Below are 56992 nucleotides of genomic sequence, written 5' to 3'. Positions count from 1 at the left end.
ACGGTAAATGCGATTGCGCCTGGATTTATCTCAACTGATATGACAGATAAGCTAACAAAAGATGTTCAAGACGAAATGCTGAAACAAATTCCGCTCGCGCGATTTGGCGAACCTGGCGACGTCAGCAGCGTTGTCACGTTCCTTGCTTCTGAGGGAGCTCGTTATATGACAGGCCAAACGCTTCATATTGACGGCGGAATGGTGATGTAAGTTTTTTTCTCGAAAATTTCATCATAGTTTCTCTAGTTTTTTAAAAACGAATCCACTATAATACTTGAGGGGAGGTGAATTGCTATGGCAGATACATTAGAGCGTGTAACGAAAATCATCGTAGATCGCCTTGGCGTTGATGAAGCAGACGTCAAACTTGAAGCTTCTTTCAAGGAAGACTTAGGTGCTGATTCCCTAGATGTAGTTGAGCTTGTTATGGAACTTGAAGACGAGTTTGATATGGAAATTTCTGACGAAGATGCTGAAAAGATTGCAACAGTCGGCGACGCTGTGAACTACATACAAAACCAGCAATAAGCTGATGCTAAAAGTCCCGCCGAAACGCGGGGCTTTAGCCCTTTATTCGTGCAGTTATTACAGCATGCCGCTTTTACGCGCGCTGTATCCGGTTTAGTCAGAGAAGCGCGGTGAACCTGATGTGCCTATGGAGGTTACTATGTCAAAACACTCACATTATAAAGATAAAAAAAAGTTCTATAAAAAAGTAGAACAATTTAAAGAGTTTCAAGAACGGATTTCGGTTCACTTTCAAAATGAAAAGCTTTTGTATCAAGCATTTACACATTCATCTTATGTGAATGAGCATCGGAAAAAGCCGTATGAAGATAATGAAAGGCTTGAATTTTTAGGTGACGCTGTTTTGGAACTGACCATCTCCAGATTCTTATTTGCCAAGTACCCGGCTATGAGTGAAGGAGATTTGACGAAATTGAGAGCCGCGATTGTATGCGAACCGTCTCTCGTTTCATTGGCTCACGAACTGTCATTCGGCGACCTTGTCCTATTGGGTAAAGGTGAGGAAATGACAGGCGGAAGAAAGCGTCCCGCTCTATTGGCGGATGTTTTTGAGGCATTTATCGGAGCCTTGTATCTTGATCAGGGATTAGAGCCGGTCGAAAGTTTCTTAAAAGTCTATGTGTTCCCTAAAATTAACGATGGTGCTTTTTCTCATGTGATGGATTTCAAAAGCCAGCTGCAGGAATACGTGCAGCGGGACGGCAAAGGCTCTCTGGAGTATAAAATCTCCAACGAAAAAGGGCCTGCGCACAACCGTGAATTTGAAGCCATCGTATCTCTAAAAGGTGAACCACTCGGAGTCGGAAACGGCCGTTCAAAGAAAGAAGCCGAACAGCACGCTGCTCAGGAAGCTTTAGCTAAATTGCAAAAACACCATACGAGACAATAAAATCCCCCTTATCATTCAGGGGGATTTCAGTATGTATGCCGTCTTATTTCATCCATGTTTTATGATAGAATTGAAATACTTATTACATAAGGAGGATCGCTATGTTCCTCAAACGCTTAGACGTTATAGGATTTAAATCGTTTGCAGAACGGATTTCCGTAGATTTTGTAAAAGGCGTTACAGCGGTTGTCGGTCCAAACGGGAGCGGAAAAAGCAATATTACAGATGCCATTCGCTGGGTTCTTGGAGAGCAATCGGCACGGTCTCTTCGCGGCGGAAAAATGGAAGATATCATTTTTGCCGGCAGTGATTCGAGAAAGCGATTAAACCTAGCTGAAGTTACACTTACTCTTGATAATGATGATCATTTCTTGCCGATTGACTTCCATGAGGTCAGTGTTACAAGACGTGTATACAGATCAGGCGAGAGTGAGTTTCTGATTAACAATCAGCAGTGCCGCTTAAAAGATATTATTGATTTATTTATGGACTCTGGTCTAGGTAAAGAAGCATTTTCTATTATCAGCCAAGGGAAAGTGGAAGAGATCCTGAGCAGCAAAGCGGAGGATCGCCGCAGTATCTTTGAAGAAGCCGCCGGGGTGCTTAAATATAAAACGAGAAAGAAAAAAGCAGAAAATAAACTGTTTGAGACACAGGACAATTTAAACCGGGTAGAAGATATATTACATGAGCTTGAAGGACAGGTTGAACCCCTTAAAATTCAAGCTTCAATCGCGAAAGACTATCTGGAGAAAAAGAAAGAGCTGGAGCATGTTGAAATTGCGCTGACTGCCTATGATATCGAAGAGCTGCATGGCAAATGGTCAACGCTTAAAGAGAAAGTGCAGCTCGCAAAGGAAGAAGAGCTCGCTGAATCGTCTGCAATTTCTGCGAAAGAAGCGAAAATTGAAGATGCGAGAGACAAAATTCAAGCGTTGGATGAATCAGTAGATGAGCTCCAGCAGGTCTTATTGGTGACGAGTGAAGAGCTGGAAAAGCTTGAAGGCCGTAAAGAAGTCCTGAAAGAACGCAAGAAAAACGCTGTGCAAAACCAAGAACAGCTGGAAGAAGCCATCGTTCAGTTTCAGCAAAAAGAAACGGTGCTGAAAGAAGAGCTTGCGAAGCAGGAAGCTGTCTTCGAAACGCTTCAGGCAGAGGTGAAACAGTTAAGAGCTCAGGTAAAAGAAAAGCAACAGGCTCTCAGTCTTCACAATGAAAATGTCGAAGAGAAGATCGAGCAGCTGAAAAGCGATTACTTTGAGCTGTTAAACAGCCAGGCTTCGATACGCAACGAGCTCCAGCTGCTGGATGACCAGATGTCCCAATCCGCTGTCACATTACAGAGGCTTGCAGACAACAATGAAAAGCATCTTCAGGAACGGCGCGATATTTCTGCGCGAAAAGCCGCATGTGAAACGGAGTTTGCCCGAATTGAGCAGGAGATGCACAGCCAAGTCGGCGCATATCGTGACATGCAGACAAAATATGAGCAGAAAAAGCGCCAATACGAAAAAAATGAATCCGCTTTGTATCAGGCATACCAATACGTTCAGCAAGCGAGATCGAAAAAGGACATGCTTGAGACGATGCAGGGTGATTTCTCCGGCTTTTATCAAGGTGTTAAAGAAGTGCTGAAAGTGAAGGAGCGCCTTGGCGGGATTCGCGGAGCGGTCCTTGAGCTGATGTCAACAGACCGAAAGTATGAAACGGCCATTGAAATTGCGCTCGGCGCTTCTGCCCAGCATGTCGTGACCGACGATGAACAGTCTGCCCGCAAAGCGATTCAATATTTAAAACAGAATTCCTTCGGCCGGGCGACGTTTCTGCCTCTTTCTGTCATCAGAGACCGCCAGCTTCAAAGCCGGGACGCGGAAACAGCAGCGCAGCATTCGTCATTTCTCGGGGTTGCCAGTGAACTTGTCACATTTGATCCTGCGTATCGGCGCATCATCCAGAATCTTCTTGGAACCGTGCTGATCACAGAGGATTTAAAGGGGGCAAATGAGCTTGCGAAGCTTCTCGGCCACCGGTACCGCATCGTAACCCTTGAGGGAGATGTCGTGAATCCGGGTGGTTCAATGACGGGCGGAGCGGTTAAAAAGAAAAATAACTCGCTGCTTGGAAGAAGCCGTGAGCTTGAAGATGTGAGCAAACGGCTCATTGAAATGGAAGAGAAAACAGCACTGCTTGAACAAGAAGTCAAAACACTTAAGCAATCCCTTCAGGATATAGAGAATAAACTGGCTGATTTAAGAGAAACAGGGGAAAGCTTGAGATTAAAGCAGCAGGATGTAAAAGGCCAGCTGTACGAACTTCAAGTTGCCGAAAAAAATATCAACACCCATTTAGAGCTCTATGATCAAGAAAAATCCGCTCTGTTAGAAAGCGATGAAGAGAAGAAAACGCGCAAACGCAAGCTGGAAGAAGAGCTTTCTGCCGTATCCGAAAAGATGAAGCAGCTTGAAGAGGACATGGACAGACTGACAAAACAAAAACAAACGCAATCAACAACGAAAGAGTCTCTCTCCAATGAGCTTACCGAGCTGAAGATCACAGCGGCCAAAAAAGAGCAGGCATGCCAGGGTGAAGAGGACAACCTTGACAGACTAAAGAAAGAGCTCGCAGAAACAGAGTTTGCATTAAAAGAAGCGAAAGAAGACTTGAGCTTCTTAACGTCAGAGATGTCATCAAGCTCCAGCGGCGAAGAAAAGCTTGAAGAAGCTGCAAAACATAAATTGAATGACAAAACGAAAACGATCGAACTGATTGCGTTAAGACGCGACCAGCGTATCAAGCTTCAGCATGGGCTTGATACGTATGAGCGTGAGCTGAAAGAAATGAAACGGCTGTATAAACAAAAAACAACGCTCTTAAAAGATGAAGAGGTCAAACTGGGCCGGATGGAAGTTGAGCTTGATAATTTGCTTCAGTACTTGCGGGAGGAATACAGCTTGTCCTTTGAGGGGGCAAAAGAGACATATCAGCTTGAAGCAGATCCAGAGGAAGCCAGAAAGCGCGTGAAGCTGATTAAACTCGCAATCGAAGAGCTGGGTGCTGTAAACCTCGGAAGCATAGATGAGTTTGAGAGGGTCAACGAACGGTATAAGTTTCTGTCAGAACAAAAAGAAGATTTGACAGAAGCGAAAAATACCTTGTTCCAAGTGATTGAAGAAATGGATGAAGAAATGACGAAACGCTTTAACGACACATTCGTCCAAATCCGCTCACATTTTGATCAAGTCTTCCGTTCCTTATTCGGAGGAGGACGAGCTGAACTAAGGCTCACCGATCCGAACGATCTGCTTCACTCAGGAGTCGAGATTATCGCACAGCCGCCGGGGAAAAAATTGCAAAACTTAAACCTTCTGTCAGGCGGAGAGCGTGCGCTTACTGCTATAGCGCTCTTATTCTCAATCTTAAAGGTTCGTCCTGTGCCGTTTTGCGTCCTTGACGAAGTAGAGGCTGCGCTTGACGAAGCGAATGTCTTCCGATTTGCGCAGTATTTAAAAAAATACAGCAGCGATACCCAGTTTATCGTGATTACCCACAGAAAAGGGACGATGGAGGAAGCGGATGTGCTATACGGCGTAACCATGCAGGAATCCGGTGTTTCAAAGGTAATTTCAGTTAAGCTGGAAGAAACAAAAGAATTCGTACAGTAACGAGGAAAGAGGGTAAAAGATGAGCTTTTTTAAAAAATTAAAAGAGAAAATCACAAAACAGACAGATTCCGTATCTGAAAAGTTTAAGGATGGCCTTGAAAAAACAAGAAACTCCTTTCAAACCAAAGTGAATGATCTTGTATCCCGTTACCGTAAAGTGGATGAGGATTTCTTTGAAGAACTTGAAGAGGTTCTTATCAGCGCGGATGTCGGCTTTACAACCGTTATGGAATTAATAGATGAGCTGAAAACAGAAGTGAAACGCAGAAATATTCAAGATCCGATGGAAGTCCAGTCTGTTATTTCTGAGAAACTGGTCGAGATTTATAACAGCGGAGATGAGCAAATTTCTGAGTTGAACATTCAGGATGGGCGTTTAAATGTCATCCTTCTGGTAGGTGTAAACGGAGTCGGCAAAACGACAACAATCGGAAAGCTTGCCCATAAATTGAAGCAAGAAGGGAAATCTGTCGTACTTGCTGCCGGAGACACATTTAGAGCGGGCGCCATTGAACAGCTGGAAGTATGGGGAGAGCGTACGGGAGTGCCTGTCATTAAGCAGACGGCCGGAAGCGATCCTGCGGCTGTTATCTATGATGCTGTCCATGCTGCGAAAGCAAGAAACGCTGATATATTAATCTGTGATACAGCAGGGCGTCTCCAAAACAAAGTAAACCTGATGAAAGAGCTTGAAAAAGTGAAGCGCGTCATCGAAAGAGAAGTGCCTGAAGCGCCGCATGAGGTGCTGCTTGCTCTTGATGCCACAACCGGACAAAACGCGATGGCGCAGGCGAAAGAGTTTTCTAAAGCAACAAACGTTACAGGCATTGCTTTAACGAAGCTTGACGGTACGGCAAAAGGCGGTATTGTCCTTGCGATCCGCAACGAGCTTCACATCCCGGTTAAACTAGTCGGGTTAGGTGAAAAAATTGATGATCTCCAGGGATTTAACGCTGAATCGTATGTATACGGCCTGTTTTCAGATTTAGTTGAGAAAGCCGAGGATTAAGAAAAAGGCCCCTAAAAAGGCCTTTTTCTTTTATTATCTTCTTACTTGATAGGCGAAATGATAAAGGCTGTTATCAGTGGATACCAGTCTCGAATCTCCTGAATAAGCTCTAAAAGGGATGATGTCATAGTAATGAACGGAAACAGATGTGTAATACGTATAGTACCCAGCAGCTGGTCCCAAATACATTGGAACCTCAAACGTTCCGTTTTCATCGGTTGTTCCTGAAGCTGTTTTTGTTGTATTTCCGACTTTCGTATCTGCTTCAAATCTTACTGGAGCGTTTGGCACCGGCTGTCCGTTTTGGTCGAGCAATTTGCCGCTTATGGTGATATTGTACTTCACTCGCCAAAATTGACCTTGACCGTAATTGATTTTACCGTAAACCCCTCCATCTGTGCTGATATTTGTGATTGTAGCCTTATAAGGCGCCTCAGCAGCGTCTGCTTGTTGTGCTGGGACAATGATTGTAAACACAGCTGCCAAGCACAGCATAAACAATAAACCGATTTTTTTCATGAAAAATCCTCCTTTTAAATAGGGTTCATATACAATATCGGAATAAATTGGGTGATATTTAGTGTATTTTGGAAAAAATAATCATTGCTATGACAAGATAAAAACTTGACAGTCTCCATAAAACCGTGTAAACTAAGTTATCGTAAAGGGATTTGACTTAACAAAGGGGAGAGCTCAAATGTCAATCGAAAAGACAACGAGAATGAATTATCTGTTTGATTTTTATCAGTCGTTGTTGACGTCAAAACAGAAGAGCTATATGTCGCTTTATTATTTGGACGATTTCTCCCTAGGCGAAATAGCCGAAGAATATGAGGTTTCAAGACAAGCTGTTTATGATAACATCAAACGAACAGAAGCGATGCTTGAACAATATGAAGAAAAGCTGCTCCTTTTGAAAAAGTTTCAGGAGCGTAAAGAGATGTTTAATAAGCTGAAGGAGCTTGCTTCCGGTTCAAAAGAAGAGGAAGAAATTACAGCTCTGATTGAAGCGCTTGAGAAATTAGATTAGGAGGCGGCAAACTATGGCATTTGAAGGATTAGCCGACCGACTGCAGCAGACGATTTCCAAAATCCGCGGAAAAGGGAAAGTCAGTGAACAAGATGTAAAAGATATGATGCGTGAGGTTCGTCTTGCGCTGCTTGAGGCTGACGTTAACTTTAAAGTAGTCAAGGATTTTGTCAAGAAAGTAAGTGAACGCGCTGTAGGCCAAGACGTCATGAAAAGTCTGACGCCCGGCCAGCAGGTCATTAAAGTTGTTAAAGAGGAACTGACTGAGCTGATGGGCGGCGAAGAGAGCAAAATCGCCACCGCGAAAAGGCCGCCGACTGTTATTATGATGGTCGGTCTCCAGGGTGCCGGTAAAACGACAACAAGCGGTAAGCTTGCGAATCTGCTGCGCAAAAAGCATAATCGCAAACCGATGCTGGTTGCTGCCGATATTTACCGCCCAGCCGCCATTAAGCAGCTGGAAACACTTGGCAAACAGCTTGACATGCCTGTTTTCTCACTTGGTGATCAGGTCAGTCCTGTAGAAATAGCTAAACAGGCTATTGAAAAAGCCAAGGAAGAACATTATGACTATGTCATTTTGGATACGGCAGGCCGCTTGCATATTGACCATGAATTGATGGATGAACTGACCAGTGTGAAGGAAATCGCGAATCCGGAAGAAATCTTCCTGGTTGTCGATTCAATGACCGGTCAGGACGCTGTAAATGTAGCCCAAAGCTTTAATGAACAGCTCGGTTTAACCGGTGTTGTGCTGACTAAGCTTGATGGAGACACACGCGGAGGTGCTGCGCTTTCTATTCGCGCGGTCACAAACACGCCGATTAAGTTCGCCGGTTTAGGCGAAAAGCTTGATGCGTTAGAATCGTTCCATCCTGAACGCATGGCATCAAGGATTCTCGGCATGGGCGACGTGCTGACATTGATTGAAAAAGCACAGGCCAGCGTCGATGAAGATAAAGCCAAAGAGCTGGAACAAAAAATGAGAACAATGAGCTTCACATTGGACGATTTTCTGGAGCAGCTCGGGCAGGTCAGAAACATGGGGCCGCTTGATGAGCTTCTGCAAATGATGCCGGGTGCAGGTAAAATGAAAGGCCTGAAAAACATCCAAGTTGATGAAAAACAGCTGAATCATGTGGAAGCAATCATTAAATCAATGACTGTTCGTGAAAAAGAACAGCCGGATATCATCAATGCCAGCCGGCGGAAGCGGATTGCGAAAGGAAGCGGGACATCCGTGCAGGAAGTCAACCGTCTGCTTAAGCAGTTTGACGAAATGAAAAAAATGATGAAGCAGATGACAAACATGTCAAAAGGCAAGAAAAAAGGGTTTAAGCTACCTTTTATGTAATCGGTTATACATGATAAAACCGTTGTTAAGAAAAAACACTTTACAAACACTTTTATCATTGTTAATATACTATCTTGTTGAAATATTTTCGGAGGTGCTAGTAAAATGGCAGTAAAAATTCGTTTAAAACGTATGGGATCAAAAAGATCTCCTTTCTATCGTATTGTTGTAGCAGATTCTCGTTCACCACGTGACGGCCGTTTCATCGAAACAGTCGGAACTTACAACCCGGTTGTAAAACCAGCAGAAGTGAAAATTGATGAAGAGCTTGCTCTTAAATGGCTTCAAACTGGAGCTAAACCTTCTGACACAGTTCGTAACTTGTTCTCTAACCAAGGAATCATGGAAAAATTCCACAACGCTAAACAAGGCAAGTAATGACTGATCAACACTTGGAAGATTTGATTGTCAAAATTGTGACGCCGCTTGTTGATCATCCAGATGACATTCGCATCACAAGAGAAGAAACCGATCAAAAGATTGCGCTGCGCTTATCTGTCCATAAGTCAGATACCGGTAAAGTTATCGGAAAGCAAGGCCGGACTGCAAAAGCGATTCGAACAGCTGTATTTGCAGCTGGCGCACAGTCTTCTAAGAAAGTTCAATTTGAGATATTTGACTAAAAGGGAGAGGGCCGGCACCTCCCCTTTTTTTACACGCAAAAAAAGGGTAAACTGATAGAAGCTTAGGTGAAATTGAAAACCTGAGCGACAAAAAGTTTTAAAAGCGGGGAGCTTGGTGCGATGCAAATTATTCACCGTGTAGCCGTTATGCAAGTCTTAACCGAGCGCAGCAAGGAAAAGCTTTTAGCTTCTTTTGCCGAAAAGAAACAAATGCTTGAACGAGAATGCAGCCAGCTCTATTTTCAGCTTAGAAAACATGAGAAAGAACAGCAAAATCCAGATATGATTGAACAATTTAAAAAGGCAATAGAAAAGCGAAAAGATAACATAAAAATAATCGATTTTCAAATTGCTCAAGTACATACATTGCCGCTTGGCAGTGAGATGAAAGAAAAGGAAGTCGATGCGCTGCTGACAATTGAAGCCGGGGATAACTGGCATGAGAAAACAGCGGCAAACACCATCGTCATAAAAGACGGACAAGTAATTGAAATTCGCCAGAGGTGATGATATGACAAAGCGATGGTTTAACGTAGGTAAGATCGTAAATACCCATGGAATTAAAGGCGAAGTGCGGGTGATTTCGAAAACAGATTTTGCCGAAGAACGGTACAAGCCGGGCAACACGCTGTATCTGTTTATAGACGGACGTAACGAGCCCGTGGAAGTAACGGTGAACACGCACAGACTGCATAAACAATTTCATTTGCTGCAGTTTAAAGAAAGACAAAGCATGAATGAAGTGGAAGAACTGAAAAACGCGATCATTAAAGTTCCTGAAGAAGATTTAGGAGAGTTGAATGCAGGAGAATTTTATTTCCACGAAATCATTGGGTGTGAAGTATTTACCGAAGACGGCCAACTAATCGGAAAGGTTAAAGAAATTTTGACGCCTGGAGCTAATGACGTATGGGTCATCGGGAGAAAAGGGAAAAAAGACGCGCTGATTCCTTACATTGAATCAGTGGTCAAACATATCGATGTCAGCGAAAAGAAGATTGAGGTTGAACTCATGGAAGGATTAATAGACGAATGAAAATCGACTTTTTGACGCTGTTTCCCGAAATGTTTGAAGGCGTGCTCGGTTCATCGATTCTTCAAAAAGCGCAGGATAAAGAAGCGGTGCAGTTTCAAGTCGTAAATTTCCGGGAGTATTCTGATAACAAGCATAATACTGTTGATGATTATCCTTATGGCGGCGGGGCAGGCATGGTTCTCAAGCCTCAGCCTGTTTTTGACGCGGTCGAGGGCCTGACATCAAAGGCAGCCGCTGCTCCGCGTATTATTCTCGTCTGCCCGCAAGGTGAACGCTTTACCCAAAAAAAAGCTGAACAATTAGCGAAGGAAGACCATTTGCTGTTCATTTGCGGCCACTATGAAGGCTACGATGAACGCATTCGCGAGCATCTGGTGACGGATGAAATATCCATTGGCGATTTTGTTCTGACCGGCGGTGAGCTCCCTGCAATGATGATTGCCGACAGTGTGGTTAGACTGCTTCCGGGTGTGCTGGGCAAAGAGGCTTCCCATATTGAGGATTCATTCAGCACCGGCCTCTTAGAGCACCCGCATTATACAAGACCGGCGGATTACAAAGGTTTAAAAGTGCCTGAAACGCTTCTATCAGGAAACCATGCGAAAATCAACGAATGGCGGAATAAAGAATCGATCAGAAGAACCTATGTAAGACGCCCGGATCTTCTGAAAGACTATCCGCTTACAGAGCAGCAAAGAAAATGGATTTCTGAATGGGAAAAAGAATAGATTTTATTGCATAGACTATGAAATTGTGATAAGATACTACTTGTGGCTTAAGCGGGCTTATCCGCTTTAAGCTTGAAAACGATGTTCCGCTGTGCCGGGTTTTGTGGCCAAGAGCATCTGTTGGAAGGAGTTGAAAACGATGCAAAAACTAATTGAAGATATCACAAAAGAACAACTTCGTACTGATCTTCCTGCGTTCCGTCCTGGTGACACTTTACGTGTACACGTTAAAGTTGTTGAGGGTAACCGTGAGCGTATTCAGATCTTTGAAGGTGTTGTGATCAAGCGTCGTGGTGGTGGAATCAGCGAAACGTTCACAGTTCGTAAGATTTCTTACGGTGTTGGCGTTGAACGTACTTTCCCTGTACACACACCAAAAATCGCGAAAATCGAAGTTGTACGTTACGGTAAAGTACGCCGTGCTAAGCTTTACTACCTGCGTGAACTTCGCGGAAAAGCGGCTCGTATTAAAGAGATCAGACGATAATGATAACGAACGAAAAGAGCTTGTTACCTGTAACAAGCTCTTTTTTTATACACAATTTGAAAATGCCGGACAGGCATCGTAAAATACATAAAGGACAACAAAGAATTATGCATACTGAGAGATAAAGGCGGTGTTCGTGTCACATGACAATTCAATGGTTCCCGGGCCATATGGCAAAGGCAAGAAGGGAAGTAACCGAAAAATTAAAATTAATCGATATTGTATATGAATTGGTAGATGCCAGAATTCCTATGTCATCAAGAAACCCAATGATTGAGGACATTCTAAAAAATAAGCCGAGAATTATGCTGTTAAACAAGGCTGACAAAGCAGATGCGGCAGTTACGCAGCAATGGAAACAGCACTTTGAGAACCAGGGGATTCGCTCTCTGTCCATTAATTCGGTAAACGGACAAGGCTTAAATCAAATTGTGCCTGCGTCAAAAGAGATCCTCCAAGAAAAATTTGACCGGATGAGGGCGAAAGGCGTGAAGCCTAGAGCAATTCGCGCTTTGATTATCGGCATTCCAAACGTCGGAAAATCAACACTTATCAACCGGCTGGCAAAGAAAAACATAGCAAAAACGGGAGACAGACCTGGTATTACGACATCTCAGCAGTGGGTCAAAGTCGGGAAAGAATTAGAGCTCTTAGATACACCGGGGATTTTATGGCCTAAATTTGAAGACGAGCTTGTCGGCTTGAGGCTGGCAATCACCGGGGCTATTAAAGACACAATTCTCAATTTGCAGGACGTGGCCGTGTTTGGTCTTCGTTTTCTCGAAGAACATTATCCTGAACGGCTTAAAGAGCGTTACAGCCTTGATGAGATCCCAGAGGACATTGCAGAGCTGTTTGATGCAATAGGTGAAAAGCGCGGCTGTCTCATGAGCGGAGGGCTTATTAACTACGATAAAACGACTGAAGTCATCATTCGCGATATCCGCACTGAAAAGTTCGGCAGGCTGTCATTTGAACAGCCCGCTAAGTAAAGGCGCGCAGAAATGCGGGTCTTTATTTTTTCCTGACCGATCCGATACATACAGTAAGGGAGAAGAGAAAGTGAATACATTAACCGTAAAGGACATTAAAGACCGTTTGCAGGAAGTGAAGGATGAACAAGACCCATTTCTTGCCCAATGCGTAAACGATCCGAGAAAGAGCGTTCAAACGCTTGTAGAGCAATGGCTTAAAAAGCAGGCGAAAGAAAAAGCGCTGAAAGAACAATGGCTGAATATGACTTCCTATGAAAGGCTGGCAAGAAACAAAGGATTTCGCTTGATCGCAGGTGTTGACGAGGTCGGCCGGGGGCCATTGGCGGGACCTGTTGTCGCCAGCGCAGTCATCCTTCCGGAGGAATGTGAAATACTTGGGCTGACAGACTCCAAAAAGCTTTCAGAAAAAAAGCGTGATGAATATTACGAACTTATTATGAAAGAAGCACTGGCGGTCGGAATAGGAATTGTAGAAGCCTCTGTGATTGATGAAATCAATATATATGAGGCTTCAAAGATGGCAATGGTGAAAGCGATACAGGATTTGTCAGATACACCTGATTATTTGCTTGTTGACGCAATGACACTGCCGCTCGACACGGCTCAGTCCTCAATTATAAAAGGTGATGCCAAAAGCGTGTCTATTGCGGCAGGTGCGTGTATCGCGAAAGTAACAAGAGACCGGATGATGAGCGCCTATGCCGAAACCTACCCCATGTATGGCTTTGAAAAAAATAAAGGCTATGGGACAAAAGAGCATCTTGAAGCTCTCGCTGCATACGGCCCAACTGAATTGCACCGCAAAACTTTCGCTCCTGTTCAATCTATCAGTTAAATCAATGGACAAGGAGGCACCTCTTGTAAATGAATATACGAAATGATGTGCAAAAGGCGCTGCAGCACCTTTTTAAAAATACAGTAATCCCGAAGGAATCAGCAAATGTCAGCGAAGCGCAAAACGGGGAGAAGCGTCTTCTTTTAGGAAAAGTGCTTCGTTTATTAGGAGATCAGCATGCGCTGATCCAAGTCGGCAATCAAACTGTCCAGGGAAAACTTGAAACCCAGCTTCGTCCTCAGGCGTACTATTGGTTTTCCTACGAAAAAAAAACGGCAGAACAAACAGGCCGCCTTCAGGTCGTTCAAAGCTTTAACCAAAATCCCAAAACCATTCAGGAAGCAGCCGGAAAGCTTCTGAATGCCATATCAGTAAAGCCGTCAAACGCTGCTCTAATGATGACAGGAGCAATGCTCAAGAGCAAAACACCCGTAACAGAAAATGATATCAAAACAGCTGTCCGCTGGATGGATGCGCTGCCTGCGTCAGACACAAAAAAAGCGATTGAAACGGTTCTGTTCGCTTTAAAGGGTGAATTACCCATTCACCCCGAGGTTTTGAGCGGTGTTCATGCTGTAAAATCGCCTGTTCCGCTGCATCAGCACGTATCTCAACTGCTTCAGGCTATTAACCAAAACCCTCAGCAGAGCCAAATGATGACAAAGCTCAAAGAAGCAATTACAACACTTTTTAATAGCGAAATCGATGTTCATGCAGAACGTCTGATCGATAAGCTTGTCTCTATAACGGACAATACCAAAGCGCCTTCTTCAGGCAATACAGCCGGAAATAGGGAGCTTAGCGCACCATCCGGCTCTCTCGAAAAGGCCAGTTTGCCGCCTGTAAACCACACAGCAGAACAGAGAGGCGTACAAGGAGAGCCAGCTAAAACCGCAGCAGACATTCCAATCAAAGAAGCCCGGCAGTTACTGACAAAGCTGACGGAATCTGCTGAAAAAAACAGTCTTCAAATTGTGAAAGAAGCAGCAAATTGGATGAAAGCGGCTGCTTCAACGGGTGACAGTAAGTCACCTGCCGCTTCAGCTGTTTTACAGGCTGCACAAGTCACAGATCAGGAAGCCGAAGTCTTTTTAAAGGCTGTTCAGCATACAGCGCCTAGTTTAGCTGATAAGGCAGATGTTCTTTCTTTCTTAACCAAAGTGAAGATGGCAATCGGCGCAAGGGACGAGCTTGCATTCATTAAAGCGTTTGAACAAGGAAGCGCGGTCACCCCTGATGAAATACAATCCATCAAGCTGGCTCTTCAGGCCGCAAGAGGGTCGCATGAGGTAGCCGAACCTGTCAAACGGGAAGCCGATCAGCTTTTTCACAAATTAAACGGCCAGCTTTTTATGCAGCAGGACCATCCGTCATACAGCCAAATTGTAATGTCATTTCCGCTGTTCTCGAAGTCAGGGGTTCAGGATATGACCGTTCTGTTTAAAGGAAAGAAAGAAGCGGATGGGAAGCTGGATCCCTCCCATTGCCGTCTTTTGTTTTTGCTGCAGTTGGATACGTTAAAAGAAACAGTCGTTGATTGCTTGATACAGCAAAAAGTCATGACTATTACAATTGAGACTGATTTCGATCTTCAGGCTACAATCGATCCGATGGTGCCTGCACTTAAACAGGGTCTTATGGAAATGGGGTACAGTCTTTCAGGTGTAAACGCTAAAAAAAGGATTCACACCGAAGAGAAGGCTGCAATTGATCAATATGTAACTAGCATCAGTGATCAGGAAGTGGATGTGAAAATATGAAAGAGCAGACGCCGGTCAGAAAAGCGATGGCTCTCCATTATGATGAACGAAAAGACAGGGCGCCGAGAGTGGTTGCGACAGGAAAGGGCCATGTAGCCGACAACATTATCAAAGAAGCGAAAAATGCAGGGGTCCCGATTCAAGAAGATCGGACCCTTGTCGAATTAATGCGCCATTTGACTGTGGATGATCAAATCCCGGAAGCTCTTTATGAAACGGTAGCCGAGATTTTTTCGTTCATTTACAGATTGGACGAAAGCGTAAAAAACAAAAAATAACGATAATATTCCCCATCCTCTGTTTGAAATTTATGTTTTTAATAAAATAAAAGTTTGAATGTTAAGAAGGATTTAAAGATTTTGCATCGAACTCTAGACAATTCTTCCAGTATTATTATAGAATGAAAGCGCAGTCTATTTTAGTTTTGTTACATAAGTTAGGAGGATGGGAAATGAATATCCATGAGTACCAGGGAAAAGAAGTCCTCAGAAAATATGGGGTATCTGTTCCTGAAGGTAAAGTGGCTTTTACAGCAGATGAAGCAGTTGAGAAAGCAAAGAACTTATCCAGCTCGGTTTATGTCGTAAAGGCTCAAATTCATGCTGGCGGTCGAGGCAAAGCTGGTGGGGTAAAAATAGCAAAATCATTAGACGAAGTTAAAGCGTATGCCGAAGAGCTCTTAGGGAAGACCCTAGTTACACATCAGACAGGTCCGGACGGCCAAGTAATAAAACGCTTACTTATTGAAGAAGGCTGCGATATCAAAAAAGAATACTACGTGGGTCTTGTGCTTGACCGCGCCACTTCCAGAATCGTTCTGATGGCTTCCGAAGAAGGCGGAACAGAAATTGAAGAAGTTGCGGAAAAAACACCGGAAAAAATCAAAAAAGCTGTAATTGATCCGGCTGTCGGCCTCCAAGGCTATCAAGCCAGAGAAATTGCATTCGCTATTAATATTCCAAAAGAGCTCGTGGGGAAAGCTGCTAAATTTATGCTTGGATTATATAAGGCGTTTGTTGAGAAAGACTGCTCTATCGCTGAAATCAACCCGCTCGTTGTCACCGGCGACGGAAGTGTGATGGCGCTTGATGCGAAATTGAATTTCGACAGCAACGCGTTGTATAGACAAAAAGACATTATGGAATACAGAGACTTGGATGAAGAAGATCCGAAAGAAATCGAAGCGTCCAAATACGATTTAAGCTACATTTCCCTTGATGGAAATATCGGCTGTATGGTAAACGGCGCGGGACTTGCAATGTCCACAATGGATATTATCAAGCATTACGGAGGAGAACCGGCCAACTTCCTGGATGTGGGCGGCGGTGCAACCGCAGAAAAAGTCAGGGAAGCATTCAAAATCATTCTTTCTGATCAAAACGTTAAAGGGATTTTTGTCAACATTTTCGGCGGCATTATGAAATGTGATGTCATCGCAGAAGGGGTTGTTGAAGCGACTAAACAAGTCGGTTTGACATTGCCGCTTGTCGTCCGTCTAGAAGGCACAAACGTGGATCTAGGGAAGAAAATCCTTAGTGAATCAGGGTTAAATATTACATCTGCGGAATCAATGGCTGACGGCGCGCAGAAAATCGTATCCTTAGTTTAAGAAAGAATGAAAGGCAGGGGACCAGATAATGAGTGTTTTTATTAATAAAGATACAAGAGTTATTGTGCAAGGGATTACAGGTTCTACCGCTTTATTTCATACGAAACAGATGCTCGAATACGGCACAAATATCGTAGGCGGTGTAACACCTGGAAAAGGCGGAACTGAAGCGGAAGGGGTTCCTGTATTTAATACAGTGGCTGACGCAGTTCAAACGACCGGCGCTAACGCGTCTGTTATATATGTGCCGGCACCGTTTGCAGCTGATGCGATTATGGAAGCGGTAGATGCGGAGCTTGATCTCGTGATCTGCATCACTGAACATATTCCGGTTTTGGATATGGTAAAGGTAAAACGCTTTATGGAAGGCAAGAAAACGAGACTGATAGGGCCGAACTGTCCTGGTGTCATCACGCCTGAAGAATGCAAAATCGGCATTATGCCTGGATATATCCATAAAAAGGGTCATGTAGGCGTTGTATCGCGCTCAGGAACATTAACATACGAAGCGGTGCACCAGCTGTCAGAAGCCGGTGTAGGACAATCTACAGCTGTTGGAATCGGCGGCGACCCTGTAAATGGAACAAACTTTATTGACGTTTTAAAAGCGTTTAACGAAGATCCTGACACACATGCTGTCATTATGATTGGCGAAATCGGCGGTACTGCCGAAGAGGAAGCGGCAGAGTGGGTAAAAGCCAACATGACAAAACCGGTAGTCGGTTTTATCGGCGGTAAAACAGCACCTCCAGGGAAGCGCATGGGACATGCCGGCGCCATTATTTCCGGCGGAAAAGGTACAGCTGATGAAAAAATCAAAACCCTTAATGCATGCGGAATCGAAGTTGCAGACACACCTTCTGTAATGGGCGAAACGTTAATTAAGGTGCTGAAAGAGAAGAACTTGTTCGAAACTTGCAAAACGCATTAATAAAGAAGGGACAGCCGTCAAGGCTGTTCTATCTTTTTCTGTCAAAAGGAGGTCAATATATTGGATCAGCCCGCTGCCTGTTTAATGATTTGCAGAATCAATCAATTATTATCCCCATCCCTTCTATTAAAATGGTGGAAAGCCGATCCATCTATGTCGCTGACATCACCCTTGTTAGAAACTGTTACTCGCGGTAAAAGAGAAGCTGCTGCATTAAAAAACAAAATAGAAAAACATTATCCAAAGCTTCAGCGTGTACTTGCTGCTTACCATGAGCAAGGCATTATCCCCATCCCGATTTCTTCTAAGCAATATCCTTTCTGGCTGCAAACCATTTATGATCCCCCCGCCGTCCTGTTTGCAAAGGGTGATATGGCTCTTCTTTCCGAAGGGAGGAAAATTGGAATTGTAGGTACAAGAAATCCAACAGCTTATGGGATGCATGTTGTCAATCACCTTACTAAAGAGCTTTGCCGCAAAGAGTGGGTGATTGTCAGCGGACTTGCGTCTGGGATAGACGGAATGTCCCACGCGGCAAGTATTAAGGCGAAGGGGCGGACAATCGGCGTCATTGCAGGGGGATTTCATCACATTTATCCCCGGGAAAACCTTCAGTTAGCAAATCACATGGCAAAACACCATATCCTTCTGTCAGAGCATCCACCTGAAACTAAACCCCAAAAATGGCATTTCCCTATGAGAAACCGTATCATCAGCGGATTAAGTGAAGGCATTATTGTTGTGCAGGGCAAAGAAAAAAGCGGTTCGCTGATTACTGCATATCAAGCACTGGAACAAGGGAGAGAAGTTTTTGCCGTACCCGGTTCATTATTTGATCCTTACGCCGGAGGTCCTATAAAACTGATTCAGCAGGGGGCTAAAGCCATATGGTCAGCAGAGGATGTTTTCGAGGAGCTTCCTGAAAGAAACGTTCAATATACGGAACCCTTTTGAATTATCGTTTGACAAACGGCATTGTAATATTTAATAATAGTGAGGATTTAAAGTTGCATATTGTTTTCTATTTAAATAATGACGTTCATCATAAAGAATGAAATGTTGAAAGCCAAATAAAGACAGCAGCAAAAATAAAATTGAAATACTTGAAAAGAGAGAGAACACCTCTTGAGGGGGATGAAAATGTCTGATTATCTAGTCATCGTGGAATCGCCTGCTAAGGCGAAAACGATTGAACGTTACTTAGGTAAAAAATATAAAGTAAAAGCATCAATGGGACATGTCCGAGATCTTCCAAAAAGTCAAATGGGAGTTGACATAGAACAGAATTTCGAACCAAAATATATTACCATTCGAGGTAAAGGCCCGGTATTAAAAGAGTTGAAAACGGCTGCGAAAAAAGCTAAAAAAGTGTATCTCGCAGCCGACCCCGACAGAGAAGGGGAAGCGATTGCATGGCACTTGGCACACAGCCTTGATTTAGATCTCAATTCAGACTGCCGTGTGGTGTTTAACGAAATTACAAAAGACGCCATTAAGGAATCGTTTAAACATCCCCGCATGATCAATATGGATTTAGTGGATGCACAGCAGGCGAGACGTATTTTAGACAGGCTTGTCGGATACAAAATCAGTCCTATCCTATGGAAAAAAGTCAAGAAAGGGCTTAGCGCAGGCCGCGTTCAATCCGTTGCCCTCCGTTTGATTACTGACCGTGAAAAAGAAATTAACGACTTTAAGCCGGAGGAATATTGGACCATTGACGGTACGTTCTTAAAAGGACAGGAAACGTTCGAAGGGAGCTTTTTCGGAAAAAACGGCAAAAAACTTCCTTTAAATAGTGAAGCCGACGTAAAAGACATTCTTTCTCAGCTTAAAGGCAATAAATATACAGTTGAAAAAGTAACGAAAAAGGAACGTAAACGTAATCCGGCTTTGCCTTTTACCACTTCCACCCTGCAGCAGGAAGCGGCTCGCAAACTCAATTTCAGAGCGAAGAAAACGATGATGATTGCACAGCAATTATATGAAGGAATCGATCTTGGAAGAGAAGGAACTGTCGGTCTGATCACGTATATGAGAACGGATTCAACCCGTATTTCAAATACGGCGGTTGATGAAGCTGCTGCATTTATTGATCAGGCATACGGCAAAGAGTTCTTAGGCGGCAAACGAAAGCCTGCGAAAAAGAATGAAAGTGCCCAGGATGCCCACGAAGCCATCCGTCCGACATCAGTTCTCAGAAAACCTAGTGAATTAAAAGCAGTACTCGGCAGAGATCAGATGAGATTGTATAAATTAATTTGGGAGCGCTTTGTTGCCAGCCAAATGGCACCTGCAATTCTCGATACAATGAGTGTCGATCTGACAAACAATGGTTTGACATTTCGTGCAAATGGAAGTAAAGTCAAGTTTTCCGGGTTTATGAAGGTGTATGTTGAAGGAAAAGACGACCAAATGGAAGAAAATAACCGGATGCTGCCTGACTTACAAGAAGGCGACACGGTATTATCAAAAGATATAGAACCGGAGCAGCATTTTACCCAGCCGCCTCCGCGATATACCGAGGCACGACTCGTTAAAACTCTTGAAGAACTCGGTATCGGCCGTCCTTCCACGTATGCTCCGACGCTTGATACCATTCAGCGGCGCGGCTATGTGTCTTTGGATAATAAACGTTTTATTCCGACTGAACTAGGGCAGATCGTTCTTGACTTGATTATGGAATTTTTCCCTGAAATCATTAACGTTGAGTTTACAGCGAAAATGGAAAAAGACCTTGATCATGTTGAAGAAGGCGATACCGAATGGGTTAAGATTATTGATAACTTCTACGCGGATTTTGAAAAACGCGTGAAAAAAGCTGAAGCGGAAATGAAAGAAGTTGAAATCGAGCCTGAATATGCAGGGGAAGATTGTGAGTTGTGCAGTTCTCCAATGGTATATAAAATGGGCCGATACGGTAAATTCTTAGCTTGCTCCAACTTTCCGGATTGCCGGAACACAAAGCCGATTGTGAAACAAATCGGCGTGAAGTGCCCGAGCTGCGGTGAAGGAAATATTGTTGAACGAAAATCGAAAAAGAAACGGGTTTTTTACGGCTGTGACCGTTATCCGGACTGTGAATTCGTTTCCTGGGACAAACCAATTGAACGAAAATGCCCGAAATGCGAAAAAATGCTCGTCGAGAAAAAACTCAAAAAAGGCATACAAGTCCAATGCGTGGAATGCGATTATAAGGAAGAACCACAGAAGTAGCGGTGAGCAGGGTCTTGCTCACCTTCTTTGTGTGTTAAAAGAAGGCCTTGAATAATAAACTAGGAGATGTGAAAGATGAACCAACAAACAGTGAATGTAATCGGAGCCGGACTCGCAGGAAGTGAAGCGGCATGGCAGCTTGCCAAACGGGGAATTCAAGTCAAATTATATGAAATGCGTCCTGTTAAACAAACGCCTGCGCACCATACAGATAAATTTGCCGAGCTTGTGTGCAGCAACTCTCTGCGCTCCAACACACTTGCTAATGCGGTCGGTGTATTAAAGGAAGAAATGCGGGCACTAGATTCAGCTATCATCGCGGCCGCTGACGAATGTTCGGTGCCTGCCGGCGGTGCTCTCGCGGTAGACCGTCATGAATTTGCCGCAAGCGTGACAAATCGGGTAAAAAACCATCCAAACGTAACCGTTATGAATGAAGAAGTGACGGAAATTCCAGAAGGTCCTACCGTTATCGCAACGGGACCGTTAACGTCTGAATCGCTGTCAGCCCAGCTGAAGGAGCTGACTGGAGAAGACTATTTATATTTTTATGACGCAGCGGCGCCAATTGTAGAAAAAGACAGCCTTGATATGGATAAAGTGTACTTGAAATCCCGTTATGATAAAGGTGAAGCGGCGTATTTGAACTGCCCGATGACAGAAGAAGAGTTTGACCGTTTTCATGAAGCATTAACATCAGCAGAAACAGTCCCTTTAAAAGAGTTTGAAAAAGAGATTTTCTTTGAAGGCTGCATGCCGATTGAAGTCATGGCAAAACGGGGAAAGAAAACAATGCTTTTCGGACCGATGAAGCCGGTTGGATTAGAGCATCCTGAGACAGGAAAACGTCCTTATGCTGTCGTCCAGCTCAGACAGGATGATGCTGCGGGAACACTCTATAATATTGTAGGATTCCAGACTCATTTAAAATGGGGAGACCAAAAAGAAGTTCTCAAATTGATTCCGGGGTTAGAAAATGTAGAAATCGTCAGATACGGCGTGATGCACAGAAACACATTCATTAACTCTCCAAGCCTGTTAAAGCCGACTTATCAATTTAAAAACCGCAGTGATTTGTTCTTTGCAGGCCAAATGACGGGAGTAGAAGGATACGTGGAATCAGCTGCATCAGGACTCATAGCAGGCATTAATGCGGCTAAACTTGTACTAGGAGAAGAGCTTGTCACTTTCCCTCAGGAAACAGCGATAGGCAGTATGGCTCACTATATTACAACAACAAACCAGAAGAACTTCCAGCCGATGAATGCAAACTTTGGGCTTTTAAAAGAATTGCCTGTTAAAATTAAAAATAAAAAAGAGCGGAATGAACAATACGCGAACCGTGCGATTGAGACAATTCAAACAATTTTGAAAACAATATAGGTATTGATTGCAACCTGAACGCGATTTGTGATACCATTTAAAAGCCCTTTCTGGGGAGGTTTAGGTATGGATAATGTTAAGAATTTCGTAAAGTTATTCGTAGAATATTTACAAATTGAAAAAAATTATTCACAATATACTATTGTGAATTATGTGGATTCAATTGAAGAATTCGAGACTTTTCTGCGCGTTCAAGGTATAAATGGATTTGAAGAAGCTGCATATCAGGATACTAGGATTTTTTTGACGGAAGCCTATGAAAAAGGTTTATCGAGAAGAACGATAAGCAAAAAGATATCTGCATTAAGAAGCTTTTATAAGTTTCTGATGCGGGAAAAGCTTGTTGAAGAAAATCCGTTTCAGCTTGTTCATCTGCCGAAACAAGAAAAACGGATACCGAAGTTTCTATATCAAAAAGAGCTTGAGGAGCTGTTTGAAGTTTCAGATATAAGCCAGCCGGCCGGAATGAGGGATCAAGCGCTGTTAGAGCTTCTCTATGCCACCGGAATGAGGGTCAGTGAATGCTGTTCCATAACTGTTAACGATGTTGATTTATTTATGGACACTGTGCTTGTTCACGGCAAAGGCAAGAAGCAGCGCTATATCCCCTTTGGGTCTTACGCCCGCGAAGCGTTGAAGGTATATATGAATAGCGGAAGACAGTGCTTGCTGATGAAAGCAAAAGAACCTCATGATCTATTATTCGTGAATCAAAGAGGCGGACCGCTTACAGCCCGAGGCATCAGACATATTTTAAGCGGGCTTGTTCAAAAAGCGTCCGGCACTTTACATATCCATCCGCATATGCTTCGACATACGTTCGCCACTCATCTGTTAAACGAAGGAGCAGATTTGAGAAGTGTTCAAGAATTGCTCGGACATTCCAATCTGTCTTCGACACAGATATATACGCACGTTTCGAAGGAAATGTTGAGAAACACATATATGTCTCACCATCCAAGAGCTTTTAAGAAAAATTAAAGGAGGCCCTTTATGTCATCTTTTCATGCGACCACAATATTTGCCGTGCAGCATAAGGGACGAAGTGCTATGTCCGGAGACGGCCAAGTGACATTTGGTCAGGCTGTTGTCATGAAACACACTGCACGAAAAGTGAGAAAACTGTTCAATGGTAAGGTTCTTGCTGGGTTTGCGGGATCTGTTGCAGACGCTTTCACTTTATTCGAAAAGTTTGAAGCTAAGCTTGAAGAGTACAACGGCAACTTAAAACGAGCCGCTGTTGAGCTTGCTAAAGAATGGCGCAGCGATAAAGTGCTTAGAAAGCTTGAAGCCATGTTAATCGTTATGAATCAGGATACTTTGCTTCTCGTATCGGGAACAGGCGAGGTAATCGAACCAGATGACGGCATTCTCGCGATTGGATCAGGAGGCAATTACGCTTTGGCGGCCGGAAGAGCTTTGAAAAAACATGCCGGTGAAAGCATGTCTGCAAGTGAGATTGCTAGAGCCGCGTTAGAAACAGCGGGCGAAATTTGTGTTTACACGAACGATCAAATCATACTGGAAGAACTTGAATAGAAAGGACTTGAGGCGCATGGAAAAAAAACCATTAACACCAAGACAGATTGTAGATCGGTTAGACCAATATATTGTCGGTCAGCAAAACGCGAAAAAAGCTGTCGCCGTGGCATTAAGAAACCGCTATAGAAGAAGTCTTCTAGATGAAAAACTGAAGGATGAGGTCGTTCCGAAAAACATTTTAATGATGGGGCCTACCGGCGTTGGGAAAACTGAAATTGCCAGACGAATCGCCAAGCTCTCAGGTGCGCCATTTATCAAAATTGAAGCAACAAAATTTACTGAAGTCGGCTACGTAGGCAGAGATGTTGAATCAATGGTCAGAGACCTTGTGGAGACTTCTGTTCGGCTTATAAAAGAAGAGAAAATCAATGAAGTAAAAGAGCAGGCTGAAGAAAATGCAAATAAACGCATTGTTCATCTGTTAGTTCCTGGGAAGAAAAAACAATCAGGCGTTAAAAATCCTTTTGAAATGTTGTTTGGCGGCAGCCAGCCGAGTGGCGAAGATGAGGCGGAGAGCCAGGAAGAAGCAAACATTGAAGAAAAAAGGAAACGAATGGAGCATCAGCTGGCTTTAGGAGAGCTCGAAGACCACTATGTAACAGTAGAAGTCGAAGAGCAGCAGCCTTCTATGTTCGACATGCTGCAGGGCTCTGGTATGGAGCAGATGGGCATGAATATGCAGGACGCACTGAGTGGATTAATGCCAAAGAAAAAGAAACGGCGTAAAATGACAGTCAGAGAAGCCAGAAAAGTTCTGACGAATGAAGAAGCAAGTAAACTCATCGATATGGATGAAGTCGGCCAGGAAGCTGTTCAGAGAGCAGAAGAGAATGGAATTATCTTTATAGACGAGATTGATAAAATTGCAAAAAACGGCGGCGCCTCATCCTCTGCCGATGTATCAAGAGAAGGCGTTCAGCGGGATATCCTCCCAATCGTTGAGGGTTCAACCGTTGTCACTAAATATGGTTCGGTAAAAACAGACCATGTGTTATTTATTGCAGCAGGAGCGTTTCATATGGCCAAACCATCTGATTTGATTCCTGAACTGCAGGGGCGTTTCCCGATTCGTGTAGAACTGAGCAAACTCACGGTAGACGACTTCGTGAGAATTTTGGTTGAGCCGGATAATGCGCTGCTGAAACAATATCAGGCATTATTGCAGACGGAAGGTATATCTCTTGAATTTTCTGACGAAGCTATTCGTAAGATTGCAGAAGTTGCTTATCATGTGAACCAGGACACAGATAATATCGGTGCGAGACGCCTTCATACAATACTTGAACGTCTATTAGAAGATCTATCGTTTGAAGCTCCTGATGTCACAATGGAGAAAATAACGATTACACCACAGTATGTCGAAGAAAAGCTAGGAACAATAGCCAAAAATAAAGATTTAAGTCAATTTATATTGTGAAAAATTTAATATGAGGAATATTTAGGAGGATTATTTATCATGGCTTTATTACAAAAAACAAGAATTATTAACTCCATGCTGCAAGCTGCGGCAGGGAAACCGGTGAACTTCAAGGAAATGGCGGAGACGCTGCGGGACGTAATTGATTCCAATATTTTCGTTGTAAGCCGCAGAGGCAAACTCCTTGGATATTCTATTAACCAGCAAATTGAAAATGACCGCATGAAAAAAATGCTTGAGGATCGTCAATTCCCTGAAGAATATACGAAAAATCTGTTTAACGTTCCTGAAACATCTTCTAACTTGGATATTAACAGTGAATATACTGCTTTTCCTGTTGAGAACAGAGACCTGTTCCAAGCTGGTTTAACAACAATAGTACCAATCATCGGAGGCGGAGAAAGATTAGGGACACTCATTCTTTCACGTTTACAGGATCAATTTCAAGACGATGATTTAATTCTCGCTGAATACGGTGCTACAGTTGTCGGAATGGAAATCTTGCGAGAAAAAGCAGAAGAAATCGAAGAGGAAGCAAGAAGTAAAGCTGTCGTACAAATGGCTATCAGCTCGCTTTCTTACAGTGAGCTTGAAGCAATTGAGCACATTTTTGAAGAGCTTGACGGAAACGAAGGTCTTCTCGTTGCAAGTAAAATCGCAGACCGCGTCGGCATTACCCGATCTGTTATTGTGAACGCACTCAGAAAGCTGGAAAGCGCTGGTGTCATCGAGTCAAGATCATTAGGAATGAAAGGTACTTATATCAAAGTGCTTAACAACAAATTCCTAATTGAATTAGAAAATCTCAAATCTCATTAATCACCGAAAGAACCCCTTTTTAAGGGGTTCTTTTTTATGCTCAAATAAAGGAAATTGATAAGCTTTATTTCCTGGGTTGAAAGTCTTTCTTTGTAATATTTTTAATAAATCTTACATTTTTCATTAAAAAGACTAAAAAATAACGAAAAAAATGTCGAAAAAACAGAAATTCCGCTATTTTCAGGCTTATATCAAGGTGGAAAACATAGTTCAAATAATCTAGGACTATATACCTAGTTATAAAATAGATAATTGTGAGGACATTTTTTTACACGAACTTCATAGACTTTATGCCTGTTATTTCTTACAATAAGCATATAGTTTTACAATTCTCGACAAGGATATTGAGGGTGAAAAAAACTGAAATGGAGGTAAGTGGATTTGAGCTTATTTTCTGGAACGATACAAAATCTTGAAAATGCCTTGGGCAGAGCGAATATTAAGCAAAAAGTCATAACTAATAATATCGCCAATATAGATACACCGAACTATAAGGCGAAAAAAGTCTCTTTCCAAAATTTATTAAATCAAGAATCCTCGCGTCTCGAAGCGACAAAAACAGACTATCGTCATGTTGATTTTTCTGATACTGATTCGAATTATTCAATTGTAACAAGTGCGAATACATCGTATCAGCAAAACGGAAACAATGTTGACGTCGACAAAGAGATGACAGAATTGGCGCAAAATCAAATCAACTATCAAGCTTTAGTTGAAAGAATGAACGGTAAATTTAATTCGCTGAAAACCGTATTAACAGGAGGGAAATAATGACAGCTTTTCATAGCTTAAATGTTTCAGCATCAGCTTTAACAGCTCAGCGTGTCAGAATGGACGTTGTATCGTCTAACTTGGCTAATATGGATACGACTAGAGCTAAGCAGGTGGACGGAGAGTGGGTGCCTTACAGAAGAAAAATGGTTTCTCTTCAGTCAAAAGGTGAATCGTTCTCTTCAATTCTCAATTCTAAAATGGGCGGAAGCGGCAATGCCGGAAACGGTGTAAAGGTTTCTAAAATCGCGGAAGATGATTCAGATTTTAATCTTGTCTATGATCCGGCAAACCCAGATGCAAACGCTGAAGGATATATACAAAAGCCTAATGTTGACCCGTTGAAAGAAATGGTTGACCTTGTCAGCAGCACAAGATCATACGAGGCGAATGTCACAGCAATGAATGCCACAAAGGGAATGCTGATGAAGGCGTTAGAAATCGGAAGGTAAGGTGAACGAATGTGATTAATGCAATTTCTCCTTTTCAGGTTCAAAATACTCAAAACACTCAAAATGCAACAAATCAAGTAAACAATAGCCAAAAAACAGATTCTTCAAATCAAACAAGCTTTTCGGAGCTTTTAAAAAACTCTATTAGTTCGTTAAATGAGTCCCAAGTAGCTTCTGACAACATGACTAATGCCTTGGCTGCAGGAAAAGATGTAAATCTTGATGAGGTCATGATCGCCGCTCAAAAAGCAAGCGTCTCTCTAACTGCTGCAACAGAGTTCCGCAATAAAGCTGTGGAAGCCTATCAGGAGATTATGAGAATGCAAATGTAGAGGGTCTTACGATTAAGAGAAAGAGTGGAATGACCGGGGGTTAACATGAATCGTACTCTAATGCAAATGAAAAACAAAACGAGTGAGTTTTGGAAAAACAGATCTAAATTACAAAAGATTTTAATGATTAGTGCTTTAGCGGCAATTATTATTATTGGAATTATTATCAGTGTTTTTGCTTCCAGTTCAAAAATGGCGCCGCTGTACAAAGATTTATCTGCTGAAGAAGCAGGGCAGATCAAAGAAGAACTTGATGCGAAAAAAGTGCCAAACGAACTTTCAAACGGCGGAACAGTGATAAGTGTTCCGGAGGATCAGGTTGATTCATTGAAAGTGCAGCTGGCTGCAGAAGGACTTCCTAAAACAGGATCAATTGATTATTCATTTTTTGGGCAGAATGCCGGCTTTGGTTTGACAGACAATGAGTTTGATATGGTCAAAGTGAAAGCAACACAGACAGAACTGTCGAATTTGATCAATGAAATGGACGGTATTAAAAATTCCAAAGTAATGATTAACCTCCCGAAAGACGCTGTGTTTGTCGGTGAGGAGCAATCTGCAGCATCCGCATCAATCGTCCTGCAGGTACAACCGGGCTATACACTTGATCAAAGCCAGGTCAACGGACTGTATCATCTGGTATCGAAAAGTGTGCCGAACCTAAAAGAAGATAACATTGTCATCATGGACCAAAATTCTACATACTACGACAAATCAAACAGCGATGCAGGGTCCTACGCGGATAGTTATTCTTCACAGCAGGGAATTAAATCTCAAGTCGAAAAAGACATTCAAAAGCATGTTCAGTCACTGCTCGGTACGATGATGGGACAAGATAAAGTCGTTGTTTCCGTTACAGCAGACATTGATTTCACAAAAGAAAATCGCACAGAAGACATTGTCGAACCTGTAGATAAAGAAAACATGGCAGGCATTGCAGTCAGCGCGGAAAAGGTATCTGAAACATATCAGGGTGACGGTGCAGCCAATGGCGGAATCGCCGGAACAGGCGACGATGATGTAACAAATTACGAAGCTGACGGGGAAAATACCGAAGGCGGAGGTTATGAAAAAAGCAGCGAAAAAATCAACTATGAGGTTAACCGGATCCATAAAGAAATCGCAGAGAGCCCTTATAAAGTTAGAGATTTGGGAATCCAAGTGATGGTGGAGCCGCCGGACGCAAAAAATATCGAGTCGCTTTCAGCTGAAAGACAAGAAGATATTCAAAAAATACTTTCAACTGTAGTCAGAACTTCTATTGATAAGGATGCACAAGACCAGGAGCTTACCGACGAGGACATCAATAATAAAATTGTCTTATCCGTCCAGCCTTTTGATGGCAAAGTAAATATGGACGCTGATACAGAAGAAGCCTCAGGGGTGCCGATTTGGGTTTATATTGCAGGAGGTATTTTGATTGCTGCCATCATCGTTCTCATTATTATGCTGGTTAGAAAGAAACGGACGCAAGAGGATGAATTTGAGGAATATGAGTATGAGGTTCCTCAAGAACCGATCAATCTGCCTGATATCAACGAAGAGGAAAATGAAACAGCGGAAACAGTCAGACGAAAACAGCTTGAAAAGATGGCGAAAGACAAGCCAGAAGATTTTGCAAAACTGCTGAGAAGCTGGCTGGCCGAGGATTAGGAGGAATTAGAAATGGCGAGACGTGATCAAGATAAGCTTACAGGAAAACAAAAAGCAGCCATTCTCATGATTTCCTTGGGGTTAGATGTGTCAGCTTCTGTATATAAGCACTTAACCGATGAAGAAATTGAAAGGCTTACCCTGGAGATATCAGGGGTTCGAAGTGTCGATCATCAAAAAAAGGATGAAATTATAGAAGAATTTCATAATATAGCCATTGCGCAAGATTATATTTCTCAAGGCGGCCTAAGCTATGCGAGACAAGTTCTTGAGAAGGCGCTTGGAGAGAATAAGGCGGAAAACATTCTAAACAGGCTGACTTCTTCTTTGCAGGTTAAACCATTTGATTTTGCCAGAAAAGCGGAGCCTGAACAAATTTTAAATTTTATACAACAAGAGCATCCTCAGACGATGGCTTTAATTTTGTCTTATTTAGACCCTGTTCAATCCGGGCAAATTTTATCCGAGCTGAATCCCGAAGTACAGGCTGAGGTCGCCAGAAGAATCGCAGTTATGGACAGAACGTCACCTGAAATTATTAATGAGGTAGAACGGATTCTGGAACAAAAATTATCTTCTGCATTTACTCAGGATTATACACAAACAGGCGGAATTGAAGCCGTTGTGGAAGTGTTAAACGGGGTAGACAGAGGAACAGAGAAGACGATCTTGGATTCATTGGAAATTCAGGATCCCGATCTTGCTGAAGAAATTAAAAAGCGGATGTTTGTCTTCGAAGATATTGTTACACTTGATAACCGCGCAATTCAGAGGGTCATCCGCGATGTTGAAAACGACGATCTGCTCCTTTCATTAAAGGTTGCAAGCGAAGAAGTCAAAGAAATTGTATTCAACAATATGTCACAGCGCATGGTTGAAACCTTCAAAGAAGAAATGGAATTTATGGGACCTGTACGCTTGAAAGATGTAGAAGAAGCTCAGTCTAGAATTGTAAGCATCGTCAGAAAGCTTGAAGAAGCCGGTGAAATTGTGATAGCAAGAGGCGGAGGGGACGATATTATTGTCTAATATCATTAAACAAGAATCATCTTTTTCTCCACAAAAGGATAAAAGAAAACTCTCTATACAAGAGGTGCACATTGATCATTCTCACCTTTTGCAGGCTGAAGAGAACCCAGAAGCGCTTATGGCGCGGGTGAAAGAGGAAGCTGACCGGATTTCTAAGCAGGCCAACAGCCATATAGAAAATATTCGCCGTCAAATTGAACAGGAAAAAAATGATTGGGCGGCTGAAAAACAGAAGCTGATCGAGGAAGCAAAAGCCGAGGGCTTTGAACAAGGTATGGCATTGGGCAGAACTGAAGCGCTTGAACAGTATGCCGAGCTGATCGGCCAAGCGAACAGCATAACTGAAATGTCCAGAAAAGCTGTTGAGGATAAGATTGAAGACGCTTCAGAAGAAATCGTCGAGCTTGCCGTTGCACTAGCTGGAAAAGTGTGGCGGCAAAAATCTGATGATAAAGAGGCATTTCTCCTGCTTGTGAAACAGGTCGTAAACGAAGTAAGGGAATATGACGATATATCAATATATGTGGATCCGTATTACTATGAGACTGTTTTTCAGCAAAAAGATGAAATCATGCAGCTTCTTTATAAAGAATGCCGGCTTGGCATATATGCTGATGAAAAAGCTCAAAAAGGATCATGTTATATAGAAACTCCTTTTGGCAGAGTAGATGCGAGTGTTGACACTCAATTAATGCAATTGAAAGATAAACTTCTGACAGCGCTGGAAGCGGGTGCAGCTGAATGAAGACACAGAGTCTGATAGATTGTATTGAAATGACGGACTCGTATAAACGGTATGGAAAAGTCAAACGGGTGATCGGCCTGATGATTGAATCAAAAGGGCCTGCAAGCTCAATTGGAGACGTGTGCCTGATTTACGCAAAAGGGCAATCAGGTACAGTCATTAAAGCTGAGGTTGTCGGCTTCCAGGAAGAGAATATTTTGCTTATGCCTTATTTAGAGGCTGCAAGCATTGCGCCCGGCAGTATTGTAGAAGCCACTGGTGAATCTCTTCGGGTTAAAGTCGGAGCCGGACTGATCGGACAAGTCATCGATGCTTTTGGCGAGCCGCTTGATGGAAAACTTCTGCCGAAAGGGCTTTCGCCTGTATCGACAGAGCAATCACCGCCCAATCCGATGAAACGGCCGCCTATTCGAGAAAAGATGGGTGTCGGAGTCAGGTCGATTGACAGCTTGCTGACAGTCGGTAAAGGCCAGCGAATTGGTATTTTTGCAGGGAGCGGTGTCGGAAAAAGCACATTAATGGGGATGATCGCCAAGCAGACAGAGGCTGACTTAAATGTCATTGCACTTGTCGGGGAACGCGGGCGAGAGGTTCGGGAATTTATTGAAAAAGATCTTGGGAAAGAGGGGCTGAAACGATCGATTGTAGTCGTTGCCACCTCAGATCAGCCGGCATTAATGAGATTAAAAGCGGCATATACAGCAACGGCAATTGCCGAGTATTTCCGTGATAAAGGCCAAAATGTCATGTTTATGATGGATTCAGTCACAAGGGTGGCAATGGCCCAGCGTGAGATTGGACTGGCTGCCGGCGAGCCGCCGACAACAAAGGGTTATACACCTTCTGTGTTCGCTATTTTACCACGTTTATTAGAACGAACCGGTGCAAATGAGCACGGAACCATTACGGCGTTTTACACAGTATTGGTAGATGGTGATGACATGAATGAGCCGATTGCTGACACTGTTCGCGGGATTTTAGACGGACATATCGTGTTGGACAGGGCGCTTGCCAATAAAGGCCAGTTTCCTGCAGTTAATGTACTAAAAAGCATCAGCAGGGTGATGTCTAACATATCGACTAGGCAACACCTGAGTGCAGCTAATAAATTCCGTGAGCTTTTATCGACTTATCAAAATTCGGAAGATCTCATTAATATCGGAGCTTACAAAAGAGGATCCTCTAGAGAAATCGATGAAGCAATACAATTTTATCCGCAGCTTATTCAATTTTTAAAACAGGGAACAGACGAATCGGCATTATTGGAAGAGAGCATTGCTGCATTAACTAGTTTGACAGGAAATGAGGAATAAACGTGGCCTATCAATTTAGATTCCAAAAGCTGCTGGAACTAAAAGAAAATGAGAAAGATCAATCCTTATCTGAGTATCAGCAATCAGTTTCTGAATTTGAAAATGTTGCTGAAAAATTATATGAGAATATGAGCAAAAAGGAATTGCTTGAACAAAATAAGGAAGAGAAATTGAAAAGCGGTATGAGTGTACAAGAAATGAGGCATTACCAGCAATTTGTGTCAAATCTTGACAACACAATTTATCATTATCAAAAGCTTGTCATTATGAAACGAAATCAAATGAATCAAAAACAAGAAATTTTGACAGAGAAAAATATTGAAGTGAAAAAGTTTGAAAAAATGCGTGAAAAACAGTTTAAAATGTTTGCTCTTGAAGACAAAGCTGCAGAGATGAAAGAAATGGACGACATTTCGATCAAGCAGTTTATGATTCAAGGCCATTAGGGGCGAATGTAATGTCAGGCAAAAAGAAAGAATCAGGTAAGTTCCGTTCGGTTTTGCTTATCATTATCCTTCCGCTGATGTTTCTTCTAATCGCAGGGGGGATTGTTCTTTGGGCGGCTGGTGTCAATGTCCTAAAGCCGATACAGGAAGCTGCGGCAAAAACGCCGATTCTTAAAGAATGGGTTCCTGAAACCGAAAATAAAAAAGACACAGCATCAAGTAAGGATAGCAGTAATACGGCAGCTCTGGAAAAGACCATTAAGGATCAAAAAAGTGAAATCAGTATATTGAATAAAGATTTAGAAACGAGTAAATCTGAAATCGACAGGCTCAACCAAAAGATTCGTTCTCTTGAAAAGACGGCGGAGGATCAAAAGAAGTCATCAGAAGATCATACTAAAGAAACATCAGGTTCGAATTCTTCTTCTGAGGATGACAAAGTGATCAGTGTATATAAGAGCATGGACAGCGGAAAGGCTGCTAAAATTATTGCCCAATTAAATGAGCAGGAAGCGCTGAAAATATTGAATGGCCTAAGCAAAAAGCAGCTTGCCGACATATTGGCGAAAATGACTCCTGAGCAAGCGGCAACCTATACAGAAAAAATTGCTGCCAGTCAAGAATAGGGGGAATTAAAGGTGAAGCTGCTTGAATTGGCGGGACCTTTGCTGCAAACTACAGCGGGTACTGCGGCTAAAACCGTGAAAAGTAGCCAGGGAGTTTTTCAAAACTGGCTTATGTCTGAGGCGGGCTTGAATGAAATCTCAGAACAAGGGAAGGATGCTCCTAATTCCGGAGACCAGCTAGCAGATGCCCTTAAAAAGATCAGTGATTGGCTAAAAGCAAGTCCTGAAGATCAAGACAAACATAAAGCGGAACTTCTGCAAACATTAAGCAAACTAACAGGGAAACAGCTGGATGAAACGTCTCAGCAATTGTTGCAGAATCTGTTGCAAGCAGTTGAATCAAAAACGTCCAGCGGGACGGATCAATTGCTCGCAGAATTAGACAAAATGACCTCAGAAGGTAAAACGGCTCTGGCTGACAATGATCCTGCTGCTGACAGTAATGGAGAAATGAATGTTGATACAGAGCAATCGAATCAGGATAATGAAGTATCTGAGGATGATAAAGAACTTGCCCTTATTCAAATGTTCATTAGCCAACTGCTAGAAGGGAATAAGCTGACTGAACGCGGGAATGGCAATGAAGCTCATGTCATTTACCAGAATGGAGAACAATTTCTTTCTGCGTTAGAAAAAAAGGGCGTATCTCAACAGCTCATTCAGGATCTTAAACAGCAAATATTCACTAAAGATGAGTCGGGTTCAAAACTTTATTCGATGACAGCGTCAGAGCTGAAAAGTTTTCAAAGTTTAATGGAGCAAATGTCTATGCTTCCTCAAAAAGGGACTAAAGAATGGAATTTAGCTGAAAGCCAGCTGAAAGCTTTCTTGTTATCGAAATCATCCGAATCATCGCAAGACTTTGGAAAGCGTGTCCTCACACCGCTTTCACAGAATTCATTCAGCAAAAGCGCGTCGGATGCTTCTGGAAGTATTCAGCCCGTAGATAGTAAATCAGGACTCCAAATGCTTTTTTCAGGGTACAGGAACACTGGGGCAGTTCAACCACTCGATCTGCAGCAGCTCTCATCTGATTTACCGACTGTCGAGACAAAAACGGCGGCTGATCAAGTTATCAATGCGTGGAAGCAGATGAAATATACACCATTCGGCAGATCAACGGGAAGTTTCACCATTCGGCTGAATCCTGAACATTTAGGATTTGTCACAATCAAGCTGACAAATGAAAATGGGATGTTTCAGAGTAAAATTATTGCATCGAGTCAATCAGCAAAAGAACTGCTAGAACAGCATCTTCCTCAGCTGAAGCAATCACTGCCGAATATGGCCGTCCAAATTGACCGTTTTACTCTCCCGGTTCAAAGCGGGGATCAGCCGATATACGGCCAGCTTGCTGATGAACAGAGACAGCAGCAAGAGGGGCAGAAACAGCAAAGACAGAAAAAGGCATCAAATGATTTCGGCGATCTGCTCGATGAACTGTCGATGGTTGAAATGGAGGAAGAAGAATGACATCTATCAGTTCAGAATATAAACTGCCTGAAAAAACAAGCACCGTGTCAACTAACAATAGCAGCTTGGGGAAAGATGAGTTCTTAAAAATATTAATGGCCCAAGTCCAGAACCAAGATCCGCTCAACCCGGTTGATGACAAAGAATTTATCAGCCAAATGGCGACTTTTTCAAGCTTGGAGCAAATGGTGAATTTAAATACCACAATGGCTCAATTCGTCGAAAAACAAGATCCGTTTACAACGTACCTTGATTGGATGGGCAAAGAAGTTTCTTGGACTGCTGACGGAGGTGCAACAGAAAAAACAGGCACAGTAAACTCAGTAAAACAGTCAAAAGGAAAATATTATCTCGTTCTTAATGATGGTACTGAAGTCAGCCCGTCTAATGTGTTGAATGTCGCACAGTCTTCTAAATAAAAAAATCTGGGGGAATACATTATGTTACGTTCACTTTATTCTGGAATCAGCGGTATGAAAAATTTTCAAACAAAGCTTGACGTTATCGGCAACAACATTGCCAACGTGAATACAGTAGGATTCAAAAAGAGCCGTGTTACCTTTAAAGATATGGTAAGCCAAACGATTGCCGGCGGTTCTGCGGCTGGAGGAGCAATTGGAGGTACGAACTCTAAGCAGATCGGTTTAGGTTCATCATCTGGCACAATTGATACAATTCATTCAACAAGCGCAACACAAAGCACAGGAAGAACACTTGATTTAGCGATTGACGGTGACGGGTACTTTCAAATTGATTCAGGTGATGGAACAGTTTATACACGTGCAGGAAACTTCTATTTAGATAATACTGGAACACTTGTTACCGGTGATGGCTACCATGTGTTAAATATGACTGGGGGAACGATTCAGATCCCTCTTGATGCACAAAGCTTCAGTATTGGCTCTGATGGTAACGTATCAATCGTTGATGCAGGCGGCCAAACACAAGACGGCGGACAAATCGGGGTTGTTACTTTTGCAAACAGCGACGGTTTAGATAAAATCGGCAACAACTTATACCGTGAATCTTTAAACTCTGGAGCGGCAAGTGCAGCCAACCAGCCTGGTGACGGCGGTACAGGTTCCCTTAAATCAGGGTTTCTCGAAATGTCTAACGTTGATTTAACTGACGAATTTACTGAAATGATTGTTGCCCAGCGCGGATTCCAATCAAACTCAAAAATTATTACAACATCAGATGAAATCCTTCAAGAACTGGTTAACCTTAAACGTTAAGGAGGGAGGGGAGGCGATAATCGCTTCTCCGCTGTTTTATGATTAAAGTAACCCGTTTGAATGGGCAGCCCTTTACACTGAATGCGCTGTTTATTGAACAGATTGAATGCTTTCCGGATACTACAATTACTCTTTCAAATGGTAAGAAGTTTGTAGTAAAAGAAGATGAAGAAGCTGTTCTGGAAAAGATCGCAACTTTCTACCGAAAAATACAAATATTTTCAATGGATCAAGGAATAGAGGAACCGGAATGAAGAAAAATTTAATGATCATTTTACTAATTATTCTTATCGTAATAGGTGCTCTTGGGGCGGCGGCTTATTTTGTACTAGGCGGTGAGTCCGAAAAAAGTGAAACGGAAAAAAGCATTGATGAAATCGTTGCATCTTCTGTTGATGTAGAAGAGATCACAACAAATTTAAAGTCTGATAACATTATCCGGCTTGCTATTAAACTTGAGACCGACTCTGATAAATCAAAAGAAGAACTTGAAAAACGTGATTTTCAAGTGAAGGATGCTGTAATATCACTGCTGGCCGATACGAATGCTAATGCGATTGAGGGAGACAAGGGAAAAGAAGCCTTTAAGAAGGAACTAAAAGATAAAATAAATAGCTACCTCCAAGAAGGAAAAGTAGAAAAAGTGTATATTACCTCCTTTAATCTGCAATAAACAATCATTTGACAGAATACGGAGGTGAGGAAAATGTCAGGAGAAGTTCTCTCCCAAAATGAAATAGATGCACTGCTTTCTGCAATATCAACTGGTGAAATGGACGCTGAAGAGCTGAAAAAAGAAGAAAAAGAGAAGAAAGTGAAGGTTTATGATTTCAAACGTGCGCTGCGGTTTTCTAAGGATCAGATCCGCAGTTTAACGAGAATTCATGACAATTTTGCAAGACTTCTAACGACTCACTTTTCTGCTCAGCTCAGAACCTATATTCACATATCTGTCAGCTCAGTTGACCAGGTCCCGTATGAGGAATTTATCAGGTCAATACCGAACATGACGATTCTTAATCTGTTTGATGTCCATCCGATGGAAGGCAGAATTATGATGGAGGTTAATCCGACAATTGCTTATACGATGATGGATCGGGTAATGGGCGGTATTGGAATCAGTCATAATAAGGTTGACAGCTTGACAGAAATTGAAACAAAAATCATTTCTAATTTATTTGAAAATGCACTGGGAAATTATAAAGAAGCTTGGCAGTCAATTGCTGATATTGAACCGGAAATGACTGAGTTTGAAGTGAATCCGCAATTCGTTCAAATGGTATCTCCTAATGAAACGGTCGTGGTCATCTCGCTCAATACCCAAATCGGTGAAATCAGCGGTGTTATTAATCTTTGTATCCCGCATATTGTCCTCGAGCCGCTCATACCGAAGCTTTCGGTCCACTATTGGATGCAATCAGATAGAAATGAGCCGAAGCCTGAGGAAACAAAGTCGCTTGAAAAACGTATCATGACAGCACAAATACCTGTCGTGGCCGAGCTTGGCACATCTGAACTGACAATAGAAGAGTTTTTAAGTTTAGAAGTCGGAGACTGCATAACTTTGGACAAATCAGTCACGGATCCTCTTACTGTATTGGTCGGAGATAAGCCGAAATTTTTAGGACAAGCCGGCCGGGTGAATCGAAAACAGGCAGTGCAAATTTTAGATCACGACATAAGAGGTGAACAAGATGGAGAATAATAGATTATCTCAAGATGAGATTGACGCGCTTCTTAACGGCACTGGCGGTACGCCGGATGAGCCAGAGGTTCCGGAAGTACATGACTTATCGGACATGGAGCGTGATGCGATCGGTGAAATCGGAAATATTTCATTCGGCAGTTCTGCGACAGCCCTGTCAACGCTTTTAAATCAAAAGGTCGATATTACGACTCCGAGTGTAGCTGTCATTCCTAAAAGTAAAATCAGCGATGCGTTTCCTGAACCGTACGTAGCGATTGAAGTGAATTATACGGAGGGCTTTAGCGGCAGCAACCTGCTGGTCGTGGAACAAAATGACGCGGCGATTATCGCTGACTTAATGATGGGGGGAGACGGAAAAGGCGCGGACCCTTCACTGGGTGAAATTCATTTAAGTGCGGTTCAAGAAGCGATGAACCAAATGATGGGATCGGCAGCCACGTCAATGTCTACTGTATTCAGCAAAAAAATTGATATTTCACCGCCTCGGGTTGAATTGCTCGATGTTACTGAAGAAAAGGGAACAGACCGCATACCTGATGATGAAATGCTGGTGAAAGTGTCTTTCAACTTAAAGGTGGGAGATTTAATAGATTCCAGTATTATGCAGCTGTACCCGCTGTCATTTGCAAAAGATTTAATTGCAAATCTGATGAACACAGAAAGTGCAGAGGAAGAAACAGCGCCGCAGCCTGATGTTACATATGAGCAGCCGAAAGCGCCTGTGACGCCAGAGCCGCATATGGAACCGCAGCAGCAACAGCAGCAACAGCAGCAACAGCAACAGCCGCCAAAAAGGCAGGGAACACCAAAAAAAGCAGCACCAGTTCAGGTTTCGCCAGTGGAATTTTCCGCGTTTGATCCCAATGAGGCTTCTCAAGCCCCTATAAACAACTTGGATATGCTTTTGGATATTCCGCTTTCGATCACTGTTGAGCTTGGCAGAACGAAGAGAAGCGTAAAAGAGATTTTGGAGCTTTCTGCCGGAAGTATTATTGAGCTTGATAAGTTAGCCGGTGAGCCGGTAGATATTTTAGTGAATCGGCGAATCGTTGCCAAAGGCGAAGTCGTTGTCATTGAAGAAAACTTCGGAGTAAGAGTCACTGACATTTTAAGCCAAGCAGAGCGCATTAATAATTTAAAATAACGAAACACAAGGAGAGAAATAGATTATGGCACACAGAATTTTAATTGTAGATGACGCAGCATTTATGCGAATGATGATTAAAGATATTTTGGTGAAAAACGGTTTTGAAGTAGTAGCGGAAGCTGAAAATGGAGCACAAGCAGTAGAAAAATATAAAGAGCATTCTCCTGATCTTGTTACTATGGATATCACGATGCCGGAAATGGATGGTATAACAGCATTAAAAGAAATTAAACAAATTGATGCACAGGCAAGAATCATTATGTGTTCTGCTATGGGACAACAATCAATGGTTATTGATGCCATTCAGGCCGGCGCCAAGGATTTTATCGTAAAACCTTTCCAGGCAGACCGTGTGCTTGAAGCAATCAACAAAACATTAAGTTAAAGGGTGTACGGCTGTTGAAAAAGAGTCAATATTTCATCGCTTTTATTTGTTTTTTCGTTCTATACAGTGTACATCCGATTGCAGCTGCCGCGGCAGACTCTGATAATTCAACTGTAAACGAATGGTTTCAAAAGAAAGATGAAAAAACTGCAGATAAGTCAGAGCAAAAGGAAGAAAAAACAACACAAACTGCTGATGAGACGGAGGGGGCTGCTGCTCCTTCTGTCTCAGCTTTTGATTTCGTGAAGATGATTTTCGCTTTACTATTTGTTGTCATGCTGATTTACGGGCTGGTTAAGCTCATGAACAAAAGAAATCGGCTCCTTAAGCCTTTTCAATATGTTGAAAATATTGGCGGCACATCGGTCGGACAAAACAGATCCATCCAATTGATCAAAGTCGGAAAAAATGTGCTCGTCGTTGGTGTAGGAGAAACGATCCAGCTGCTGAAAGAAATTGAGGATGAAAAAGAGATTGAGGTTATTCTCAGCCAGCATGAAGAGGCAATGTCAAGCAAAATAGAGTGGCAAAAGATTGTCAAGCCGCTTAAGGGTTCTGAACATCAATCGCAGCAAAAACTGCCTTCATTTTCAAAAGCGTTAAAAGAGCAGCTTGAAGAGTTAAAACAAAACCGTTCTGAAGGAAAAAAGAAAGGCCCACGTCATCATGAATGAGTTTATAAATATTTTCAGTTCAAGCGATCCGCAAAACGTAAGTTCATCTGTTAAATTACTATTATTGTTAACTGTATTTTCAGTGGCGCCTGGAATATTGATTCTTATGACTTGTTTTACTCGCATCGTCATTGTTCTATCATTTGTCAGGACTTCACTGGCGACACAATCTATGCCGCCAAACCAGGTTCTGATCGGGCTGGCGCTGTTTTTAACGTTTTTTATTATGGCTCCTACTTTTTCAGAGATTAATAAAGAGGCGCTGACGCCATTGATGGACAACAAAATCAGCTTGGACGAAGCGTATACGAAAGCTGAGGAACCAATTAAAGAATTTATGAGTAAACACACAAGGCAGAAGGATCTGGCGCTGTTTATGAATTACGCGAAAATGGATAAACCCGAATCATTAAAGGATATCCCGCTAACAACAATGGTTCCCGCTTTTGCCATATCGGAGCTCAAAACAGCGTTTCAAATAGGTTTTATGATTTTTATCCCATTTTTAATTATAGATATGGTCGTAGCGAGCGTCTTAATGTCAATGGGAATGATGATGCTCCCTCCAGTTATGATTTCTCTGCCCTTTAAAATATTACTTTTTGTTTTAGTAGACGGCTGGTATTTAATTGTGAAATCTTTGCTTCAGAGCTTTTAGGGTAGGTGCTAAACGTGAGTTCAGAATTTGTAATTTCTATGGCGGAAAAAGCCGTATACGTAACGCTGATGATCAGCGGGCCATTATTGGCTATTGCTTTACTGGTCGGTTTAATCGTCAGCATATTTCAGGCGACAACTCAAATACAGGAACAGACTTTGGCGTTTATTCCGAAAATCGTGGCAGTTCTTCTGGCCCTGATTTTTTTTGGCCCATGGATGCTGTCTACCATTCTTTCATTTACAACAGAGCTGTTTTCTAATTTAAATCGTTTTGCAGGGTAATGTAGAGATGAATTCGATTATTGATTTATTTCCTGCTTTTTTATTGGTTTTTATTAGAATTTCTGCTTTTTTTGTAACGATTCCGCTATTCGGACACCGAAATGTACCAGCTGTTCATCGAATTGGATTTGCTTTTTTTCTCGCGGTCATTTGTTTCAGCACCATTGATAAACCTCCCTCTTTGGAGATAGATGGGCAATATATGCTTCTGGCGTTTAAAGAAGCTTTGGTTGGTCTCTGTCTGGGATTAATCGCTTATATGATGATCGCCGCAGTTCAAATTGCCGGCTCGTTTATTGATTTTCAAATGGGTTTTTCAATTGCGAACGTTATTGATCCGCAAACCGGAGCACAAAGTCCGCTGATCGGCCAGTTTATCTATACGATGGCACTTTTGTTTATGCTCAGTGTCAACGCCCATCATTTGCTGCTCGACGGTATTTATTACAGCTTTCAGTATATTTCAGTTGATCAGGCATTTCCGAATTTCGGCGATGAGAAGTTTGCTTATTTTATCGCCAAAAGCTTTAATGCGATGTTTATTATTGCTTTTCAAATGTCAGCACCTGTTGTGGCCAGTTTGTTTCTGGTTGACTTAGCATTAGGCATTGTGGCTCGAACTGTTCCGCAATTAAATGTATTTGTGGTCGGTCTGCCCTTAAAGATCGCTGTCAGTTTCATCATGCTCATTGTGTGTATGTCTGTTATCTTCGTCGTTGTGCGGAATGTCTTCAGTTTAACGATTGAAACGATGCGGAATCTTTTAGCATTGGTCGGTGTTTCTTAATGAAGCTTAGAGTTGACCTGCAGTTTTTTGCCGGAGAGAAAACAGAAAAAGCCACTCCAAAAAAACGGCAGGATACGCGAAAAAAAGGACAGGTTGCCAAAAGTGCTGATGTCAATACTGCCGTTTCTTTATTAGTGATATTCCTTTCACTCATTGCGATTGGGCCGTTTATGAGGGACAGACTGCTGTCATTTATAGAAACATTTTATACCAAGTCGCTCTTAATGAAGCTTTCAGAATCAAATGTGCATATGCTGTTTATCAGCTTATTAAAGGATACGGCTTTTGTGCTTGCGCCGATTATGCTTGTCGCTCTTGTCGCAGGGGTCGTCAGCAACTATATGCAGGTGGGCTTCTTATTTTCTACAGAGGTCATAAAGCCTAAGCTTGAAAAACTTGATCCGATTAAAGGCTTTAAACGGATTTACAGCATGCGGGCAATAGTAGAACTGCTTAAATCCATTTTGAAAATCACTGTAGTCGGTTTTTCTGCTTTCGCTGTGCTTTGGCTGCATTATGGAGAAATTCTCCGGCTCCCGCTTCTGACACCCGAAGAGGCACTTTCTTTTGTTTCAAAACTCACCCTGTGGATGGGGCTGAGCGGTGCAGGGGCTTTGTTGATTCTTGCTGGTCTCGATTATTTATATCAAAAGTTTGACCATGAGAAAAACATCAAAATGTCAAAACAGGATATAAAAGATGAGTACAAAAAGTCTGAAGGAGACCCGATTATCAAGTCTAAAATTAAACAAAGACAGCGGGAAATGGCAATGAGGCGGATGATGCAGGAAGTTCCTAAAGCAGATGTCATTATCACAAACCCGACTCACTATGCGATTGCCCTGAAATATAACGAAGAAAAAATGGACGCTCCTTATATCGTTGCAAAAGGTGTTGACCACCTCGCGTTAAATATCAGGAAAATTGCGAAAGAGCATGATGTCATGATGGTCGAAAACAGACCGCTTGCCCGTGCGTTATATGATCAGGTAGAAATTGACCAGGCTGTGCCGGAAGAATTTTTTAAAGTCTTGGCTGAAATTCTGGCTTACGTATATAAAACAAAACAAAAAGTATAATTGAATTTTTCGATTTAAAAGGAGAGAAAAAGCAGCATGTCAACAAGAGATTTATCCGTTTTAATAAGTGTTGTCCTCATTGTGGCGATGCTGGTGATTCCATTTCCTCCATGGCTGTTAAGTATTTTGATCATTATTAATATTTCTCTTGCATTGATCGTGCTTCTTACCACAATGAATATGCAGGAAGCGCTGCAGTTTTCGATATTCCCGTCACTGTTGCTGCTTTTAACCCTATTTCGTTTAGGCTTGAACGTATCAACGACACGTTCAATTCTTTCACATGGTGAAGGCGGAAAAGTCGTCGAGACGTTCGGAAATTTCGTTGTCGGCGGAAATGTATTAGTTGGACTTGTTGTATTTATCATCCTGATTATTATTCAGTTTATCGTCATTACGAAAGGTGCTGAACGTGTTTCCGAGGTTGCAGCAAGATTTACGCTGGACGCAATGCCGGGGAAGCAGATGAGTATTGATGCTGATTTAAACGCAGGGATGATTACCGAACAGGAAGCGAAGCACCGCCGCGAAAAAGTGGCAAGAGAGGCTGACTTTTATGGAGCGATGGACGGTGCCAGTAAATTTGTAAAAGGTGACGCGATTGCCGGAATCATCATTGTCATGATCAATATTATTTTCGGTATCGTTATCGGAATGCTTCAGCAGGACATGTCCATTCAAGAGGCCGCTTCAAAATTTACGATGCTGACTGTAGGAGATGGGATTGTTTCGCAAATTCCGGCGCTGTTAATTTCTACAGCTACGGGTATTGTCGTGACAAGAGCTGCCTCTGAAGGAAACTTAGGGCATGACATTACAGGTCAGCTGTTTGCTTATCCAAAGCTTTTATACGTCGCAGCATCTACAATTCTGCTTCTTGGTATTTTCACTCCGATTGGCATTTTTCTGACGGGACCGCTTGCGGGACTGCTTGCTTTCGGCGCTTATATGCTATCTAAATCAGGTAAGGAAAAAGAAGAAGTGGACGAGATTCTCGAGGAAGAGGCTGAGGTTGACGACCTTAAAAGCCCTGAAAGCGTTGTTCAGCTTCTGCACATAGATCCGATAGAATTTGAGTTTGGATATGGTTTGATACCGCTTGCTGATGCCAATCAAGGCGGTGATTTATTAGACCGAATTGTGATGATTCGCCGTCAATTGGCCCTGGAACTCGGCCTTGTCATTCCTGTGGTGCGCATCAGAGACAATATAGCATTGCAGCCTAATGAATACCGATTAAAAATTAAAGGGAACGAAATAGCAAAAGGCGAGCTGTTGCTTGATCATTATTTAGCAATGTCGCCTACGCCGGAAGATGATCTCATTGAAGGGATTGAAACTGTGGAACCGTCATTCGGACTGCCGGCAAAATGGATTGGCGAATCGATAAAAGATGAAGCTGACATGCTTGGTTATACAGTTGTTGATCCTGCTTCAGTCGTTTCAACCCATATTACAGAGAAGATTAAGCAGTATGCCCACGAATTGATCGGGAGACAGGAGACGAAACAGCTGATCGATCACTTGAAAGAAACGTATCCGGTGCTTGTTGAAGAGGTTACGCCTAATCCGTTGTCTGTCGGTGATATTCAGAAGGTGCTGGCTAAGCTTTTAAAAGAAAAAGTTTCAATCCGAAACTTAGTAACGATTTTTGAAACGCTTGCTGATTATGGAAAATTAACAACAGATTCTGATCTTTTGACAGAGTATACAAGACAGGCGCTGGCTAAACAAATAACTGCCCAGTTTTCCAAAGAAAACGAAGTGTTGAAGGTTGTTACTTGTTCGGGCCGTGTAGAAAAGGCGATAGCTGACGGTGTACAGCAAACGGAACACGGAAATTATTTGTCGCTTGAACCAGATATTTCAGAAAGTATTGTGCGCTCTGTCGCTAAAGAAGCCGAACAGCTCTCATTACGTCAGGAAACTGCGATTCTTCTATGTTCGCCCCCTGTCAGAATGTATGTGAAACAGCTTCTGGAACGATACTTCCCTGATCTTCCGGTACTCTCATATAACGAACTTGAGGCGAATGTTGAGGTACAAAGCATTGGAGTGGTGGATATTTAATGAAAATAAAAAAATTTACTGCTGCTTCAATGCAAGAAGCGGCACTTCTTATCAGAAAAGAGTTAGGTAATGATGCCGTCATCTTAAATTCGAAAAAGATCAAAAAGCGGAAATGGTTTGGACTCATCAACAAGCCTGCTGTTGAAGTAATTGCCGTATTGGATCAGGACTTTCCTAAGAAAAAAACACCTCAGAAGGAAGCTGAGCCGGAACAAACCTTAAAAACTCCGGTCAGCAGTCCGAAAATAGAAGAGAGGACATATCCCCCTCAATTTCCGCAGCCGCATGAGCCTGGTGATTTTTCAGTTTATCAATCTGTACTTCCTGAGCCGCTGCGAAAAACAGAAAAGCTTTTGCAAGAAAGCGGGATTAAAGAGTCAACGAAGACGAACGCGCTGAAAAAATTGCTTCGATGCTCTGTGGAAACGGGCGGTCTGACGGAAGAAAACGTGATCGGTAAACTCGAAGATATACTATGTGATACACTGCCTTCAGCAGACAAGTGGCAGGAGCCTATTCATTCAAAGTATATCGTGCTGTTTGGTTCAACCGGAGCAGGTAAAACAACAACACTGGCTAAGCTCGCAGCCATATCTATGCTTGAAAAACAGAAAAAAATCGCTTTTATTACAACAGATACGTATCGGATTGCAGCTGTTGAACAGTTGAAAACATACGCCGAACTGCTGCAGGCTCCTCTGGAAGTTTGTTACACAAAAGAAGAATTCGAGAAGGCGAAAGAGTTATTCACTGAGTATGACCATGTGTTTATCGATACAGCTGGAAGAAACTTCAAGGAACAGCGGTTCATTGATGAATTGAAAGAGACAATCCCTTTTGAGAGCAGTATTCAGTCATTTCTCGTTTTATCCGCGACTGCAAAATATGAGGATATGAAGCATATTGTCAAACGGTTTTCATCTGTCCCTGTCAATCAGTTTATTTTTACGAAAATAGATGAAACTGCTTCCTTAGGTTCTGTATTTAATATACTTTCAGAATCCAAAATGGGTGTCGGGTTTATCACAAACGGCCAGAATGTGCCGGAGGATATACAGACTGTATCACCTCTTGATTTTGTAAGGATGCTGTGCAGATGAACAGATTTGACCAAGCAGCAACTTTACGGGCGAAAATGGAAAAGCGTCAGCGTGTTCTGCCAATGGTTTATTCACAAAAAGCAAAGACACTTGCTGTCATCAGCGGCAAGGGCGGTGTCGGGAAATCCAATATTACCTTAAACATGGCCCTTGCGCTGCAGGATAAAGGTAAGAAGGTACTGCTCATCGATCTTGATATCGGGATGGGGAACATTGATATATTAATGGGAAACTCATCTTCCGCCACAATTATCGATATATTAACCGATCGTAAACCTTTGATGCAGTCATTATCCACTGGGCCAAAGGGTTTGCGGTATATATCAGGGGGAACCGGTCTTGATGTGATGTTTCGGCTGGATCAGAGAAAATGGACGTTTTTTGCCAATGAGCTTTCTCATGCGTTAAGCCAGTTCGATTATGTCCTGTTTGACATGGGAGCGGGCTTATCAAAAGATCAGCTGCCTTTTATTTTATCAGCGGAAGATATTTTGATCATAACAACTCCCGAACCGACGGCCATTATGGACGCATACAGCGCTGTCAAGCACTTAGTTTTGACAGAAAATAAGCTTTCAATGAAGGTGGCTGTCAATCGGTGCCGTGATCAAAAGGAAGGGCTGGAGGCTTTTACCCGCCTTTCCCGCACGATTCATATGTTTTTAGATGTTCAGGTTCAGTTTGCTGGTTCCATTTCTGACGATGCGATCGTGAGCAAAGCAGTTGTCGAACAGGTTCCTTTTTTCATAAAAAGTCCTCAGGCAAAAGCCAGCCGGTCAGTCCGTCTTTTAGCGGACGCCTTGTTTGAAAGAGAAGAAACAAGACACAAAGAAGACAAACAGACATTTATTGAGAAATTATCTTCTTTTTTAATGAGGAGGGCTTAATTTGATTCGTGTGCTTGTAGTTGATGATTCAGCTTTCATGAGAAAAATGATAAGTGATTTTCTAACCGAGGAAAAGCAGATAGAAGTAATCGGAACTGCGAGAAACGGAGAAGAAGCGCTTAAGAAGATCGAATTGCTAAAGCCGGATGTTATTACTCTTGATGTTGAAATGCCGGTCATGAATGGGACAGACACACTGCGCAAAATTATTGAGATTTATAACTTGCCGGTCATCATGGTGTCAAGCCAGACTGAGAAAGGAAAAGCGTGCACAATTAATTGTTTAGAGATCGGTGCCTTTGACTTTATTACAAAGCCATCGGGTTCTATATCTCTGGATTTGTATAAAATTAAAGAACAATTAGTTGAGCGTGTTGTCGCGGCTGGACTTTCCGTACAGAGGAAACATCCAGTATCACAGGCAGTGCGGCCTGAGCCTATAGTGCGTGCTGTAAAGCCTGATTTAAGCAAACTGAAAACAAGCACAGGCAGACAAATTGTGTGTATCGGCACATCAACAGGCGGTCCGAGGGCGTTACAAAAGGTGATACCGAAGCTTCCTAAGGATTTGAGCGCACCAGTGGTTGTTGTTCAGCACATGCCTGAAGGTTTTACTGCTTCTTTGGCTGAGCGTCTGAATCATTTATCTGACATTCAAGTAAAAGAAGCTAAAGATGGTGAAGCAGCTCTTAACGGTTGTGTTTACATAGCACCGGGCGGAAAAAACATATCTGTTATCAAAAACAGCGGGGGACTCCAGATCGTTCTTGATAATCTCGATACACCGAGCCGTCATAAACCGTCAGCCGATTATTTATTCCGTTCTGTCGGTAAACTGGCAGACTATGAAAAAGTAGCGGTTATTATGACCGGGATGGGTAGTGACGGCACTGCCGGCCTCAAAGACATGCTTACGGCCGGCAATGTGAAAGCCATTGCGGAGTCTGAAGAATCTTGTGTCGTATATGGGATGCCAAAAGCTGCTGTTAAAGCGGGCCTCATTCATGAGATTAAACATGTGAAAGATATCGCAGCATCCATCACAAGCTGTGTGAAAAAAGAGAGGGTGTGATTCAAATGGATATGAATCAGTATTTAGATGTCTTTATTGATGAGAGTAAAGAACACTTACAAACATGTAATGAAAAGCTTCTCCTTTTAGAGAAAGACCCGACTGACCTTCAGCTCGTTCATGATATATTCAGGGCTGCCCATACATTAAAAGGAATGAGCGCAACGATGGGCTATACGGATTTAGCACATCTAACCCACCTGCTTGAAAACGTGTTGGATGCATTCCGAAACGGAGACATGGCAGTTACCGCAGACTGGCTTGATATTTTGTTTGAAGCTCTGGACCACCTGGAAGCTATGGTTCAGTCTATTATTGACGGCGGAGATGGTAAAAGAGATATCTCAGAAGTAAGCGCCAAGCTTGATGTGAATGGTGCGCATGCTGAAACGGCTGCTTCTGAGGAACCTGCAGAAGCACAGAGTTCAGCATCTGATTGGGAATATGACGAATTTGAACGGACTGTCATACAAGAAGCTGAGGAGCAAGGTTTTAAACGATATGAAATCAAAATTTCTCTGAACGAAAACTGTATGTTAAAAGCAGTTCGTGTATATATGGTGTTTGAAAAGCTTAATGAAGTCGGAGAAGTAGCCAAAACAATCCCAAGTGCGGAAGTGCTCGAAACAGAAGATTTCGGCACTGGCTTTCAAGTTTGCTTCTTAACACACCAATCAGCGGAAGAAATTAAACAATTAATCAATGGAGTTTCAGAAATTGAGCATGTCGAAGTCATTCAAGGGGCTCCTTTAACATCATCTGAAAAGCCGGAAGAACCTAAGTCGGCAGATTCACCAGCCCCTGTACCTGTTAAGCAGGAGAAACAAAAACAGCCTGCTAAAAACGATGACCAGGCGAAGCATACAGCCGGCGGATCTAAAACAATTCGTGTCAACATTGACAGACTTGATTCTTTAATGAACTTATTCGAAGAGCTTGTCATTGACCGCGGGCGTCTAGAGCAGATTGCAAAAGAGCTTGAGCACAATGAACTGACTGAAACAGTTGAACGAATGACCAGAATTTCCGGAGATTTGCAATCGATTATTCTAAATATGAGAATGGTTCCGGTTGAAACTGTTTTTAACCGGTTCCCGAGAATGATTCGCCAGCTTCAAAAAGAGCTGAATAAAAAAATAGAACTGTCGATCATCGGTGCGGAAACTGAACTGGATCGAACAGTAATTGATGAAATTGGAGATCCTCTCGTGCACTTGATCAGAAACAGTATTGATCATGGTATCGAGTCTCCGGAAACGCGCTTGCAAAAAGGAAAAACGGAATCGGGAAATGTTGTGCTGAAAGCCTATCACAGCGGCAACCATGTCTTTATCGAAGTAGAGGATGACGGTGCAGGCCTTAATCGTAAAAAAATTCTTGAAAAAGCGCTTGAGCGCAGCGTCATTACGGAAAAAGAAGCCGAAACCTTAGAAGACAATCAAATTTACGAATTGATCTTTGCTCCAGGGTTCTCAACTGCTGATCAAATTTCTGATATTTCCGGCCGCGGCGTCGGACTTGATGTTGTGAAAAATAAACTGGAGTCTCTTGGCGGTTCAGTCAGTGTAAAATCTGCAGAAGGCCAAGGCTCTCTATTCAGCATCCAGCTTCCGCTTACATTGTCCATTATTTCAGTTCTGCTGGTCAAATTGGAAGAAGAGATATTTGCCATTCCGATTTCTTCAATCATTGAAACAGCAGTTATTAACAGAAAAGACATTTTACAAACGCATGACCGTGAAGTGATTGACTTCAGAGGGCACATTGTCCCTGTCGTTTATTTAAAAGAAGAGTTTAAAATAGAAGATACAAGATTAGACGCGGAACAGCTCCATATCATTGTCGTGAAAAAAGGCGACAAACCTACTGCATTTGTGGTGGACTCCTTTATTGGCCAGCAGGAAGTTGTGCTGAAATCACTCGGAGATTATTTAACAAACGTCTTTGCAATTTCCGGAGCTACTATTTTAGGAGACGGAGACGTAGCACTCATTATTGATTGTAATGCACTGATTATTTAACCATTCGAGGAGGTGTCTCACATGACTGCAGAAATTAAAACAGGCGAAAAAATGATTGTCTTTGTGGTAAATGGCAAAGAATATGCCATTTCCGTCACTCAGGTGAAATCAATTGAAAAATGGCAAAAGCCGACGAGAGTGCCTGGCGTCGAACCATATATTTGCGGGGTAATCAATTTGCGCGGGGTGGTGACTCCGGTTATTGATTTAAGAAAGCGCCTGAATTTGCCAGAGTATGAAATTACCGATGAAACACGAATTATCATTATTGCTTATCGTGATATTGAAGTCGGCTGGATTGTGGATGAAGCGAATGATGTGATTACCGTACACGAAAATGAAATAGAATCTGCTCCAGAAAGCGTCCAGAAAGATACAGATGTATCGATCGAACAGATTGTGAAACAAGAGAACAGACTTTTAAATATTATTGATGCGAACGCGGTTTTGGATAAAGAATCATCTCAGTCCGCTGTGCCCGATCAAGCTTAATCTTAAAGGGGTTATGACATGAGTATTTTTAATGGAATCAAAGAAGAGCAGATGGACATTTTGCGGGAAGTCGGCAATATTGGCGCCGGCCACTCCGCCTCTGCAATGGCCCTGCTGTTAAATAGAAAGATAGATATGGAAGTTCCGTTTGCAAAGCTGCTGTCTTTCGATGATCTTGTCGATTTTTTCGGCGGCGCCGATATCCCGGTTGCCAGCATCTTTTTAAGAATGGAAGGCGACTTAACGGGTTCAATGTTCTTTATAATGCCTTTTTATCAGGCGGAGCAGTTTATCAGAGAGCTGATTGGAAACCCCGAATTTGATATAGAGGACTTAGGTGAAGATCATATGAGCTCATCCGCTTTGCATGAACTGGGCAATATTTTAGCAGGGTCATATTTAACAGCCTTGGCGGATTTGACGAAACTCCAGCTTTATCCAAGCGTTCCTGAAGTTTCATTGGACATGTTCGGCGCTGTGATCAGCGAAGGGCTGATGGAGCTCAGTCAGGTTGGAGAACACGCTATTGTTGTCGACACGTCAATTTTTGACCAAGGCCATCAGCAGGAGCTGAAAGCGCATATGTTTATGCTGCCGGACTATGATTCATTTGAAAAGCTCTTTGTCGCCTTGGGTGCATCAATATGAGTACAACTGAAGCTGTTGTTGTAAAGGTTGGAATTGCTGACGTAAAGATCGCCCGCTTTCCGGATACTATCCGGACCTCTGGTTTAGGATCATGTGTAGGGCTGGTGCTTTACGATAAAGAAAAGCAAACAGCGGGGCTTGTCCATGTTATGCTGCCGGATTCAACATTATCGAAAACTGCCGAACTCAATCGGGCTAAGTATGCTGACACCGCCGTGAAAACCACAATTGATATGCTGGTAGAAGCGGGGTGCCGGAAATTTGCATTAAAAGCAAAGTTAGCCGGCGGATCAGAAATGTTTAAATTTAAATCGACAAATGATTTGATGAAGATCGGACCGAGAAATGTATTAGCGATAAAGGAACAGCTGTCTTTATATAAAATTCCCATCATTAGTGAAGATACGGGCGGCTCAAGCGGCCGGACGATAGAATTTGAACCGAAGTCCTGCATGCTGCATATTCGAACTGTTAAACAAGGTGAAAAAACGATTTAATTAAGGTATTAGGGGGATAACAATGCAATCCTTGAATTATGAAGATCAGGTGCTTTGGACGCGCTGGAAAGAGTGGAAAGATCCTAAAGCCGGTGACGATTTAATGCGCCGTTACATGCCGCTTGTCACATATCATGTAGGCAGAATTTCTGTCGGACTGCCAAAATCAGTGCATAAAGACGATCTTATGAGCCTTGGTATGCTTGGTTTATATGATGCCCTTGAAAAATTTGACCCCAGCCGGGACTTAAAATTTGATACCTACGCCTCGTTTAGAATTCGCGGTGCAATCATAGACGGGCTTCGTAAAGAAGATTGGCTGCCCAGAACCTCACGTGAAAAAACAAAGAAGGTTGAAGCGACAATTGAAAAGCTTGAACAGCGCTATCTTCGGAACGTAACGCCCGCAGAAATTGCAGAGGAACTCGGAATGACGGTACAAGATGTAGTGTCAACAATGAATGAAGGTTTTTTTGCCAATCTGCTGTCAATTGATGAAAAGCTTCATGATCAAGATGATGGTGAAAACATTCAGGTCATGATCAGAGATGACAAAAATGTTCCGCCTGAGGAAAAGATTATGAAGGATGAACTGATTGCACAGCTTGCCGAAAAAATTCACGAACTCTCTGAAAAAGAACAGCTGGTAGTCAGTTTGTTCTACAAAGAGGAGTTGACATTGACAGAAATCGGGCAAGTATTAAATCTTTCTACGTCCCGCATATCACAGATCCATTCAAAGGCACTATTTAAATTAAAGAATCTGCTTGAAAAAGTGATTCAATAATGAATTTCATGGTTAGCGAGTGAAAAACATGTCAACACTATTATGGCTTTTAAGCTTTGCGCTCCACGGCGTTCTTCTGTACGCTGTCATTATCCTGTATACGAGGCTCGCGGCTGTGAAAGAAACAGAAAAACAGCAAAAAAAGATACTTGAAGAGACGGAAAACACTTTAGCGGCATTTCTTCTTGAATTAAAAGAAGAAAATGAGAAACTGATAGAAAATACCGATTCACCTTCAAGCCAAGCCGAAAAAGAAACCCAAAAGTCAGACCTTCAGCGCTCTGAAAATTATGCAGAGCGGGATGAAGTTCAAGAAGAAGAGAATCTTCCTGAACATATTGAAGGCCTGATTACTGAGGTTGAGCGTCAGGAAGAGAGCGTAAACAGCGATGTCCAATCTTTTGAAGACCAGGTCATAGATTTATATGAACAGGGGTATTCAGCCAGTCAAATAGCTCAGAAACTGAAGAGCGGAAAGACAGAAATCGAGCTATTTTTAAAATTTCGCTCCAAAGGTGTAAAGGATTCTTGATTGTCGGATAAAGCTGTGTTATATTATGTCTTGGTGTTAAATACACACGCTTAACGATTTATGCAGAGGGTGCTGCAGGCGGCAGTTCTGCACAAAAATGACCTAAGCGGAGGAAAAAAACCATTATATTAGGAGGAAATAACATGTCAGTCATTTCTATGAAGCAATTGCTTGAAGCTGGTGTTCACTTCGGTCACCAAACACGCCGTTGGAACCCAAAAATGAAGCGTTACATTTTCACGGAGCGTAACGGAATCTACATCATTGACCTTCAAAAAACAGTCAAAAAAGTAGAGGAAGCTTACAACTTCACTAAAAATCTTGCTGCTGAAGGCGGGAAAATCCTTTTCGTCGGAACAAAAAAACAAGCTCAAGATTCTGTTAAAGAAGAAGCTCAGCGCTCTGGCATGTACTATGTCAACCAACGCTGGTTGGGTGGTACATTAACAAACTTTGAAACAATCCAAAAACGTATTAAACGTCTTAAAGACATTGAAAAAATGCAAGAAAACGGTACGTTTGAAGTACTTCCTAAAAAAGAAGTCGTTCAATTGAAAAAAGAATTAGAGCGTCTTGAAAAATTCCTAGGCGGAATTAAAGATATGAAGGGTCTTCCTGATGCATTATTCATCATCGATCCTCGCAAAGAGCGCATCGCTGTTGCGGAAGCTCGCAAATTAAACATCCCTATCATCGGTATCGTAGATACTAACTGTGATCCAGATGAAATCGATGTTGTAATCCCAGCGAACGATGACGCTATCCGTGCTGTTAAACTTCTAACTTCTAAAATGGCAGATGCAATCCTAGAAGCGAAGCAAGGCGAAGAAGAAGCGGAAGTTGCTGAAGAAACTGCACCAGAAACAGAAACAACAACTGCGTAACCTATTTAAAAGGTGATAAGAGGGACTGCCTTTTATCACCTTTTTTCAAGAAAAATGTGTGATATACATACTCTTGTTTAAACATATAAGGAGGAATACAAATGGCAATTACTGCACAGCAAGTAAAAGAACTGCGTGAAAAAACTGGCGCGGGCATGATGGATTGTAAAAAAGCGTTAACTGAAACTGACGGAGATATGGATAAAGCAATTGACCTTTTAAGAGAAAAAGGAATTGCGAAAGCAGCGAAAAAAGCTGACCGTATCGCAGCTGAAGGTTCTACTATTATTAAAACTGACGGCAACAAAGGTGTTATCCTTGAAGTCAACTCTGAAACTGATTTCGTTGCGAAAAACGAAGGCTTCAAAGAGCTTCTTAACACTTTAGCTGACCACCTTCTTACAAATGCTCCAGCAGATGTTGAAGAAGCAATGGGTCAAAAAATGGAAAATGGCGCTACTGTTGAAGAGTACATCACAAGCGCAGTTGCTAAAATCGGTGAGAAAATCACTCTTCGCCGCTTTACAGTTCTTACAAAAGACGACAGCTCTGCATTCGGTGCTTACCTTCACATGGGCGGCCGCATCGGCGTATTAACTGTTCTCAACGGTACTACTGACGAAGAAACTGCGAAAGATATCGCAATGCACGTTGCTGCAGTGAACCCTCGTTATATTTCTCGTGATCAAGTATCTGAAGAAGAAAAAAATCATGAGCGTCAAATCTTAACTCAGCAAGCCCTTCAAGAAGGCAAACCTGAAAACATCGTAGCGAAAATGGTTGAAGGCCGTCTGAACAAATTCTTCGAAGAAATTTGTCTTTTAGACCAAGCGTTCGTTAAAAACCCAGATGAAAAAGTGAAACAAGTTGTTGCAGCGAAAAACGCAACTGTTCAAACTTTTGTCCGCTATGAAGTTGGAGAAGGCATCGAAAAACGTCAAGAAAACTTTGCTGAAGAAGTAATGAACCAAGTGAAAAAATAATGGCGAAAAGATTTCGCGGCGAAGTCGCGTCTTTTCAGGCAGTATAGGGGACACACTTTGTGTTCCCTATTTTTAAAACTATATTTACAAACCTTTTTTTCTCTTGCATAATAGAAAACGGCAATGTTTACACTTGGAGGTTATCATGGAAAAACCAAAATACAAACGTATCGTATTAAAGCTTAGCGGAGAAGCATTGGCAGGAGAACAGGGAAACGGAATTAACCCAACTGTCATTCAATCCATTGCAAAGCAAGTGAAAGAAATCGCTGAGCTTGAAGTCGAAGTGGCTGTTGTAGTAGGCGGAGGTAACTTATGGCGCGGAAAAACAGGAAGTGACCTGGGCATGGACCGTGCGACTGCTGACTATATGGGAATGCTGGCGACAGTTATGAATTCGCTTGCTCTTCAAGACAGCTTGGAAACACTCGGAATCCAGTCCAGAGTGCAAACATCCATTGAAATGAGACAAGTTGCTGAACCGTACATAAGAAGAAAAGCGATACGCCACTTAGAGAAAAAACGTGTCGTTATTTTCGCTGCGGGCACAGGAAACCCATATTTCTCAACTGATACGACAGCTGCACTGCGGGCTGCTGAAATTGAAGCAGACGTTATTTTAATGGCGAAAAATAATGTTGACGGTGTGTATAATGCTGATCCTAGAAAAGATGAAACAGCTGTTAAGTATGAATCACTTTCTTATCTTGACGTTCTAAAAGACGGCCTGGAAGTCATGGATTCAACAGCATCATCTTTATGTATGGATAATGACATTCCGCTTATCGTCTTTTCTATTATGGAAGAAGGAAATATCAAACGTGCCGTTATCGGTGAATCAATCGGAACGATCGTGAGGGGGAAATAACGTGTCAAAAGAAGTATTAACTCAAACAAAAGAAAAAATGGAAAAAGCAATTGCTGCTTATCAGCGCGAATTGGCTACTGTGCGTGCAGGCCGTGCCAATCCATCTTTATTAGATAAAGTAACGGTTGAATATTACGGAGCACAGACACCTTTAAATCAGCTGTCTTCTATTAACGTGCCTGAAGCTCGTATGCTTGTGGTAACGCCTTATGACAAAACAGCTATTGGTGATATCGAAAAAGCGATTTTAAAGGCTGACTTAGGCGTAACGCCGACAAGTGACGGGAATATGATCCGAATTGCAATTCCTGCGCTGACAGAGGAAAGACGGAAAGAATTAGTCAAAGTTGTAAAAAAATATGCTGAAGAAGCGAAAGTAGCTGTCCGAAATGTACGCCGCGATGCGAACGATGATCTCAAAAAGCTTGAGAAAAACGGAGACATTACTGAGGATGAACTGCGTGCTTCCACTGAAGACGTTCAAAAACTGACAGATGAATATGTGTCAAAAATTGACGGTGTCACAAAAGACAAAGAAAAAGAAATCATGGAAGTTTAATGAAAAACTATGTACAATAGATAATAGTGAAAAGACCCTCTCATGTTTACAGGGGGTTTTTTTGTTAATACTGTTGATTATCAGCAGGGAATGCAACCTTTTTGGGTGACGGAGGAATCTCATGCTCAACATACTCAAAAATTGGAAGAATCAGCAAACTGCGGCTTCCAACTTAGAACGTTATACAAAAGAAGACATACTTAAGGGAGAAATTCCCGAACACATCGCCATTATTATGGATGGAAATGGCCGTTGGGCTAAAAAACGCTCTCTTCCCCGAATTGCAGGCCACCATGAGGGGATGAAGGTGGTAAAAAGGACAACGAAGCTTGCGAACGAACTAGGTGTCAAAGTACTGACATTGTATGCATTTTCAACAGAAAACTGGAAGAGGCCGAAAATGGAAGTCGATTTTTTAATGAAGCTTCCGGAAGAATTTTTAAATACGTACCTTCCAGAGCTTATTGAGGAAAATGTTCGGGTTCGGATCATAGGAGATGAAACGGCTCTGCCGGCGCACACCTTACGTGCAATTGAAAAGGCTGTACAGGATACGGCGCAAAACGACGGAATGATCCTTAATTTTGCTCTCAATTATGGAGGCCGTACTGAAATTGTCACTGCTGCAAAATCACTCGCGGAAAAAGTGAAGGAAGGGTCTTTGAATATTGAAGACATTGATGAATCACTTTTTTCTAATTATTTAATGACTGAATCTTTGCAGGATCCTGAACTTTTAATTCGAACGAGCGGTGAGATCAGACTGAGTAATTTTATGCTATGGCAGGTTGCCTACAGCGAATTTGTCTTTACTGACGTCCTGTGGCCTGACTTTAAAGAAGATCACTTCTTAGAGGCGTTAGGAGAGTATCAGCGGAGGGGCCGGAGGTTTGGCGGAATTTAGAGGATGGTGGACATGAAACAAAGAATTTTGACAGGTGT

General features: G+C 42.4%; 65 protein-coding genes (2 of these 65 cut by a window edge). 64 read left to right on the top strand and 1 reads right to left on the bottom strand.

The window, feature by feature from the left end:
* The 5 genes from fabG to ftsY form a co-directional block, all read left to right on the top strand.
* Positions 1-210, top strand: the final stretch of a protein-coding gene (gene fabG, locus JMN17_RS06030; protein WP_087992081.1) for a 3-oxoacyl-[acyl-carrier-protein] reductase. It extends 531 nt beyond the left edge of the window; only the last 210 of its 741 coding nucleotides appear in the window; its start codon lies off the left edge, out of view; its stop codon occupies positions 208-210.
* Between the two features lie 84 nt (positions 211-294).
* Positions 295-528 (top strand): acyl carrier protein, encoded by a 234-nt coding sequence (gene acpP / locus JMN17_RS06025; protein WP_003154310.1) that lies wholly within the window; start codon positions 295-297, stop codon positions 526-528.
* Positions 529-667: 139 nt separating this feature from the next.
* The gene (gene rncS / locus JMN17_RS06020; RefSeq protein WP_014113767.1) at positions 668-1417 is read left to right on the top strand and encodes a ribonuclease III; all 750 of its coding nucleotides are present in this window, start codon (positions 668-670) and stop codon (positions 1415-1417) included.
* 101 nt (positions 1418-1518) lie between these two features.
* A complete protein-coding gene (gene smc / locus JMN17_RS06015; RefSeq protein ID WP_087992080.1) occupies positions 1519-5079 on the top strand; it encodes a chromosome segregation protein SMC in 3561 nt (1186 codons plus the stop codon).
* Between the two features lie 19 nt (positions 5080-5098).
* Positions 5099-6088, top strand: coding sequence for a signal recognition particle-docking protein FtsY (ftsY, locus tag JMN17_RS06010; RefSeq protein ID WP_202327686.1), 990 nt, complete (start codon positions 5099-5101; stop codon positions 6086-6088).
* 33 nt (positions 6089-6121) lie between these two features.
* Here the strand turns inward: ftsY and JMN17_RS06005 are convergent, their stop codons facing one another.
* Complete coding sequence (locus JMN17_RS06005) at positions 6122-6607, bottom strand: Ig-like domain-containing protein (protein ID WP_148961842.1); 486 nt, start codon at positions 6605-6607, stop codon at positions 6122-6124.
* A gap of 178 nt (positions 6608-6785) precedes the next feature.
* On the opposite strand from JMN17_RS06005, the gene JMN17_RS06000 reads away from it, so the two are divergent.
* The 59 genes from JMN17_RS06000 to cdsA all read left to right on the top strand — a co-directional run.
* Positions 6786-7118 (top strand): putative DNA-binding protein, encoded by a 333-nt coding sequence (locus tag JMN17_RS06000; RefSeq protein WP_202327685.1) that lies wholly within the window; start codon positions 6786-6788, stop codon positions 7116-7118.
* A gap of 13 nt (positions 7119-7131) precedes the next feature.
* The gene (gene ffh, locus JMN17_RS05995) at positions 7132-8472 is read left to right on the top strand and encodes a signal recognition particle protein (protein ID WP_087992076.1); all 1341 of its coding nucleotides are present in this window, start codon (positions 7132-7134) and stop codon (positions 8470-8472) included.
* Positions 8473-8577: 105 nt separating this feature from the next.
* Positions 8578-8850 carry a 30S ribosomal protein S16 gene (rpsP, locus tag JMN17_RS05990; protein ID WP_010788590.1) on the top strand — a complete coding sequence of 91 codons (273 nt, stop codon included), beginning with the start codon at positions 8578-8580 and terminating at the stop codon, positions 8848-8850.
* Entirely contained in the window at positions 8850-9095 is a 246-nt protein-coding gene (locus JMN17_RS05985) for a KH domain-containing protein (RefSeq protein WP_087992075.1), read from the top strand. The genes rpsP and JMN17_RS05985 overlap by 1 nt, the downstream gene beginning before the upstream one ends.
* Before the next feature lie 120 nt (positions 9096-9215).
* A complete protein-coding gene (locus tag JMN17_RS05980; RefSeq protein WP_202327684.1) occupies positions 9216-9602 on the top strand; it encodes a YlqD family protein in 387 nt (128 codons plus the stop codon).
* A 4-nt stretch (positions 9603-9606) separates the two neighbouring features.
* Positions 9607-10131, top strand: a complete 525-nt coding sequence (gene rimM, locus JMN17_RS05975; protein WP_087992073.1) for a ribosome maturation factor RimM — start codon at positions 9607-9609, stop codon at positions 10129-10131.
* A complete protein-coding gene (trmD, locus tag JMN17_RS05970; protein ID WP_087992072.1) occupies positions 10128-10859 on the top strand; it encodes a tRNA (guanosine(37)-N1)-methyltransferase TrmD in 732 nt (243 codons plus the stop codon). Before rimM ends, trmD begins: the two co-directional genes overlap by 4 nt.
* 139 nt (positions 10860-10998) lie before the next feature.
* Positions 10999-11346, top strand: a complete 348-nt coding sequence (rplS, locus tag JMN17_RS05965; protein WP_003220825.1) for a 50S ribosomal protein L19 — start codon at positions 10999-11001, stop codon at positions 11344-11346.
* A gap of 143 nt (positions 11347-11489) precedes the next feature.
* Complete coding sequence (ylqF, locus tag JMN17_RS05960) at positions 11490-12338, top strand: ribosome biogenesis GTPase YlqF (protein ID WP_148961838.1); 849 nt, start codon at positions 11490-11492, stop codon at positions 12336-12338.
* A 70-nt stretch (positions 12339-12408) separates the two neighbouring features.
* Entirely contained in the window at positions 12409-13176 is a 768-nt protein-coding gene (gene rnhB, locus JMN17_RS05955; RefSeq protein WP_202327683.1) for a ribonuclease HII, read from the top strand.
* A 29-nt stretch (positions 13177-13205) separates the two neighbouring features.
* Positions 13206-14936: a hypothetical protein gene (locus JMN17_RS05950; RefSeq protein WP_202327682.1), complete on the top strand. Its 1731-nt coding sequence runs from the start codon at positions 13206-13208 to the stop codon at positions 14934-14936.
* Positions 14933-15214 (top strand): FlhB-like flagellar biosynthesis protein, encoded by a 282-nt coding sequence (locus tag JMN17_RS05945; RefSeq protein ID WP_087992069.1) that lies wholly within the window; start codon positions 14933-14935, stop codon positions 15212-15214. Before JMN17_RS05950 ends, JMN17_RS05945 begins: the two co-directional genes overlap by 4 nt.
* A gap of 173 nt (positions 15215-15387) precedes the next feature.
* Positions 15388-16545 carry an ADP-forming succinate--CoA ligase subunit beta gene (gene sucC / locus JMN17_RS05940; RefSeq protein ID WP_202327681.1) on the top strand — a complete coding sequence of 386 codons (1158 nt, stop codon included), beginning with the start codon at positions 15388-15390 and terminating at the stop codon, positions 16543-16545.
* A 28-nt stretch (positions 16546-16573) separates the two neighbouring features.
* Positions 16574-17476, top strand: coding sequence for a succinate--CoA ligase subunit alpha (sucD, locus tag JMN17_RS05935; protein ID WP_087992067.1), 903 nt, complete (start codon positions 16574-16576; stop codon positions 17474-17476).
* A gap of 60 nt (positions 17477-17536) precedes the next feature.
* Positions 17537-18430 carry a DNA-processing protein DprA gene (gene dprA, locus JMN17_RS05930; protein ID WP_202327680.1) on the top strand — a complete coding sequence of 298 codons (894 nt, stop codon included), beginning with the start codon at positions 17537-17539 and terminating at the stop codon, positions 18428-18430.
* Positions 18431-18616: 186 nt separating this feature from the next.
* A complete protein-coding gene (topA, locus tag JMN17_RS05925) occupies positions 18617-20692 on the top strand; it encodes a type I DNA topoisomerase (RefSeq protein ID WP_202327679.1) in 2076 nt (691 codons plus the stop codon).
* 75 nt (positions 20693-20767) lie between these two features.
* Positions 20768-22075 carry an FADH(2)-oxidizing methylenetetrahydrofolate--tRNA-(uracil(54)-C(5))-methyltransferase TrmFO gene (gene trmFO / locus JMN17_RS05920; protein WP_087992064.1) on the top strand — a complete coding sequence of 436 codons (1308 nt, stop codon included), beginning with the start codon at positions 20768-20770 and terminating at the stop codon, positions 22073-22075.
* Between the two features lie 66 nt (positions 22076-22141).
* Positions 22142-23056, top strand: a complete 915-nt coding sequence (gene xerC / locus JMN17_RS05915; protein ID WP_087992063.1) for a tyrosine recombinase XerC — start codon at positions 22142-22144, stop codon at positions 23054-23056.
* Positions 23057-23068: 12 nt separating this feature from the next.
* A complete protein-coding gene (clpQ, locus tag JMN17_RS05910; RefSeq protein ID WP_003238555.1) occupies positions 23069-23614 on the top strand; it encodes an ATP-dependent protease subunit ClpQ in 546 nt (181 codons plus the stop codon).
* 16 nt (positions 23615-23630) lie between these two features.
* Positions 23631-25034: an HslU--HslV peptidase ATPase subunit gene (gene hslU, locus JMN17_RS05905; protein ID WP_087992062.1), complete on the top strand. Its 1404-nt coding sequence runs from the start codon at positions 23631-23633 to the stop codon at positions 25032-25034.
* 39 nt (positions 25035-25073) lie between these two features.
* Positions 25074-25853, top strand: a complete 780-nt coding sequence (codY, locus tag JMN17_RS05900; protein ID WP_087992061.1) for a GTP-sensing pleiotropic transcriptional regulator CodY — start codon at positions 25074-25076, stop codon at positions 25851-25853.
* A gap of 381 nt (positions 25854-26234) precedes the next feature.
* Entirely contained in the window at positions 26235-26624 is a 390-nt protein-coding gene (gene flgB / locus JMN17_RS05895; protein ID WP_087991586.1) for a flagellar basal body rod protein FlgB, read from the top strand.
* Complete coding sequence (gene flgC / locus JMN17_RS05890) at positions 26624-27076, top strand: flagellar basal body rod protein FlgC (protein WP_087991587.1); 453 nt, start codon at positions 26624-26626, stop codon at positions 27074-27076. Before flgB ends, flgC begins: the two co-directional genes overlap by 1 nt.
* Positions 27077-27087: 11 nt before the next feature.
* Positions 27088-27408, top strand: coding sequence for a flagellar hook-basal body complex protein FliE (gene fliE, locus JMN17_RS05885; protein WP_087991588.1), 321 nt, complete (start codon positions 27088-27090; stop codon positions 27406-27408).
* Between the two features lie 45 nt (positions 27409-27453).
* Positions 27454-29061, top strand: a complete 1608-nt coding sequence (gene fliF, locus JMN17_RS05880) for a flagellar basal-body MS-ring/collar protein FliF (protein WP_087991590.1) — start codon at positions 27454-27456, stop codon at positions 29059-29061.
* A 12-nt stretch (positions 29062-29073) separates the two neighbouring features.
* The gene (gene fliG, locus JMN17_RS05875; RefSeq protein WP_087991592.1) at positions 29074-30090 is read left to right on the top strand and encodes a flagellar motor switch protein FliG; all 1017 of its coding nucleotides are present in this window, start codon (positions 29074-29076) and stop codon (positions 30088-30090) included.
* Positions 30083-30835, top strand: a complete 753-nt coding sequence (fliH, locus tag JMN17_RS05870) for a flagellar assembly protein FliH (RefSeq protein WP_087991594.1) — start codon at positions 30083-30085, stop codon at positions 30833-30835. The genes fliG and fliH overlap by 8 nt, the downstream gene beginning before the upstream one ends.
* Positions 30832-32148, top strand: coding sequence for a flagellar protein export ATPase FliI (gene fliI / locus JMN17_RS05865; RefSeq protein WP_087991595.1), 1317 nt, complete (start codon positions 30832-30834; stop codon positions 32146-32148). The genes fliH and fliI overlap by 4 nt, the downstream gene beginning before the upstream one ends.
* Before the next feature lie 2 nt (positions 32149-32150).
* A complete protein-coding gene (gene fliJ / locus JMN17_RS05860; protein ID WP_087991596.1) occupies positions 32151-32594 on the top strand; it encodes a flagellar export protein FliJ in 444 nt (147 codons plus the stop codon).
* A gap of 11 nt (positions 32595-32605) precedes the next feature.
* A complete protein-coding gene (locus JMN17_RS05855) occupies positions 32606-33220 on the top strand; it encodes a MotE family protein (RefSeq protein ID WP_087991597.1) in 615 nt (204 codons plus the stop codon).
* Between the two features lie 12 nt (positions 33221-33232).
* Positions 33233-34693 carry a flagellar hook-length control protein FliK gene (locus JMN17_RS05850; RefSeq protein WP_087991599.1) on the top strand — a complete coding sequence of 487 codons (1461 nt, stop codon included), beginning with the start codon at positions 33233-33235 and terminating at the stop codon, positions 34691-34693.
* Entirely contained in the window at positions 34690-35112 is a 423-nt protein-coding gene (gene flgD / locus JMN17_RS05845; RefSeq protein WP_087991600.1) for a flagellar hook assembly protein FlgD, read from the top strand. The genes JMN17_RS05850 and flgD overlap by 4 nt, the downstream gene beginning before the upstream one ends.
* 21 nt (positions 35113-35133) lie before the next feature.
* A complete protein-coding gene (gene flgG / locus JMN17_RS05840; protein ID WP_087991601.1) occupies positions 35134-35928 on the top strand; it encodes a flagellar basal body rod protein FlgG in 795 nt (264 codons plus the stop codon).
* 38 nt (positions 35929-35966) lie between these two features.
* On the top strand, positions 35967-36182 hold the full coding sequence (gene swrD, locus JMN17_RS05835) for a swarming motility protein SwrD (RefSeq protein ID WP_087991602.1): 216 nt from the start codon (positions 35967-35969) through the stop codon (positions 36180-36182).
* The gene (fliL, locus tag JMN17_RS05830) at positions 36179-36601 is read left to right on the top strand and encodes a flagellar basal body-associated protein FliL (protein WP_087991604.1); all 423 of its coding nucleotides are present in this window, start codon (positions 36179-36181) and stop codon (positions 36599-36601) included. The genes swrD and fliL overlap by 4 nt, the downstream gene beginning before the upstream one ends.
* A 33-nt stretch (positions 36602-36634) precedes the next feature.
* Positions 36635-37633, top strand: coding sequence for a flagellar motor switch protein FliM (gene fliM, locus JMN17_RS05825; RefSeq protein WP_003220879.1), 999 nt, complete (start codon positions 36635-36637; stop codon positions 37631-37633).
* On the top strand, positions 37623-38780 hold the full coding sequence (gene fliY / locus JMN17_RS05820) for a flagellar motor switch phosphatase FliY (RefSeq protein ID WP_202327678.1): 1158 nt from the start codon (positions 37623-37625) through the stop codon (positions 38778-38780). The genes fliM and fliY overlap by 11 nt, the downstream gene beginning before the upstream one ends.
* A gap of 25 nt (positions 38781-38805) precedes the next feature.
* Positions 38806-39168, top strand: coding sequence for a chemotaxis protein CheY (gene cheY / locus JMN17_RS05815; RefSeq protein ID WP_014476812.1), 363 nt, complete (start codon positions 38806-38808; stop codon positions 39166-39168).
* Between the two features lie 14 nt (positions 39169-39182).
* Positions 39183-39842: a flagella biosynthesis regulatory protein FliZ gene (gene fliZ, locus JMN17_RS05810; RefSeq protein ID WP_087991607.1), complete on the top strand. Its 660-nt coding sequence runs from the start codon at positions 39183-39185 to the stop codon at positions 39840-39842.
* A complete protein-coding gene (fliP, locus tag JMN17_RS05805) occupies positions 39835-40500 on the top strand; it encodes a flagellar type III secretion system pore protein FliP (RefSeq protein ID WP_087991608.1) in 666 nt (221 codons plus the stop codon). The genes fliZ and fliP overlap by 8 nt, the downstream gene beginning before the upstream one ends.
* 14 nt (positions 40501-40514) lie before the next feature.
* Complete coding sequence (gene fliQ, locus JMN17_RS05800) at positions 40515-40784, top strand: flagellar biosynthesis protein FliQ (RefSeq protein WP_003220888.1); 270 nt, start codon at positions 40515-40517, stop codon at positions 40782-40784.
* Positions 40785-40791: 7 nt separating this feature from the next.
* A complete protein-coding gene (gene fliR, locus JMN17_RS05795; RefSeq protein ID WP_003238525.1) occupies positions 40792-41571 on the top strand; it encodes a flagellar biosynthetic protein FliR in 780 nt (259 codons plus the stop codon).
* Positions 41571-42650, top strand: coding sequence for a flagellar biosynthesis protein FlhB (gene flhB / locus JMN17_RS05790; protein ID WP_202327677.1), 1080 nt, complete (start codon positions 41571-41573; stop codon positions 42648-42650). The genes fliR and flhB overlap by 1 nt, the downstream gene beginning before the upstream one ends.
* A 36-nt stretch (positions 42651-42686) precedes the next feature.
* Positions 42687-44720, top strand: coding sequence for a flagellar biosynthesis protein FlhA (flhA, locus tag JMN17_RS05785; RefSeq protein ID WP_087991611.1), 2034 nt, complete (start codon positions 42687-42689; stop codon positions 44718-44720).
* Positions 44720-45820, top strand: coding sequence for a flagellar biosynthesis protein FlhF (locus JMN17_RS05780; protein ID WP_202327676.1), 1101 nt, complete (start codon positions 44720-44722; stop codon positions 45818-45820). Before flhA ends, JMN17_RS05780 begins: the two co-directional genes overlap by 1 nt.
* Positions 45811-46707: a flagellum location/number ATPase FlhG gene (flhG, locus tag JMN17_RS05775; RefSeq protein WP_202327675.1), complete on the top strand. Its 897-nt coding sequence runs from the start codon at positions 45811-45813 to the stop codon at positions 46705-46707. The genes JMN17_RS05780 and flhG overlap by 10 nt, the downstream gene beginning before the upstream one ends.
* A 1-nt stretch (position 46708) precedes the next feature.
* Positions 46709-47779 carry a protein-glutamate O-methylesterase CheB gene (gene cheB / locus JMN17_RS05770; RefSeq protein WP_087991616.1) on the top strand — a complete coding sequence of 357 codons (1071 nt, stop codon included), beginning with the start codon at positions 46709-46711 and terminating at the stop codon, positions 47777-47779.
* 5 nt (positions 47780-47784) lie between these two features.
* Positions 47785-49800: a chemotaxis protein CheA gene (gene cheA / locus JMN17_RS05765; RefSeq protein WP_087991618.1), complete on the top strand. Its 2016-nt coding sequence runs from the start codon at positions 47785-47787 to the stop codon at positions 49798-49800.
* A gap of 21 nt (positions 49801-49821) precedes the next feature.
* Positions 49822-50292, top strand: coding sequence for a chemotaxis protein CheW (gene cheW / locus JMN17_RS05760; RefSeq protein WP_087991619.1), 471 nt, complete (start codon positions 49822-49824; stop codon positions 50290-50292).
* An 18-nt stretch (positions 50293-50310) separates the two neighbouring features.
* Complete coding sequence (gene cheC, locus JMN17_RS05755; RefSeq protein ID WP_087991620.1) at positions 50311-50940, top strand: CheY-P phosphatase CheC; 630 nt, start codon at positions 50311-50313, stop codon at positions 50938-50940.
* A complete protein-coding gene (gene cheD / locus JMN17_RS05750; protein WP_087991621.1) occupies positions 50937-51437 on the top strand; it encodes a chemoreceptor glutamine deamidase CheD in 501 nt (166 codons plus the stop codon). Before cheC ends, cheD begins: the two co-directional genes overlap by 4 nt.
* Positions 51438-51459: 22 nt before the next feature.
* Complete coding sequence (sigD, locus tag JMN17_RS05745; protein WP_010331078.1) at positions 51460-52224, top strand: RNA polymerase sigma-28 factor SigD; 765 nt, start codon at positions 51460-51462, stop codon at positions 52222-52224.
* 28 nt (positions 52225-52252) lie between these two features.
* Positions 52253-52756: a DUF6115 domain-containing protein gene (locus tag JMN17_RS05740; protein ID WP_087991622.1), complete on the top strand. Its 504-nt coding sequence runs from the start codon at positions 52253-52255 to the stop codon at positions 52754-52756.
* A 143-nt stretch (positions 52757-52899) separates the two neighbouring features.
* A complete protein-coding gene (gene rpsB / locus JMN17_RS05735; RefSeq protein ID WP_087991623.1) occupies positions 52900-53640 on the top strand; it encodes a 30S ribosomal protein S2 in 741 nt (246 codons plus the stop codon).
* A gap of 101 nt (positions 53641-53741) precedes the next feature.
* Positions 53742-54623 (top strand): translation elongation factor Ts, encoded by an 882-nt coding sequence (gene tsf, locus JMN17_RS05730; protein WP_087991624.1) that lies wholly within the window; start codon positions 53742-53744, stop codon positions 54621-54623.
* Positions 54624-54768: 145 nt separating this feature from the next.
* Positions 54769-55491: a UMP kinase gene (pyrH, locus tag JMN17_RS05725; protein ID WP_039073977.1), complete on the top strand. Its 723-nt coding sequence runs from the start codon at positions 54769-54771 to the stop codon at positions 55489-55491.
* Position 55492: 1 nt separating this feature from the next.
* Complete coding sequence (gene frr / locus JMN17_RS05720) at positions 55493-56050, top strand: ribosome recycling factor (protein ID WP_087991625.1); 558 nt, start codon at positions 55493-55495, stop codon at positions 56048-56050.
* Positions 56051-56171: 121 nt separating this feature from the next.
* Entirely contained in the window at positions 56172-56954 is a 783-nt protein-coding gene (locus JMN17_RS05715) for an isoprenyl transferase (protein WP_087991626.1), read from the top strand.
* A 3-nt stretch (positions 56955-56957) separates the two neighbouring features.
* A protein-coding gene (cdsA, locus tag JMN17_RS05710) for a phosphatidate cytidylyltransferase (RefSeq protein WP_087991627.1) crosses the window boundary here: on the top strand, positions 56958-56992 show its start. 775 nt of this gene lie beyond the right edge of the window; only the first 35 of its 810 coding nucleotides appear in the window; its start codon is at positions 56958-56960; its stop codon lies beyond the right edge, outside the window.

This window comes from Bacillus sp. RHFS10 (assembly GCF_016757475.1).
GTDB lineage: Bacteria > Bacillota > Bacilli > Bacillales > Bacillaceae > Bacillus > Bacillus subtilis_G.
This window is presented reverse-complemented; position numbering and strand designations above follow the sequence as displayed.

What these genes read in the sequence shown, in the direction of transcription:
- acpP (WP_003154310.1), top strand. Translation starts at nt 295, where the DNA reads ATGGCAGATACATTAGAGCGTGTAACGAAAATCATCGTAGATCGCCTT.
- rncS (WP_014113767.1), top strand. Translation starts at nt 668, where the DNA reads ATGTCAAAACACTCACATTATAAAGATAAAAAAAAGTTCTATAAAAAA.
- smc (WP_087992080.1), top strand. Translation starts at nt 1,519, where the DNA reads ATGTTCCTCAAACGCTTAGACGTTATAGGATTTAAATCGTTTGCAGAA.
- ftsY (WP_202327686.1), top strand. Translation starts at nt 5,099, where the DNA reads ATGAGCTTTTTTAAAAAATTAAAAGAGAAAATCACAAAACAGACAGAT.
- JMN17_RS06005 (WP_148961842.1), bottom strand. Translation starts at nt 6,607, where the DNA reads ATGAAAAAAATCGGTTTATTGTTTATGCTGTGCTTGGCAGCTGTGTTT.
- JMN17_RS06000 (WP_202327685.1), top strand. Translation starts at nt 6,786, where the DNA reads ATGTCAATCGAAAAGACAACGAGAATGAATTATCTGTTTGATTTTTAT.
- ffh (WP_087992076.1), top strand. Translation starts at nt 7,132, where the DNA reads ATGGCATTTGAAGGATTAGCCGACCGACTGCAGCAGACGATTTCCAAA.
- rpsP (WP_010788590.1), top strand. Translation starts at nt 8,578, where the DNA reads ATGGCAGTAAAAATTCGTTTAAAACGTATGGGATCAAAAAGATCTCCT.
- JMN17_RS05985 (WP_087992075.1), top strand. Translation starts at nt 8,850, where the DNA reads ATGACTGATCAACACTTGGAAGATTTGATTGTCAAAATTGTGACGCCG.
- JMN17_RS05980 (WP_202327684.1), top strand. Translation starts at nt 9,216, where the DNA reads ATGCAAATTATTCACCGTGTAGCCGTTATGCAAGTCTTAACCGAGCGC.
- rimM (WP_087992073.1), top strand. Translation starts at nt 9,607, where the DNA reads ATGACAAAGCGATGGTTTAACGTAGGTAAGATCGTAAATACCCATGGA.
- trmD (WP_087992072.1), top strand. Translation starts at nt 10,128, where the DNA reads ATGAAAATCGACTTTTTGACGCTGTTTCCCGAAATGTTTGAAGGCGTG.
- rplS (WP_003220825.1), top strand. Translation starts at nt 10,999, where the DNA reads ATGCAAAAACTAATTGAAGATATCACAAAAGAACAACTTCGTACTGAT.
- ylqF (WP_148961838.1), top strand. Translation starts at nt 11,490, where the DNA reads ATGACAATTCAATGGTTCCCGGGCCATATGGCAAAGGCAAGAAGGGAA.
- JMN17_RS05950 (WP_202327682.1), top strand. Translation starts at nt 13,206, where the DNA reads ATGAATATACGAAATGATGTGCAAAAGGCGCTGCAGCACCTTTTTAAA.
- JMN17_RS05945 (WP_087992069.1), top strand. Translation starts at nt 14,933, where the DNA reads ATGAAAGAGCAGACGCCGGTCAGAAAAGCGATGGCTCTCCATTATGAT.
- sucC (WP_202327681.1), top strand. Translation starts at nt 15,388, where the DNA reads ATGAATATCCATGAGTACCAGGGAAAAGAAGTCCTCAGAAAATATGGG.
- sucD (WP_087992067.1), top strand. Translation starts at nt 16,574, where the DNA reads ATGAGTGTTTTTATTAATAAAGATACAAGAGTTATTGTGCAAGGGATT.
- topA (WP_202327679.1), top strand. Translation starts at nt 18,617, where the DNA reads ATGTCTGATTATCTAGTCATCGTGGAATCGCCTGCTAAGGCGAAAACG.
- trmFO (WP_087992064.1), top strand. Translation starts at nt 20,768, where the DNA reads ATGAACCAACAAACAGTGAATGTAATCGGAGCCGGACTCGCAGGAAGT.
- xerC (WP_087992063.1), top strand. Translation starts at nt 22,142, where the DNA reads ATGGATAATGTTAAGAATTTCGTAAAGTTATTCGTAGAATATTTACAA.
- clpQ (WP_003238555.1), top strand. Translation starts at nt 23,069, where the DNA reads ATGTCATCTTTTCATGCGACCACAATATTTGCCGTGCAGCATAAGGGA.
- hslU (WP_087992062.1), top strand. Translation starts at nt 23,631, where the DNA reads ATGGAAAAAAAACCATTAACACCAAGACAGATTGTAGATCGGTTAGAC.
- codY (WP_087992061.1), top strand. Translation starts at nt 25,074, where the DNA reads ATGGCTTTATTACAAAAAACAAGAATTATTAACTCCATGCTGCAAGCT.
- flgC (WP_087991587.1), top strand. Translation starts at nt 26,624, where the DNA reads ATGACAGCTTTTCATAGCTTAAATGTTTCAGCATCAGCTTTAACAGCT.
- fliF (WP_087991590.1), top strand. Translation starts at nt 27,454, where the DNA reads ATGAATCGTACTCTAATGCAAATGAAAAACAAAACGAGTGAGTTTTGG.
- fliG (WP_087991592.1), top strand. Translation starts at nt 29,074, where the DNA reads ATGGCGAGACGTGATCAAGATAAGCTTACAGGAAAACAAAAAGCAGCC.
- fliI (WP_087991595.1), top strand. Translation starts at nt 30,832, where the DNA reads ATGAAGACACAGAGTCTGATAGATTGTATTGAAATGACGGACTCGTAT.
- JMN17_RS05855 (WP_087991597.1), top strand. Translation starts at nt 32,606, where the DNA reads ATGTCAGGCAAAAAGAAAGAATCAGGTAAGTTCCGTTCGGTTTTGCTT.
- flgD (WP_087991600.1), top strand. Translation starts at nt 34,690, where the DNA reads ATGACATCTATCAGTTCAGAATATAAACTGCCTGAAAAAACAAGCACC.
- flgG (WP_087991601.1), top strand. Translation starts at nt 35,134, where the DNA reads ATGTTACGTTCACTTTATTCTGGAATCAGCGGTATGAAAAATTTTCAA.
- swrD (WP_087991602.1), top strand. Translation starts at nt 35,967, where the DNA reads ATGATTAAAGTAACCCGTTTGAATGGGCAGCCCTTTACACTGAATGCG.
- fliL (WP_087991604.1), top strand. Translation starts at nt 36,179, where the DNA reads ATGAAGAAAAATTTAATGATCATTTTACTAATTATTCTTATCGTAATA.
- fliM (WP_003220879.1), top strand. Translation starts at nt 36,635, where the DNA reads ATGTCAGGAGAAGTTCTCTCCCAAAATGAAATAGATGCACTGCTTTCT.
- fliY (WP_202327678.1), top strand. Translation starts at nt 37,623, where the DNA reads ATGGAGAATAATAGATTATCTCAAGATGAGATTGACGCGCTTCTTAAC.
- cheY (WP_014476812.1), top strand. Translation starts at nt 38,806, where the DNA reads ATGGCACACAGAATTTTAATTGTAGATGACGCAGCATTTATGCGAATG.
- fliP (WP_087991608.1), top strand. Translation starts at nt 39,835, where the DNA reads ATGAATGAGTTTATAAATATTTTCAGTTCAAGCGATCCGCAAAACGTA.
- fliR (WP_003238525.1), top strand. Translation starts at nt 40,792, where the DNA reads ATGAATTCGATTATTGATTTATTTCCTGCTTTTTTATTGGTTTTTATT.
- flhB (WP_202327677.1), top strand. Translation starts at nt 41,571, where the DNA reads ATGAAGCTTAGAGTTGACCTGCAGTTTTTTGCCGGAGAGAAAACAGAA.
- flhA (WP_087991611.1), top strand. Translation starts at nt 42,687, where the DNA reads ATGTCAACAAGAGATTTATCCGTTTTAATAAGTGTTGTCCTCATTGTG.
- JMN17_RS05780 (WP_202327676.1), top strand. Translation starts at nt 44,720, where the DNA reads ATGAAAATAAAAAAATTTACTGCTGCTTCAATGCAAGAAGCGGCACTT.
- cheA (WP_087991618.1), top strand. Translation starts at nt 47,785, where the DNA reads ATGGATATGAATCAGTATTTAGATGTCTTTATTGATGAGAGTAAAGAA.
- cheW (WP_087991619.1), top strand. Translation starts at nt 49,822, where the DNA reads ATGACTGCAGAAATTAAAACAGGCGAAAAAATGATTGTCTTTGTGGTA.
- cheC (WP_087991620.1), top strand. Translation starts at nt 50,311, where the DNA reads ATGAGTATTTTTAATGGAATCAAAGAAGAGCAGATGGACATTTTGCGG.
- cheD (WP_087991621.1), top strand. Translation starts at nt 50,937, where the DNA reads ATGAGTACAACTGAAGCTGTTGTTGTAAAGGTTGGAATTGCTGACGTA.
- sigD (WP_010331078.1), top strand. Translation starts at nt 51,460, where the DNA reads ATGCAATCCTTGAATTATGAAGATCAGGTGCTTTGGACGCGCTGGAAA.
- JMN17_RS05740 (WP_087991622.1), top strand. Translation starts at nt 52,253, where the DNA reads ATGTCAACACTATTATGGCTTTTAAGCTTTGCGCTCCACGGCGTTCTT.
- rpsB (WP_087991623.1), top strand. Translation starts at nt 52,900, where the DNA reads ATGTCAGTCATTTCTATGAAGCAATTGCTTGAAGCTGGTGTTCACTTC.
- tsf (WP_087991624.1), top strand. Translation starts at nt 53,742, where the DNA reads ATGGCAATTACTGCACAGCAAGTAAAAGAACTGCGTGAAAAAACTGGC.
- pyrH (WP_039073977.1), top strand. Translation starts at nt 54,769, where the DNA reads ATGGAAAAACCAAAATACAAACGTATCGTATTAAAGCTTAGCGGAGAA.
- JMN17_RS05715 (WP_087991626.1), top strand. Translation starts at nt 56,172, where the DNA reads ATGCTCAACATACTCAAAAATTGGAAGAATCAGCAAACTGCGGCTTCC.